This window comes from Actinokineospora diospyrosa (assembly GCF_024171925.1).
GTDB classification, from domain to species: Bacteria; Actinomycetota; Actinomycetes; order Mycobacteriales; family Pseudonocardiaceae; genus Actinokineospora; species Actinokineospora diospyrosa.
The window spans coordinates 57,672-115,342 of record NZ_JAMTCO010000010.1 but is presented as its reverse complement, the minus strand read 5'-3'; the positions used below and the strand labels follow the sequence as shown (position 1 = coordinate 115,342).

Genomic DNA, 57,671 nt, shown 5'->3' with positions numbered 1-57,671 from the left:
CGGCGCGGGCCCGCGCGAGAGCGACTGGCGGTGCAACTTCCTCGCCATCTCCACCGACCGCGATCTGGACAACGGGCTCCGCTTTGAAACCGTCCTCGCCCACCCCGACGGCCGCGCGCGACAGGTCCTTGACCGCGACCCCCGCGTAGACGAGGAGACAGTTATCCCGTGCTCCGGCACGGCCATCGGTGAAACGCATTACCTGCACTACATGTCCGTGCGGGCGTGGGGTTCTAAGGGCCGGTGGACCACCAACTACAGCGGTATCGCTGTCTCCACCGACGCCGGCGAGACGTGGGACAAGCCCATGGGCGCGCGGTGGATCAATCGCGCTGAGCGAGACCACCCCTTCCAGATGGGCGCCTTCGCGCTTGGCGAGGACTACCTCTACCTCTTAGGTACACCCAATGGTCGGTGGGGGAGCGCCAGCCTTGCCCGGGTCACCAGGGACGATGTTCTAGACACCAGGGCCTACGACTACTGGAACGGATACGGCTGGTACCCGCGTGACGAGTTCCGCGCGGTACCAGTGATGCGGGGCAATGTCGCCGAGCTGTCGGTGATCTACTCAACGCACCTCAGCCGCTGGCTGGCCATCCACCTCGACGAAGCCCTAAGCGCTCTTGTTCTGCGCAGCGCCAAGACGCTGACCGGACCGTGGAGCGAACCCCAGGTGATCGTTACGGGTAGGGACTACCCCGGCCTCTATGGCGGCTACTTCCACCCAGCATCGGCGCACGGCCCGGCCATCTACTTCACGATGTCGCTCTGGCAGCCCTACAACGTCTATCTAATGCGGACAGAGCTGGACTAAGCGCTCTCACGCTGAAACGTCCGCACACCCCAGAAGATGCTTAGCGCGGTCATCGCGAACAGCACGATCGACCCGGTAAGCAGCGCGTCCGTGGTGAACTCGCCGCGGAAGGATGCGCGTTCGGCATCAACAACGTGTGCGAACGGATTCCACCGCGACAGCGTGTAGAGCCAGTCCGGAGCCAGCCCCTGGGTGATCGGGACGAGGATGCCCGACAGCAACAAGATGGGCATCAGCACGGTGTTGAGGACTGCGGGGAACGCTTCCTCGCTGCGCAAGGTGAGTGCCAAGGCGTAAGAGCACGAGGACAGCGTCAGACCCAAGCACGCCACCATCACGAGTGTCAGTGCCACCGCCCCCGCTGAGGCGCGCAGGTCGAAGACGGTGAAAGCAAGAATCAGGATCAGGGCAGCCTGAGCGAGCGTCTGCACCGCGTCCCGCAGGATTCGACCCAGCAGCAAGGAGATTCGACTGGCCGGAGTGACCTGCATCCGCTCGACCACCCCCATCCGCAATTCGGCGAGCAAGCCGAACCCGACGAAGGACGCCCCGAACAGAGCGAGCTGCACGATCAGCGCGGGCGTAAGGATCTGCCACGAGGTGCCTTGCGGGAACCCCGGAGTGTTCTCGGTCATCCGCTCTAAGAGGGGACCGAAGAAGAACAGGTACATGACCGGCTGCATCAGCCCGATCACCGTCCACGCCGGGTTTCGCAGGGACAGCCTCATCGCTTGGGTGAACACAAGCCAGGTGTCACGCAGCAACGTGAGCCTCCTCAGCGTCGCGGATGGTCCTACCGGTGAGCGTCAGGAAAACGTCGTCGAGCGTCGGTTGGTGTACCCGCAGCGAGTTGGTCCCAATGCTGGCCGCATCTAGAGCGCGCAGCAGCTCGGGTAGCGCTAGATCACCCCGAGGTACCCGGAACTCGACCGTGTTGCCTTCCGCCAAGACGGCATCCTGGCCCGCGATCCGTGCGGCGATCTCGGCAGTACGAACCAAAGCCAGCTCCGGCACACCAACAGCGACAAGGTCGCCCGATACGTTCGCCTTGAGCTCGGCAGGGGAGCCGGTCGCGATAATCGTGCCGTTGTCGATGACCAAGACTCGGTCACAAAGCGCGTCAGCCTCATCGAGGTAGTGAGTCGTGAGGAAGACCGTAGTGCCGAGGTCGGCCCGCAGTGCCCGGATGTGTTCCCACACGTTCGCCCGGCTGCGCGGATCGAGCGCCGCCGTCGGCTCGTCCAGGAACACCAGGACCGGCTGGTGGACCAGGCCGAGCGCGATGTCGAGCCTGCGCCGCTGTCCACCGGAGAGCGACTTGACGGGCCGTTCCACCAGGTCGGCCAGGTCGAGCCGGTCGGCGACCGACCGAGCCCGCGAGATCGCCTCCCGCTTGCCCAGACCGTGCAGCCTGCCCTGCATGACCAGGTCCTCCAGCACCCGCGAATCCGGGATCGTGCCGCCGCCCTGGGCGACGTAGCCGATCCGCCGCCGCACGCCGACCGGGTCGGTCGCCAGGTCCTTGCCCGCGACCACCGCCCGGCCCGCGGTCGGCCGCAGCAGCGTGGTCAGCATCCGCAGCGTCGTCGTCTTGCCCGCGCCGTTGGGGCCGAGGAACCCGACGAGCTCCCCGGCCGCCACGTCCAGGTCGACCCCGCGCACCGCCTCGACGGTCTTGCCCCTGGCCCGGAAACCCCGGGCGAGGCCGTGTGCCTCGATCATCGCGCACCCCTCTAGTCAAGTTTGACTACCTAGGTGTGCAGGATGCGCCGCCCTGGCGGGTCTAGTCAAACTTGAATACTGGGTGGCTCGCCGTGCTCGGACATCGAGTAGGCGCCGTCGAGCAGCCGCGCCACCAGCCCGCGCGACCACACCAGGTCCGCGTTGAGCTGGGCCAACCACAGTTCGGCTTGCTCGGCGACGTGCTCCGGCTTGATCGGGTCGGCACCGCCGCGCCAGCCCTCCATCTCCGAGCGCGCCACTTCGAGCGCCTCGATCCGCGCGCTCAGGTGGGCGACCGCGTCCGCGCGGCTCAGCGTCGGCAGCATGGCGATGGCCGCGTTGAGCATCCACGGGTCACCCGGAACCGACAATCCGGCCGTGACCAGCCGATCCAGCTCCGCCCGGCCCGCCGCGGTGATGCTGTAGGCGGTCCGCTCAGGGCCGCCGTCGCCCGGCTCGGGGGTGTCGACCAGCAGTTCGTCGGCCACCGCCTTGCGCAGCGCGTGGTAGAGCGACCCCGGCTTGATCCGCGCCCAACTGTCGGCCCGCCAGCTCTGCAGCTCCGCCCGGATCTGGTACCCGTGCGCCTTGCCCGCCCAGAAAACCACGCCGAGCACCAACATCCGCGTGGCCGACACACCGCCTCCTAGACACCCTGAACATGCCCCAGGTTAGGCGCTGTCCGGCGGGTCCGGCACGCGCTATCCGCGCCCGCGCGGCCCCCGGCCGCACGGCCGGAAAGCCCAAGTACAACCCGGTACGTGCGGCTTCCCGTCCGCGCGCCCAGGAACCACGCGGATCACCGATCCCACGCACCAGACCCACCGGACAACGCCTGCCCATGTAGCCCGATGGCTCTGGTGAGTAGCGGCTCCGTAGGCTAGTGGCCCATGAGCGCCCCCGTGTTGACCGCGGTGGCCTGGCCTTACGCCAACGGCCCCCGCCATATCGGTCACGTGTCCGGATTCGGTGTCCCTTCGGACGTTTTCTCCCGCTACATGCGCATGTCCGGCCACCGTGTGCTCATGGTCAGCGGCACCGACGAGCACGGCACCCCGATCCTCGTCCAAGCCGAGAAAGAGGGGCTGACCACCCGTCAACTGGTCGACAAGTACAACCGGGTCATCGCCGAGGACCTACAGGGTCTTGGCCTGTCCTACGACCTCTTCACCCGCACAACGACCGGCAACCACTACCAGGTCGTGCAGGACCTCTTCCTCGCTCTATGGCGCAACGGCTACGTGCAGTCCAAGACCCAGATGGGCGCTATTAGCCCGTCCACCGGTCGCACGCTGCCCGACCGCTACATCGAGGGCACCTGCCCGATCTGCGGTTACGACGGCGCGCGCGGCGACCAGTGCGACAACTGCGGCAACCAGCTCGACCCGGTCGACCTGAAGAACCCGCGGTCGCGGATCAACGGCGAGGTCCCGAAGTTCATCGAGACCGAGCACCTGTTCCTGGACCTGCCCTCGTTCACCGAGTCGCTGGGCTCCTGGCTGTCCACCCGCACCGAGTGGCGCCCGAACGTGCTCAAGTTCAGCCAGAACCTGATCGAGGACCTGCGGCCGCGGCCGATCACCCGCGACCTGGACTGGGGCATCCCGGTCCCGCTCGACGGCTGGCGCGACGCCCCGATGAAGCGGTTCTACGTCTGGTTCGACGCGGTCATCGGCTACCTGTCGGCCAGCGTCGAGTGGGCCCGGCGCACCGGTGACGCGGATGCCTGGAAGGAGTTCTGGACCGACCCGGCCCAGGCGTACTACTTCATGGGCAAGGACAACATCGTCTTCCACTCGCTGATCTGGCCGTCGCTGCTGCTCGGGCAGAACGGCGCGGGCGACAAGGGCGGCACCCCCGGCCGGTTCGACACGCTGAACCTGCCGACCGAGGTCGTCTCCAGCGAGTTCCTGACCATGAGCGGCTCCAAGTTCTCCACCTCGCGCGGCACCGTCATCTACGTCGGCGACTTCCTCAAGGAGTTCGGCCCCGACGCGCTGCGGTACTTCATCTCCGCCGCCGGTCCGGAGAACCAGGACACCGACTTCACCTGGGACGAGTTCGTCCGCCGCACCAACTTCGAGCTGGCCAACGAGTGGGGCAACCTGGTCAACCGGTCGGTCTCGATGGCGCACAAGAACGTCGGCGCCGTGCCCGCCCCGACCGCGCCGACCGCGGCCGACGCCGAGCTCAAGGCGCTGGCCAAGGCCGCGTTCACCAGCGTGGGCGACAACCTGCGCCGGTCGCGGTTCAAGGCGGCGGTGTCCGAGGCGATGCGCGTCGTCGGCGCGGCGAACAAGTACCTGTCCGACGAGGAGCCGTGGAAGCGCAAGGACGACCCGGCGCGGCGCGACACCATCCTGCACACCGCGCTGCAGGTCGTCTCCGACGCCAACACGCTGCTCACCCCGTTCCTGCCGCACTCCGCGCAGAAGGTGCACGAGCTGCTCGGCGGCAAGGGCGTGTGGGCCGCCCAGCCGGAGATCCGCCAGGTCGACGACCTCGACGACCCGTCGATCAGCTACCCGGTGCTCACCGGTGACTACGCGGGCGAGCAGGCCAGTTGGGAGTCGGTGGACATCGAGGTCGGCAAGCCGCTGGAGAAGCCGGAGCCGCTGTTCACCAAGCTCGACCCGAAGCTCGGTGAGACCGGTCCCGAGTGGGCGCCGATCGCGTGACACCGCGCAAGGGTGAGCGACCACCGGTGCCGGAGTCCCTTCCGGCACCGGTGGTCGACGCCCACACCCACCTGGACGCTTGCGGCGCAAAGGATGCCGCCGATGTGTCCGCAATGCTCGACCGCGCCGAGAGCGCCGGCATCGATCGCGTCATCACCGTTGCTGATGACCTTGCCTCCGCGCGGTGGGCAGTAGAGGCGTCCACTTGGGATAACCGCGTCTACGCCGCTGTCGCCATCCACCCGACCCGCACGGCGGAGTTCTCTGACGCCGACAAGGTTGAGATCGAGCGGTTGGCTCAACAGCCCCGGGTAGTCGCGGTAGGGGAAACAGGGCTGGACTACTACTGGGACTACAGCCCGCCAGAGGCTCAACACGAGGCGTTCCGCTGGCACATCGATCTCGCTAAGCGCGTCGGTAAGCCGCTGATGATCCACGACCGGGACGCGCACGCGGACATCCTCAAGGTCCTTACGGAAGAGGGCGCACCGGAGCAGGTCGTGTTCCACTGCTTCTCCGGTGACCTCGAGTTCGCCAAAGCATGCGTAGACCGCGGGTTTGTACTGTCGTTCGCCGGTCCGGTCACCTTCCGCAACGCCGCCCCGCTACGCGAAGCGGCCGCGTTCGTGCCCGTCGAGCAGATGCTGATCGAGACGGACGCGCCCTTCCTGACCCCCCACCCGTTCCGCGGTAGGCCCAATGAGCCCTACTGCGCGGCGTACACCCTCAGAGACCTCGCGACACTGCGCGGGGACGATGTCGCCGAGCTGGCGCGCGCGGTGTCCGAGACCGCGGATCGCGTGTTCCGGTTGCGGACCGTGACATCGGACCTTGCGAACGGTGAAGGATTGCGATGATCGGGGGATGGCGCAACGCCGCCGGGGGTGTGATGGGACTCACGAGATCGCTGGATGTGTTTGCGCAACCCCCCGGTCCTCGTTACTGTCCCGTGACCGTACGACTAGGGGCACCAGCCCCGAGTCGGCCCGGAGCCAGTCTGAGCAGCAGTGCTGACCGTCGGGGTTGGCTGGTTGCGGGTCGTCGGACACACACGAGGCGCGAGAGCGGCCGAGCACGCGAGGGAGTGGACGTCGGTGGCCAGACGAGACCGACATCCGCTGCGGAGCGCGGCCGGAGCTGGTGCCCTCTGGAGGAAACGACCCTGTGAGCGGTAAACAGACCGGCGGTTCCGACCGCCCCGGGCACGACAGCTTCTCCGCCGACACCGACTGGTTCACCCCGGTCACGGCGGTCAGCACGGCCACGCAGGATGACGACTTCACCGCGTGGCAGTCGGAGTTCCCGAGTCTCCCCAGCTTCCCCGATGGTCAGTCTGCGCCAGAATTCTCCGGCTTCGCCTCCGTCGGCTTCCTCGACATAAACCGCGAGTTCGACGAGGGTTACTCGTCCTCGCTGAGCATCACCGACCACGACGTCCGCCACGCCCTCGGCCCGCAGGCCGACGAGATCATGGCGACCGCCGGTGTCGACGTCGACGAACTCATCCGGCTCATCAACGCCGAGACCACCGTCCTGCCGGTCATCCCGGACGAGCTCTCCGCCGCGCCCCAGCCGCTCAAGGTCGGGGACGCCGACGCCCCGGCGCCCGGCCTCATGGCCGCGGTCAAGCGCTGGAAGGGCACCTTCCTCAAGGCCACCATCGCGGCCGTGCTGGTCACCCTGATCGGTGGCGGCGGCGCGGCCATCGCGATGAACAACACGGTCACCGTCGAGGTCGACGGCCAGACCAAGCAGATCAACACCTACTCCGACACCGTCGGGGAGGTGCTCGCCGAGGAGGGCATCTCCGTCGGCGCGCACGACTCGCTGAGCCCCTCGCCCAACGCCGAGATCGGCGACGACGGCAAGATCGTGCTCCAGCGCGGCCGCCAACTGCAGCTGACCGTCGACGGCGAGCAGCGCGAGGTCTGGGTCCGCGCCACCACCGTCGGCGAGGCGCTGCGCCAGGCCAACGCCCCGGTCGCCGGGTCCTGGGTCTCCGTCGGCGGCGACGCGGCCGTCCCGCTCGACGGCATCGCGGTCGAGATCAAGACCGCCAAGGACGTCACCCTCTACGACGGCGGCAACGCCCCCTCCCCGGTCCGCACGACCGCGGTGACCGTCGGGGAGCTGCTCAGCGAGCGCGGCCTGTCCCTCGGCCCGCAGGACGCCATCGCGCCCGGCGCCGACCTCAAGCTGACCCCCGGCGCCGAGATCCGGATCAGCCGCACCGGCGTCACCGTGATCAACCAGGCCGAGCCGGTGCCCGCCCCGGTGCAGAAGGTCGACGACCCCGAGCTGGACAAGGGCAAGGAGACCGTCGTCGAGCCGGGCGCCCCCGGCGAGCGCATGGTCACCTACCGGATCACCGAGAAGAACGGCAAGGTCGTCAAGCGCGAGGAGATCGGCTCCAAGGCGCTGACCGAGCCCAAGCCGAAGATCGTCAAGGTCGGCACCAAGAAGCCGCCGCAGCCGGTCATCTCCGACGGCGCGGCCTGGGACAAGCTCGCGCAGTGCGAGGCCACCGGCAACTGGGCCATCAACACCGGCAACGGCTACTACGGCGGCCTGCAGTTCGACAAGCGCACCTGGGACTCCAACGGGGGTGGCGCGTACGCCGCCTACCCGCACCAGGCCACCCGCGAGCAGCAGATCGCGATCGCCACCAAGGTCCGCGACGCGCGCGGCGGATACAGCGCCTGGCCCGCTTGCGCCCGCAAGCTCGGCCTGCCCACCTGATCTCGAAATCGTCGGCAAAGGCCCTCTTCGGAGGGCCTTTGCCATTTCTGGAAATGGGTCGGAAACGAGCGGCTCGGACTACCCGAGTAGCATTGCGACAATGACCGGTTCGGCGTTGCTCAGCCCGGTGGACGTGCGCAGGCTCGCCGCCGAACTCGGTGTGCGGCCGACCAAGAAACTCGGCCAGAACTTCGTGCACGACCCCAACACCGTTCGCCGCATCGCGACCACTGCTGGACTCACCGCCGACGACGTGGTGCTCGAGGTCGGGCCGGGGCTCGGCTCGCTCACCCTGGCCCTGCTGCCCGAGTGCGCCTCGGTCGTCGCCGTCGAGATCGATCCGGTGCTGGCCGCCCGTCTACCTGGGACGGTCGCCGAGCGCGCGCCCGGGTTCGCCGACCGGTTGCGCGTGGTGCTCGGCGACGCGATGCGGGTGACCGGCGCGCAGATCGGCGCGCGACCGACCGCGCTGGTGGCGAACCTGCCCTACAACGTGGCCGTGCCGGTGGTGCTGCACCTGCTCGCGGAACTGCCGAGCCTGCGCACCGTGCTGGTGATGGTGCAGGCGGAGGTCGCCGACCGGATGGCGGCCCCGCCGGGCAGCAAGGTCTACGGGGTGCCGAGCGTCAAGATCGCTTGGTACGCCGAGGCGCGCCGCGTCGCGACCGTGCCCAGGGCGGTGTTCTGGCCAGTACCCAACGTGGACTCCGCGTTGGTTTTTCTCACCCGGCGGCCAAGTCCGGACGGCATCGACCGGGCCGCGGTGTTCGCCGCCGTCGACGCGGCCTTCGCCCAAAGGCGAAAGACCTTGCGCGCCGCACTGTCCGATTGGGCCGGTTCGCCGTCGGCGGCCGAGGCGGTGCTCGTCGCGGCCGGGGTCGACCCGGTCCTGAGGGGCGAGCAGTTGTCGGTAGGCGACTTCGTCCGGATAGCCCAAGCGTTCACTCAGCTGCAGTAGCGCGACCCGGCATCGATTACTCCCCAGGTGTGATGTATCGAACCTGGGACCTCATCTTGACCTCACGCGCTTGCGTTTGGCGGTCCTGGTCAGGTCTACTCTGTGGGCATTCCATCCTGAGCGGCCGAGAGACCTGGCTCGATGACGCCGCAGCAACCACCCACCGCGGGCAGGTGCTACCGCCAGGAGCGATGGAGGAGTGAGAAACGGATGCCGATCCTCACCACACGCCGGGTCATCGACCAGTGCAGGCGTTCCGTGACGGCGTGTCGACCGATGTGCGCAACCCGCTGATTACCGCGTAGCAGCACGTCTTTCGTCACCCCTCTGTACTGGCACCGGACTGTCCATTGCGGACTTCTGGTGTGCCGTCGCGTCCCGCTTGGAGTAGCACCGTGATCACCGTCGAGAACCTCAGCAAGTCGTTCTGGGGCAACACCGGCCCCGTCGTCGCCCTCGAAGACGTCACCCTCGATGTGCCCACCGGCACCATCACCGGTGTGGTGGGGCCCTCCGGTTCCGGCAAGTCCACCCTCGCCCGCCTCGTCGCCCTGCAGGAACGCCCGGACAGCGGCGTGATCAGGGTCGACGGCTTCAACACCGCCGCCCTCGATCCACGCAGACTCCGCGCCGCCCGCCGCCGCATCGGCGTCGTCACCCAGGGCGACCTGCTGCCGCAGCGCACCGCGGCGGGCAACATCGCGCTCCCCCTCGAGCAGGCGGGCGTCGACGGCCCGCAGCGGCGCGAGAAGGTCGGCAAGCTCCTCGACCTGATCGGCCTCACCGACAAGGCCGCCCGCTACCCCGACACGCTCTCCCCCGGTCAGCGCGCCCGCGTGGAGGTCGCCCGCGCCCTGGTCGGCGACCCCGGCCTGCTGCTGGCCGACGACCCGACCAAGTCGCTGGAGGCCGACGCGGCCGCCGGTGTGCTGACCGTGCTCGACCGCGCCCGCGCCGAGCTCGGCGCGACGGTCCTGGTCGTCACCAGCGACGCGGGCGTGGTCCGCCGCATCGCCGACGACGTCGCCATCCTGGCGGACGGCCGGGTCGCCGAGAGCGGCAACCTGCTGTCGCTGGTGCAGGACTCGACCAGCCAGGTCGCCCAGTCCCTGCTGCCCTCGATCGACGTCGCCAAGGGCGCCTCGGCCGGGTACGACCGGGTGGCCGAGGTCATCCTCATCGGCTTCGCCGCCGTCGGCGCCCTGCTGCCGGAGGCCACGGCCCGCTTCAGCACCAACATCTCCGTGATCGGCGGCGGCCTCACCCGCGTCGGCGAGACCCCCGTCGCCCGCTTCCTGCTCGGCCTCAACGGCCTGCGCGCCGACCAGGCCCTCGGCTGGATCACCGAACGCGGCGGCGTCGTCCGCCCGCAGGTGGGCCTGGCCCGCTCCATCGCCGCCTAGTCACTGCTCACGGGATCGCCCAGCCTCCTCCTGGCTGGGCGATCCCGTTTTTGCTGCCACTTGCCTTCTGCGGCGGCTCTGCGCACTCTTCGCTGTTGGCGCTGTTGGCGCTGTTGGCGCTGTTGGCGCTGTTGGCGCTGTTGGCGCTGTTGGCGCTGTTGGCGCTGTTGGCGCTGTTGGCGCTGCTGGTCCTTGGGGTCGCCTTGTCTTCGCCCTGGGGCGTCCAGCCCACTTCCCCCGCCGGTTCCTGACTCCCTCGTCTGCCCTGGTCAACGCCCCCAGCCGGGTGAACTTCCCGCGCCCATCCGGCAATTCCCAGGTCGGACTTATCCACAACCCCCTCGCCCGTCCACAGCTTTCCGCTCCCCCCTTCCCGCGCCCCCAGACCCGATAGACTGGCACCGGGGTCGCCCCCCGGAGAGGGTGGGGGCCGGGACCATCTCGTCGCGGGCGTGCGCGCGTAAGAGGGGTGCGGGGGTGGGGCGGGGTAAGAGGGGGTTAGGCGTGGGCTTCGGGGGGGATGGGGCGCGAAGGGTCCTCGGTGGGGGCTACTCGGGCGCCGGGGACTGGGCCGTGGGCGACGCGGACTGTGCGGCAGACGCCTGCGCCGGAGAGTTCGGCGGCTACTCGGAGGGCCGCGTCGGCGTCTTCGCATAGGAAGGCGCAGGTAGGGCCAGAGCCGGAAACCGTGCCTGCGAGCGCACCAGCGTTGACGCCGGCGCGCAGGGTTCGGCGGAGGCCGGGGCGCAGTGAGACGGATGCCGCCTGGAGGTCATTTCCCAACAGGAGAGCCAATTGCCGTGGGTCGCCGGTAGCAAGGGCTTCCAAGACAGGCTCAACTCCACCGATGCGCGGCGGGTCTCCTTCCGCGCGCAGCCTGTCGAGTTCGCCGTAGACCTTGGGCGTGGATAGGCCGCGGCGGTCGAAGGCCAGGACCCAGTGGTAGGTGTGCCGGGTGAGCACGGGTACCAACTGCTCGCCGCGACCGGTGCCGAGGGCGGTGCCGCCGTGCAGGACGAAGGGGACGTCGCTGCCGAGGCGGGCGGCGACCTTGGCGAGTTCGTCGCGGCCGATCTCCAGTCGCCAGAGGGCGGCGAGCCCAACGAGCGTCGCGGCGGCGTCGGCGCTGCCGCCCGCCATGCCGCCGGACACCGGGATGCCCTTGCGGATGACGATGCGCACCTTCGGCTCGTCCACATCCCGGCCGACGTGCCTGGCCAGTTCCTGCACCGCCCGCCACGCCAGGTTGCTGGCGCCGGTCGGGACCGAGTCCGCGCCCTCGCCGTGCACCTCCACCCCCGGCTCATCGGCGATGGCGACGGTGACCTCGTCGGTCAGCGACAACGCCTGGAAGACGGTGGCGAGGTCGTGGTACCCGTCCGGCCGGAGATCCCCGACGGCAAGGTGCAGGTTGACCTTCGACGGCACCCGGACAGTCACCGGGGCAGGCACGACAGCGAGCACCCAACCAGCCTACGGGGACCCGGCAGGCCACCAGGAATCCCCTGCTCACCCCCACTGTCGAGTGAACTTCCCCCGCCCATCCGGCAATTCCCAGGTCGAACTTGTCCACAACCCCCTCGCCCATCCACAGCTCTTCGCTCCCCCCTTCCCGCGCCCCCGGACCCGATAGACTGGCACCGGGGTCGCCCCCCGGAGAGGGTGGGGGCCGGGACCATCTCGTCGCGGGCGTGCGCGCGTAAGAGGGGTGCGGGGGGTGGGGCGGAGGTAGAGGGCTGGGCGGCGTTGGGGGCGTAAGAAGGCGGAGAGGCGGGAGTCGGCGGGGCGCAGTGGGAAGCGCGGGGGAGTGGCCGGGGGCTGGGGCGATCGCGTGGGCGGGCGAGGGGAGGCCGCGGGCAGCGATCAAGCGTGGGGTCTGGTTGGCGCGGAGGGCGGCGAAGCGGGCGATGGGTGGCTCGGGGGGCCTGCAGTGGCTGGCGCGACCGCTGGGGGGCAGTGGCGAGGCCAGGCGCTGAGGTGGAGCTCGCGAGTCCGAACGACTGGCCAGGGCGCACCGGCTCGCGGGTGCTGAGAGCGGTGGACCCCGCCCGTTGACGCGCAGGGGGCAAGCGCCACAGGGACCGGGCGAGGCAGCTCGTCAGTTGACCAAGGCACCGGACCGGCGAGTGGCTGAGCAGGGCCCGGTGACCGGATGGGGCCAGTGGTGCACCGGAGCGGGCTCAGTAGTCCCAGTGCCATCCGGTGACGTCGTTGGGGAGGTTGTGGGGTTTGTACGTCAAGGTCCCGTGCACGCTGGAGGAGTCGATCAGGACGACGCCGTAGTAGCCCGAGTCCGACAGGTAGAAGTCGTCGGGGAGGTAGCGGTGTTCGGGGAGGCAGGAGGTCACCACGCCCTTGCCGGTGGCCTTGCCGTCCTTGTCCTCTGTGGCGAAGTCGCCCGCGCTCATCCACCAGCCGGAGTCCGGTTGGTACTGCTCCGAGGTCTGCAGCACGATCGTGGCGGCCAGGTAGTGCCCGTTGTTGGGCGGGAGGCTGCCCGGCTCGGTGCAGTCGACCGCCACCACGCTGTCCAACCAGAGCGTGGCGAGGGTGGGGCTGCCACTGGAGCGGATCTCGATCTGGCGGCCCAGGCGGGCTGCCGTTGTCCCGTCCGGCGAGGATCGCTCGCTGGAACAGGCGGCGAGCAGCAGTCCCGCGGCGGCCAGGGCGACCGGGAACCGCGCCCACCGGCGCACGTACGACATTTGACCTCCAGACGAACTCCTATGTCGTAATTAGTCGAATTTTGTTACCACGTCAAAAGAATCACACGGAGCGTGTCCGAACGGTTGCGCACAAACAGGACCGCTCACCCCGGGTCGTCGACTGAATGCGCTCGATATTCGGTAAAACTGGGAAAGTGACGGCCAGCACCCGCGAGGCCCGCGAGCGCGGTGGATACGCTGACCCCCGGTGGAGTCGGGGCGAGCGGTGGGAGTGCGGGGCTAGATGACCAACCTGGTCAACCTGGAGAACGTGAGCAAGAGCTTCGGCGTGCGGCCGCTGCTCGACGGGGTCTCCCTGGGTGTCGCGAGCGGTGACCGCATCGGCGTCGTCGGGCTCAACGGTGGCGGGAAGACGACGCTGCTGGAGGTCCTGGCTGGACTGGAGCCCGTCGACGAGGGCCGGGTGAGCCGGGCCAGGGACCTGCGGATGGCGGTGGTGACGCAGCGCACCGAGCTGGCCAAGGGGTCCACTGTGCGCAACGCGGTGCTCGACCCGCTGGGGATCACCGAGGACCACCAGTGGGCGGCCGACGCGCGGGCGCGGTCGATCCTGGAGGGACTGGAGATCACCACCCTCGGGTTGGACAGCCCGGTCGACACCATGTCCGGTGGCGAGCGGCGCCGGGTCGCGCTGGCCGCGGCGCTGGTGCGCGAGCTGGACCTGGTGGTGCTCGACGAGCCGACCAACCACCTCGACGTCGAGGGGGTGCGCTGGCTGGCCGATCACCTGCTCGCCCGCGGCAGCGCGCTGGTGGTCGTCACGCACGACCGCTGGTTCCTCGACACCGTCTGCACCCGCACCTGGGAGGTCGTCGGCGGCCAGGTCGAGCAGTACGAGGGCGGGTACGCCGACTGGATCTACGCCAGGGCCGAGCGCGCGCGGCTGGCCGACACGCTGGAGGAGAAGCGGCGCAACCTGGCTCGCAAGGAACTGGCCTGGCTGCGCCGCGGCGCCCCGGCCCGCACGTCCAAGCCGCGCTACCGCATCGAGGCCGCGGAGGCGCTGATCTCCGACGTCCCGCCGCCGCGCGACAACGTCGAGCTCCTCGCGTTCGCCAAGCGCCGCCTCGGCCGGACGGTGGTCGAGCTCGAGGACGTCTCGATCAGCGCGGGCGACAAGCCCATCCTCGACGACGAGACCTGGCGGATCGGCCCCGGTGACCGCGTCGGACTGGTCGGTGTCAACGGTTCCGGCAAGACCACCGTGCTCCGGTTGCTGGCGGGCGACAGTGAACCCCTTGCGGGCAAACGCATCCAGGGCCAGACCGTCCGATTGGCACACTTGACCCAGGAACTGCGCGAACTGCCGCCGCAGCAACGGGTCCTGGAGGCGGTCGAGGAGATCGCGCGCCGGGTGACGCTGGGCAAGCAGGAGTTGTCCGCCTCCCAACTGGCCGAGCGGTTCGGGTTCCCGGCGAACAAGCAGTGGACGCCCATCGGCGACCTCTCCGGTGGCGAGCGCCGCAGGCTCCAGCTGGCCCGCCTGCTGATGGCCGAGCCCAACGTCCTGCTGCTCGACGAGCCCACCAACGACCTCGACATCGACACCCTCCAGCAACTGGAGGACCTGCTCGACTCCTGGCCGGGCACCATCGTCGTCGTCTCGCACGACCGCTACCTGGTCGAACGCGTCTGCGACCGGGTGGTCGCCCTCTTCGGCGACGGCAAGATCACCCAGCTGGTCGGCGGCATCGAGGAGTACCTGACCCGCCGCACCGCGATGCTGGCCGCCGCCCCGGCAGCGGCCAAGCAGGCGAAGCAGTCCAAGCAGACCGGACAGACCGGGCAGGCCGCGCCGCAGGTCAAGGCCAGCGCCGCCGACCAGCGCGCCGCGCGCAAGGAGCTGGCCAAGATCGAGCGCCAGGTCGACAACCTCGCCAAGAAGGAGGCGCAGCTGCACGCGGCGCTCGCCGAGGCCGCGACCGACGCCGCCAAGCTGCTCGAACTCGACGCGGAGCTGCGCTCGGTGGTCTCGGCCAAGGACGACCTGGAGCAGCAATGGCTCGAACTCGCCGATACCGCGGAGTAACTCTGATCTAGGCTGGGCGTTATGAGCCGGTTCGTCGACAAGCTGCTGGACACCGCGCGCACCCGGGGGGAGCACCAGGGGATCACCACGGGTGAGCCGAAGGAGCCCGTCCGCCACACCTGGGCGCAGGTGCACGAACGCGCACTGCGGATGGCCGGTGCGCTGGTCGCGGGGGGTTTGCGCGAGCAAGGCGCGGTGGCGGTGCTGGCCGCGGAGCCGGTCGCCATCGCCCCCGCGGTGCAGGCCGTCTGGCTGGCTGGCGGCAGCGTCACCATGCTGCACCAGCCGACCGCGCGGACCGACCTGGCCGAGTGGGCGCACGACACCGTCCGCGTGCTGAACATGATCGACTCCAAGCTGGTGCTGCTCGGCGCCCCGTTCGACCAGTTGGCCCCGCTGCTCGACGAGCACGGCATCGGCTACCTGCGCCTCGACGAGCTCGCCGACGGCGACCCGCTCACCGAGGTCGTCACCGTCGGCGAGGACGCGCCCGCGCTGCTGCAGCTCACCAGCGGCTCCACCGCCGACCCCAAGGCCGTGCGGATCACCCACGGCAACCTGTTCTCCAACCTCACCGCCATGGTCGACACCGCCGAGATCGACGTCGAGGTCGACGTGATGGTGTCGTGGTTGCCGCTGTTCCACGACATGGGCATGGTCGGCTTCCTCACCGTCCCGATGACCGCGGGCATCGAGCTGGTCAAGGTCACCCCGGTCGAGTTCCTCGGCGGTCCGCTGATCTGGGCCGACCTGATCTCCCGCTACGGCGGCACCATCACCGCCGCGCCCAACTTCGCCTACGCGCTGCTCGGCCGCCGACTGTCCGGAGTGGACGAAGAGGGCAAGTACGACCTGTCGTCGCTGCGGTTGGCGCTCAACGGCGCCGAGCCGATCGACGAGAAGGCGGTGCGCGCGTTCACCGGCGAGGGCGCGAAGTTCGGGCTGCGCGCGGAATGCGTGTTCCCCGCCTACGGCATGGCCGAGGCGACGCTCGCGGTGTCGTTCGCGCCGCTGTTCACCGGGCTGACCCTCGACCACGTGGACGCCGAGAAGCTGGAAGCGGACAACGTCGCCGAGCCCGCGGGCGCGGACTCCGGTCGCGCTTTCGCTGTGCTGGGCAAGCCCTTGCGCGGCATCGAGGCGCGGATCGTGGCCGACTCGGGTGAGGTCGTCGGCGAGCGCCGGGTCGGTGAGATCCAGCTGCGCGGCGAGGCCGTCACCCCCGGCTACCTGACCGTCAACGGCCCCGTCGCCACCCAGGACGCCGACGGCTGGCTCGCCACCGGCGACATCGGCTACCTCGTCGACGGCCAGATCGTGATCTGCGGCAGGCGCAAGGACGTGATCATCCTCGGCGGCCGCAACATCTACCCGACCGACATCGAGCGCGCCGCGCAGACCGTGGACGGCGTGCGCGCGGGCAACGCGGTCGCGGTCCGGATCGACGCGGGCTCCCGGCGGGAGCGCTTCGCCGTGGTCGTGGAGTCCCGGCTGGCCGAGGACGAGGCCGCGGTGAAGGTGCTGCGCAAGGACATCGGGGCGCGCGTGTTCGAGGCCGTGAACGCGCGACCGGTGGCGGTCGTGGTGCTGAAGCCGGGCTCGCTGCCCAAGACCCCGTCCGGCAAGCTCCGCCGGGCCGCCGCGGGCGAGCAGATCTCGGCGTCGGTCAAGGCCGCGGAGAGCTGAAAAGCGGTTGCCCCGGGGGACCGGGGCGGCCGTAAGGTGCCTGCCATGGGAATCCAGGCGATCAGGTTGCGCCGCGCCTGAGCGGCGGCGTGTTTCCCGCGTTCCGCTGCTTCCAGCTGACCGTCGGGCGGCTTCGTGCCGCCCGTTCGCCGAAGCCGCGGAGATCCCTTGCGCACCCACGCCCATGGCAGGCACGAGCTCGGCCAGAACTTCCTCGTCGACCCGGCCACCATCGCGACCATCGTCAGCCGCGTCCGCGCCACCGACGGCCCCATCGTCGAGATCGGTGCGGGCGACGGCGCGTTGACCCTGCCCCTGCAGCACCTCGACCGCCCGCTCACCGCGGTTGAGATAGACCCGAGGATGGCGGAGCGACTCCGGCGCAGGACCACCGCGGACGTCGTCACAGCGGACTTCCTGCGCTACCCGCCACTCCCGCGACCGCACGTCCTGGTGGGCAACCTGCCGTTCCACCAGACGACCGCGCTGCTGCGGCACATCTTGCGCCTACCGGCGTGGACGCACGCCGTCCTGCTCACCCAGTGGGAGGTGGCCCGCAAGCGCGCGGCCGTCGGCGGGGCGACGATGATGACCGCCCAGTGGTGGCCCTGGTTCGACTTCCACCTCGTCGCCAGGGTCCCCGCCCGTGCGTTCCGACCACACCCGACAGTCGACGGTGGACTGTTCACCATCACCCGCAGGTCCGCCGCCCTGGTCCCGGTGGCTGATCGTCAGCGCTACCAAGACCTCGTGCACCGGCACTTCACCCGCGACTCGCGGGCCGCCAAGCACCGCTCGGCCCACCAGTGGGCCGAGCTCTTCAGCGGCGGCGCAAGACGGCGAGCCAGGCGTCCTTGATGGCGTCCACGGCGCCCGGGTGGTAGCCCTGGCCGGGGTAGGCCGACAGCCCGATGCGCAGGCCCTCCACCTGCTCGGCGGTCGGCCCGGCGCCGTGTTCGTTCGCGGCGCGGTCCAGCAGGTGGGCCAGGCGCTCGACGTCGGTCGGGTGGTAGCCGCGGGTGCCGGGCGGGGCGGGCGGCAGCGGCAGGTACGGGGCCTCGGAGTTGGCCGGGATGACCTTGAGGGCGTCCTCGACCGCGCGCGCCTGCAGCTCGGCGGCCACCGAGTCGAGGAACTCGTCCACCTGGTCCTCGTTGTAGCCGCGCTTGACCCGGGGGGCGGCGTCGAAGGCGATCTCGCGGACCTCGGCGACCGACAGCGCGACGCGGCCGGACAGGGCGGCCTCCACCCGGTCCAGGAAGTCGTCGACCTGGTCCTCGTGGTAGCCGCGCTTGCCGAACGGCGCCTTGTCGAAGGTCACCTCGCGCACGGTCTCGGGGGTGAGGGACAACCCGGCCTCCTTCGTCAGCCCGCGTGGTAGGTGTTCTGCGCCGCCTCGATGCCCTGCGACACCAGCGCGGTCACCGCGTCGGCGCAGGTGTCCACCTCGAGCGCCAGTTCCTTGCGCTCGGTGGCCGAGAAGTCCCGCAGCACGTAGTCCGCCGGGTCCATCCGGCCGGGTGGGCGGCCGATGCCGAAGCGGATCCGATAGTAGTCCTTGGTGCCCAGCGACTTGGTGATCGAACGCAGTCCGTTGTGGCCGTTCTCGCCGCCGCCCAGCTTCAGCCGGATCGTGCCGAACGGCAGGTCCAGCTCGTCGTGCACCACCGCGATCCGGTCCGCGCCCGCCTTGAAGAACTTGGCCGTGCCCACCACCGGGCCGCCGGAGAGGTTCATGAACGCGCGCGGCTTCACCAGCACGACCCGCTGGTCGGCGAGCCTGCCCTCGACCACCTCGGCGCCCGCCTTGTGCGCCTTGAACCGGCCGCCGAGCCGGGCGGCGAGCTCGTCGAGGACCAGGAACCCGATGTTGTGCCGGTTGCCCTCGTAGCGCGGACCGGGGTTGCCCAGCCCGACCAGCACCATCGGCGCCTCGTCAGCCATCCACCGCTCCCCGTGACGTGCGACTGCCCCGGCCCGAGGACGATCCGGGACCGGGGCAGCCGCGCAAGACCAGATCAGCCCGCGGATTCCGAGGACTTGGGCTCCTCGACCACGCCAGCGCCCTCGGTGTCCTGGGTCGCCTCGAGCTGCGCGGCGGTCGGGGCCGGGTTGACCGCCAGGACCAGCGCCTCGGGGTCGGTGACCAGGGTCGCGCCGCGGGGCAGCTCGACCTGGGCCGCGGTGATGTGGGTGCTCGCCTGCACACCCTGGATGTTGAGCTCGACCTGCTCCGGGATGTGCAGCGCCTCGACCTCGATCAGCAGCGAGGTGAGGTCCTGGGTGACCAGGGTGGCCGGGGCGGCGTCGCCGGTGACCACGATCGGCACCTCGACGGTGACCTTCTCGCCGCGCTGCACCAGCAGCAGGTCGACGTGCTCGATGTAGTTCTTGAGCGGGTGGGTGGTGACCGTCTTGGTCAGCGCCAGCTCGGTGTCCGAGCCGATGTTGAGGGTCAGCACCGCGTTCTGGCCGTGCTCGCGCACGACGCGGGCGAACTCCAGGCCGGGCAGGGCCAGGTGCTTGGGGTCGGAACCGTGTCCGTAGAGCACGGCGGGGATCTTGCCCGCGCGGCGGGTGCGGCGCGCGGCGCCCTTGCCGAACTCGGTGCGCTGTTCGGCGGCCAGACGTACCTCGGACACGGTGGTGCTCTCCTTGCGATCAGCAGTGCGGCGGGGGCGCGACTTCACAGTCGGGGCGGGTGGCCTGCGGCAAGGGGCACGGGAGGCAGTGAGACGCCACGGTTCGAAGAACCGAACCGCCACGTCGATCACGCCAGGCGCGATGCCCGCCTCGCCGAGGCAACTCGAATAGTTTACGCAGGCGTCACCGGTGGGGCGAACCCGGGGTCGCCCCACCGAGCGGTGCGCTCAGGCGTCGCCGTCGAACAGCGACGTGACCGACCCGTCCTCGAACACCTGCTGGATGGCGCGGGCCAGCAGCGAGGCGATCGACAGCACGGTCATCCCGGGGTAGCGCTTCTCGTCCGGGATGGGCAGCGTGTTGGTGAAGATGACCTCCCGCGCGCCGCTGTCGGCGAGCCGGTCGCGGGCCGGGCCGGAGAGCACGCCGTGCGTCGCGGCCATGACCACGTCGGAGGCGCCCTCGTCGAGCAGTTGGCGCACCGCCTTGGCGATCGTGCCGCCGGTGTCGACCATGTCGTCGATGACCACGCACAGCTTGCCCTCGACCTCACCGACCACCCGGTTGGCGACGACCTCGTTGGGCCGCAGCGGGTCGCGGGTCTTGTGGATGAACGCGATCGGCACGCCGCCGAGGTCGTCGGCCCACTTCTCGGCCAGCTTTGTGCGACCGGCGTCCGGGGAGACCACCACGATGTTGTCGGTGGGGTAGTTGTCCTTGATGTAGCGGGCCAGGATGCTCTGCGCGAACAGGTGGTCCACCGGGCCGTCGAAGAAGCCCTGGATCTGCGCGGTGTGCAGGTCGACGGTCATGATCCGGTCGGCGCCCGCCACCTTGAACAGGTCGGCGATCAGCCGCGCGGAGATCGGCTCGCGGCCCTTGTGCTTCTTGTCCTGCCGCGCGTACGGGTAGAACGGCATGATCACGGTGATCCGCTTGGCGCTAGCCCGCTTGAGCGCGTCGACCATGAGCAGCTGCTCCATGATCCACTGGTTGATCGGCGCGGTCGCGCTCTGCATCACGAACGCGTCGCAGCCGCGCACCGACTCCTCGAAGCGCACGAAGATCTCGCCGTTGGCGAAGTCGTAGGCCGACTGCGGGGTGATGGTGGTGTTGAGGTGCTTGGCGACTTCCTCGGCGAGCTCGGGGTGGGCCCGGCCGGAGAACAGCATCAGGTTCTTCTTCGGGGTCCCGGGTTTGGTGCTCATCCGTTGTCCTCGCTGGTTCCGTCGGCGGGGTGGGCCCGCTGCGCCGCCTCGGCGGCTGGCGTGCCAGGGCGGTGGCGGACCACCCAGTTCTCGATGTTGCGCTGGGGGCCGCCGGACACCGCGAGCGCGCCGGGCGGCACGTCGCGGCGCAGGACCGTGCCAGCGCCGCTGTAGGCCCCGTCACCGATGGTGACGGGTGCTACGTACATGTTGTCCGATCCCATGCGCACGTGGGAGCCGACAACTGTGTGGTGTTTGTTCACCCCGTCGTAGTTGACGAACACGCTAGCTGCACCGATGTTGCTGTGCTCACCAATCGTGGCGTCACCCACATAGGACAAGTGCGGGACCTTCGACCCCACCCCGATGTCGGCGTTCTTGGTCTCCACGAAGGTGCCGATCTTGCCCTTGGCGCCGAGGCGGGTCCCCGCGCGCAGGTACGAGAACGGGCCGACGCTCGCGCCGTCGCCGATCTCGGCCGACGAACCGTGCGTGCGCACCACCTGCGCGCCCGCGCCGACCACCACATCGGTCAGCGTGGTGTCCGGGCCGACCAGGGCACCCTCACCGACGGTGGTCGAGCCGCGCAGCTGGGTGTTGGGCTCGATCAGCACGTCGCGGGCCAGCACCACGCCCTGGTCCACCCAGGTCGTCGCCGGGTCGACCACGGTCACGCCCGCGCGCATCCACGCCTCGACGGTGCGCCGGTTCAGCTCGGCGCCCAGCTTCGCCAGCTGCACCCGGTCGTTGACCCCCTCGACCAGCCAGGGGTCCGCGCAGACCAGGGCGCCGACCCGGCGGCCGTCGGCGCGGGCGGTGCCCAGCACGTCGGTCAGGTACAGCTCGCCCTGGGAGTTGTCGGTCTTGAGCCGCGACAAGCCGTCGACGAGCACGGCGGCGTCGAAGGCGTAGACACCGGAGTTGACCTCGTCGATGGCGTGCTGGGCCTCGGTGGCGTCCTTGTGCTCGACGATCCGCTCGACCGTGCCGTCCTCGGCGCGCACGATGCGGCCGTAGCCGGTCGGGTCGGGGACCCGGGCGGTGAGCACGGTGACCGCGTTGCCCCGCTCGGCGTGCTCGGCGAGCAGCGCGGCCAGGGTGGCGGTGTCCAGCAGCGGCACGTCACCGTAGGTGACCAGGACCGTGCCGGTGACCGCGCCGAGCGGGGCCAGCCCGCAGGCCACGGCGTGCCCGGTCCCGTCCTGGGTCTCCTGCACCGCGGTGGTCACCCCGCGCCCCAGCGCGTCGGCGACCCCGGACAGGTGCGCGCCGACCGCGTCGCGGCCGTGCCCGAGCACCACGACCAGGTGGTCGGGGCCGAGACCGGCCGCGGCCCGGACCGCGTGCTCGACCAGCGGCCTGCCCGCGACCGGGTGCAGCACCTTGGGGGTCGTCGACCGCATCCGGGTGCCTTCCCCAGCGGCCAGGATGACGGAGGTGACCTGACCCAGGCGTGCACGATCGGGGGAGGTTGTAGACATCGCGCTCCCTAGCATTGGCGAAACGAGGCGGAAGGGAGGTCCGCCCGCGGCGGGTTCGCGCGCGACAGGCGACCGGTCGCCGATCCTACGTGGTCTCCGGGAGCACCCACGCCGGGTCCAACCGGGCGCCGGTGGCGTTCTCCTCGTCCGCTCCGCCCTCGTCCGACCCGCCCGCGCCGTCCTCGGCCGCGCCGGTGCGCACGGCGACGATGTCGTTGCCGCCGCCGCGCTTGGCCTGGTACATCGCCGCGTCCGCCCGGGCCAGCGCGCGCACCGCGGTCTCCTGCGGGCGCAACGACACCACGCCGATCGACAGCGTCACCCCGTGCGACAGGTCGTGCGGCAAGCTCGCGATCGCGCTCAATGCCCGGCGCAAAGCTGCCTCCGCTGCCGACAACGGTGCGCCCGGCAGCAAAACAATGAATTCATCGCCGCCGTAGCGGGCAACCATGTCGCTGCCGCGCAACGCGTCCCGCAGGGTGCTGGCGACAACCCGCAGCACGTCGTCGCCCTCGGCGTGCGACATGCGGTCGTTGACGCCCTTAAAGCCGTCCAGGTCGACCAGTGCGACGGCCAGCGGGTGGTTGGCGGGCGTTCCGGCCAGGACCTCCAGCCGCTCGTCGAGCGCGCGCCGGTTCGGCAGCCCGGTGAGCGGGTCCTGCAGCGCCTGCAGCGCGATCGCGCCGTGCATCCGCGAGAGCCGCTCGTGCTCGCGGCGGGTGTTGAGGGTGGCGATCCGCGACTCGCGCATGTCCCACAGCTGCGCTTCCAGCTCGGTCGCGTAGTGCTCGAGCGCGCCGATCGTGCGCTCGCTGCCGCTGGCACCCGACAGCCGCGCGTACTCGCGGATCAGGCACAGCCGCAGGGTCGGCTCGGCCGCCTCGTGGTACATCCGCGACCGCGCCTCGCCCAGCACGTCGACCGCCTCGTCCTCGCGGCCCTCGTGCTCCAGGCACCTGGCCAGCGCGACCGCCACGATCACCAGCTCGCGCGGGTAGCGCATGGACGCGGAGAGCCGCTGCAGCCGGTTGATGTGCGCCCCGGACGGCTGGGCCAGCGCCAGCGCGGCGCCGATGATCGGGTTCTGGTCGGCGGCGAGCAGGCTCGGGTCGCGCGGGAACAACGACTCGCGGAACGGCGCCTCGACCGCGACCGCGATCGCCGCCGCGGTGGCGAAGCGCTCACCGGCCCGCTCGTCCTCGCCGATGCGCTCCAGCCGCAGCCCCCAGCCGACCAGCAGCCGGGCCCGGTTGATCAGGTGCACCGAGATCAGGTGCGGGCCCGCGCTGGCCCGGATGCACCGGTTCGCCCGGGCCATCACCTGGTCGGCGACCTCGTAGACGCCCAGTTGGGTGAGCACGGTGCCGATGTCCATCAGCGTGCCCGCCATGATCATGTCCCAGTTGCGGCCGCCGAGCAGCACGTCCGGGGTGATGTCCTCGTCGAGCATGGCCAGCGCCACCGCGGCCTCGGTCAGCGCGGCGTCCTCGGCGCCCGCTAACAGCAGCCGCCGACCGCGCAGGGCGTGCGCGTCGGCCTGCAGCACGATCAGGCCGTGCCTGCGGGTGTGCGCGAGCAGCTCGTCCAGCAGCGGCTCGGCCGAGTCGGCCATGTCGTTGGTGACCACCCGCACCGCGATGGCCGAGCGCAGCAGTTGCGCGACCATCCTGGGCTCGCCGCGGTGCTGCGCCTCGGCCAACAACCGGTCGACCTCGGTGGTGTGGCGCAGCCGCTCGGCCGCGGGCGACACCTGGATGACCGCGAGCAGTTCCCGTGCGCGCCCGACCAGCCAGGCGTCGGAGCGCTCCTCCAACGCGGGCAGCTCACCCGGGTCCCGCTGCTCGTCGTCCACGTGCGGCGCGGCACCCCCTCGTACGCGTCTGCTTCGGTGGGTTGAGTCGGAAAGGGCGCGGCGCGGAGTCCCGCCCCGCGAGTTGGTGGGGCGATTGACTCAGCTGTGACCGCTTGCTCCGCCGCCAGGATTCGAACCTGAACCATTGGAACCAAAATCCAAGGTGCTGCCTTTACACCACGGCGGATCGCGAGCGGTGTTCGCTCACAGTGGGGAACATCGTGGCACGAGGGTACCCACCGGGGCAGCCCTACCCGGGCGATTGGGCCCCGCTCGCGTCCGAACGGGTGTTATCGGTGTCACAAGATCCGCAACGGCGTCACCGAACGGGGCGGTATGGGTGCGGACCGTTCCTTGCCTGGTCAACCGAACCCCACCCCCGTGACGTGGCGCCGACCTCGGGTACTGGCGCGCGGCCCGGATCGTTCCTTACGCTGTCGTAGGTTACGGCACCGTAGGTGAGCCTGGCCCCGGTTCGAGAGAGGGACATCGCATGACGAGCACGCTCGATGCCACAACGGGAGAGTCGACCAAGGGCCCGAAACCGATCATCGAGGGCAAGCGCAACCTCGCCACCCGGATCGCGGTCTACATCTTCATCCTGGTCCCGTTCGCGGCGCTGGTCGCGGCCGTCCCGTTCGCCTGGGGCTGGGGGCTGGGCTGGGTCGACGTCGCGCTCGCGGTGTTCTTCTTCTACCTCTCCGGCCTCGGCGTGACCGTCGGCTACCACCGGTTGTTCACCCACGGCTCGTTCAAGGCCAAGCGCCCGCTCAAGATCGTGCTCGCCGTGATGGGCAGCATGGCCGTGCAGAGCCCCCCGGTCACCTGGGTCGCCGACCACCGCCGCCACCACGCGTTCTCCGACCGCGAGGGCGACCCGCACTCGCCGTGGCTGTTCGGCACCTCGCCCGCCGCGCTGGCCAAGGGCTTCTGGCACGCGCACATGGGCTGGATCTTCGACCACGACGTCACCAACAAGCAGCGCTTCGCGCCGGACCTGGTGGCGGACAAGGACATCGTCCGGGTCAACAAGCTCTTCCCGGTCCTCACCGGACTGACCCTGCTGCTGCCCGCCCTGCTCGGCGGCCTGATCAGCTGGTCGTGGTGGGGCGCGTTCACCGCGTTCTTCTGGGCGGGCCTGGTCCGCGTCGCGGTGCTGCACCACGTCACCTGGTCGACCAACTCGATCTGCCACATGATCGGCGAGCGCCCGTTCGCCAGCCGCGACAAGGCAGCCAACTTCTGGCCGCTGGCCGTCCTGAGCTTCGGCGAGTCGTGGCACAACCTGCACCACGCCGACCCCACCTGCGCCCGCCACGGCGTCCAGCGCGGCCAGATCGACACCTCGGCCCGGCTGATCTGGATCTTCGAGAAGCTCGGCTGGGCCACCGACGTCCGCTGGCCGTCGGCCGCCAGGCTCGCCAAGCTCACCGTTCGCTGATCAAGCCCCTAGGCTGGGGCGGTGGTGAGAAGGAACGAGGCGCAGCAGGCGACCCGCGTGCGCATGACCGGCAAGGAACGCCGCCAACAACTACTCGACGTCGCCCGCGCCCTCTTCGCCGACAAGGGTTTCGACGGCACCTCGGTCGAGGAGATCGCCAACCGCGCGGGCGTCAGCAAACCCGTCGTCTACGAGCACTTCGGCGGCAAGGAGGGCATCTACGCGGTCGTGGTGGACCGCGAAACCCGAGCCCTCCTCGACGGCATGACCGACGCCCTCTCCGACGAGGCCCACCCCAGGGTCCTGCTCGAGCGCGCCGCCGCGTCCCTGCTGGACTACGTGGAGAGCAACACCGACGGCTTCCGCATCCTCGTGCGTGACTCCCCGGTGGCCACCTCGACCGGCACCTTCTCGAGCCTGCTCAACGACATAGCCAGCCAGGTCGAACACATCCTCGGCGTCCAATTCGACCGCCGCGGGTACGCCCCATCCTTGGCGGGCCTCTACAGCCAAGCCCTCGTCGGCATGGTCGCCCTGACCGGCCAGTGGTGGCTGGAAGCCCGAGACCCGCACAAGGACGAGGTAGTGGCCCACCTCGTCAACCTGGCCTGGAACGGGCTCTCACACCTGGAAGGCGAACCGACGCTCGCCGAGGACCCGTGACCGCGGTGGCCCGCCGGGTGCGGACCACCGCGCGACGGGTCAGCCGGTGCAGGTGCTGGGGTCGATGAGCACCTGCTGCAGGTCGCCCCACCCCTGGCCGATCCACTGCGGCAGACCGGAGTTGGCCCACGTGGTGTTGCCCACGTCGTAGTGGTACCAGTACAGGTTCCCGCCGGAGCCGACCGTGTAGAGCGCGCCGCCACCGGAGGACACGCTCGTGTCGAACCACCAGCCCGCGCCGACCGAGTCGGTCTCGGGCCAGGTGCCGGTGTTGCTGTCGTAGCGGTAGCGGTAGAGCTCGTTGTCCCAGGTACGGCGGTAGACGATCCCGTTGTCCCCCGAGACCAGGTTGAGCGTGGGTCCCCAACCGGTGCCGATGTACATCCCGCCCTCGGTGCCCGGTGCCCAGCTCTCGGTGTTCGCATCCCAGGCGTAGTACCGCATCCTGCCGTAGGCGTCGATGCCGAAGAAGTTGCCGGAACTGTCCACGATGAGGTTCGGCGTGTACATGGCGAACCCGTGGCCGATCACCTGGTACTGGCGCGCCCCGTCCACGGCGTCCCAGCCCGTCCCGCTCCAGTGGTAGCGGCGCAACGTGTCGGTGGCGTAGTCGATGTGGAAGAAGTTGCCGTTCCCCGAGGCCAAGGTGTAGCCGTCCGCCCAACCGGAACCGATGTAGGTCTTGGTGGACCAGTTGGCCGCGCCGGTCGACGGTGCGGTGTGCCGGTAGACGAACAACCGCCCATCCGGTTCAACCCCGTACACCTCAGCTGTCGAAGCACAAGTAGGCACCGGCGCCGCCGCCGCGGTCACCGCCATGGTCGGCAACCCCAGCACCGCGGTCACCGCGACCACCACCGCCGTCACGCCCTTGACTGTCCTCACGTGCACTCTCCTTCGTCGGAGTTGCCCCGCTACCCATGCGTGGAGAACGGAGTCGGAGGGCTTGATGCCACCCAGGCCCTCCACCCCTCCTAACAGGACCACCGCCGCTCAGCAACCCGACCCGAATCCCGCCAATCCACAACCTCCCAGCTCCCACTGCGTGTCGCACCCCTGCTCGGCCGCCACCTGCCCCCGTGTGGGTGACCCACCTCGGCCGGACGCAGAGCCTCGGGGGCATGGCGCCCCCGAAGCCCTGATCTGTCTACTTAGGTCGATTGGACCACTTCTTCGGCTTGGTGCGGATGACCTTCGCCTGAACCTTCTTCACGGCGGGCTCGGCACAGCAGTAGGCGAGCCGATGCTGGTGATGTCCGCGCTGATGTCGGTCCACAGATCGGTGGCTTTGGGTGCCAACCTCGTATGGGTGTTGAGGTCGGAGGGCCTGACCCCCAGCCACGCCCTCCGACCTTCCTAACGGCGACCGCCGCCGGGGTGGGCCCGGCGGCGGTCTGGGGCCTGCTACCCGAGGGGATGGGGCAGCAAGCGGCTCGGTGGGTCAGCTGTGGCAGGCGCCCGGGTCGACCAGGACTCGGGCCGGGGTGTCCCAGCCGGTGTCGGCCAGTCGGGGTTGGGCGTTGTTCTGCCAGGTGCCGGTGTCGGCGTCGTAGCTGTACCAGTAGAGGTTGCCGGTGTCCTGGGAGAGGGCGTAGAGGGTTTCGCCGCCCGCCGAATAGATGTTGTCGTAGTGGTTCCAGCCCTCACCGATGGTGCGTTCGGTTGTGGCCCAAGAGTTGTGGGTGAAGTCGTACTTGTAGCGCAGGAGTTCGCCCGTGTCGGTGACGCCGTAGAGGATGCCGTCGCCGGTGGCTATCACGCGGTCGAAGGTGTCCCAGCCGGTGCCGATCACCTTGCCGTTCACGGTGTCCGGGGTCCAGGTGCCCCCGGTCGGGCTCGTGCTGCGCACGTACAGCCGCAGGTTGCCCGCCGCGTCGACCGCGTAGATCCGGCCCTGCTGGTCGATGGTGATGCGGCTGCCGTCGCCGTTGGGCACGTACTGGTCGAAGCCCGAACCGACGGTGGCGTAGAGCGAGCGGCCGAAGAAATCCCACGCCCTGCCGTTCCAGCGGTACTGGTACATGCCCCCGGTCTCGTAGTTGATCAGGTAGATGTTGCCGCCCGGTGCGGCCAACGCGTACTTGTCCTCCAGCCACCCGGTGCCGATGTAGCTCTTCTCGGTCCAGTCCGGGGAACCGGTCTGCGGGGCGTTGTGCTGCTGGACGAACAGCTCGCCGTCCGGGTCGATGCCGAAGAAGTTGGCCGGGCCGGGGCACTGCGCCGGGGTGGCGGTCGCCGCGGTCGGGATGGTGGTGAGGATTCCGACGGACATGGCCACGGCGGCCAGCAAGGTCGCGCCGCGCTTGGTGAAACTCATTTGTCCCCCAATGGGTTTCCGGGTAGGTCAGGAGAGGCAGGAGGTCACGTCGGCCAGAACGCCGACGTTGGTCCAGCCGTAGCCGATCTGGGTGCCGCTGTTCGGGGCCCAGGTGTTGGTGGCCGGGTCGAACCGGTACCAGTGCAGGTCGCCCCGGTAGGTGTTGCCGTAGACGACGTCGCCGCCCGCCGAGGTGATCGACTGCATGCCGTTCCACCCGGTGCCGACGGGCTGGAACCGCTGAGCCCACGCGCCCGACCGGTACACCGAGCGGGTGAGCTCCCCGTCCTGCCCCCGGGCGTAGAGCACGCCGTCGCCCGCCGCGGTGAACTTGCCGACGCCCCGCCAGCCGGTGTCGATGACCGGACCGTTGCGAGTCTCCGGCGTGAACTCGCCGCGGGCCTTGTCCCAGGCGTAGACGCGCAGCTTGTCGAAGTCGGTGAAGTACAGCCGCTCGGCGGAGTCGATGGTGCCGATGAACCCGTGCGCGCCGAGGTAGTGGTTGAACCCGCTGCCGACGACCCGGTACTGCAGGCCGCCTTCGAAGGTGTCCCAACCGTTGCCGTTCCAGTGGTAGCGGCGGAGCTCCCCGGTGACGGTCACCTTGTAGAACACGCCGTCCGGGCCGACCAGGGTGGTGCCGGCTTCCCACCCCTGGCCGATGTACCGCTTACCCGCCCAGCTCGCCGTGCCCGACTCGGGCGTGGCGTGCGGGTAGACGAACAGGTCGCCGTCGGACTCGAAGCCGAACACGTCGGCCTCCGGCGCGCACGCAGGCGGCGCGGCGGCCGCGGGTGCCGCGGCCGCGATGGCGAGTCCGGCCGAGACGCTGAGCGCGGCCACGGCGGCCGCGATGTACTTGGTCAACTTCATGGTGATCCCCAGGATTTCAACGAAAGGTGTGGTTGTCGCGGAATCTGTGCACGCGATCCGAGTCGGAGTCGGTTGTCGTTGCACGTGATTGGTGGGTCTGCTTAGGACCTGAAGTGCGCGTGGAATCCGTGAACGCCGGATCAGGTGGGCCAGACCACGCACGAGCGCGGGTCGGCGAGGGTGGTGACCGTGTTCCAGCCGTAGCCGATCATGGTCCCCTTGTCGCTGACCCACTTGCCGGTCGCGGGTTCGTAGCGGTACCAGTAGAGCCCGCCGGAGTAGTCGGTGGCGTAGAGGACGTCGGCCCCGGCCGAGGTGATCGAGGGCAGTGACTGCCAGCCCGCCCCGACCGGCTGGAAGCGCTGCGTCCAGGTGCCGCTCGCCTGGACGTGCACCGAGCGGGTCAGGGTGCCCGCCTGGCGGCCGTAGATGACCCCCGAGCCGCCGCCGACGATCTTGTCCACCCCGGACCAACCGGTCCCGATCACCGGGCCGTGCGCGGTCGCCGGGGTCCAGCCGCCCTCGTTCGCGCTCCACTGGTACTTGCGCAGGGCGTCGCCCTCGACGAAGTACAGCCCGTAGTCCGCGTCGGTGGTCGCGATCATCCCGCCGTTGCGCAGGTAGCGGTCGAACCCGTGCCCGACGACCTGGTACTGGGTGCTGCCCGCGTAGGTCTGCCAGTGGTCGCCGTTCCACTGGTAGCGGCGGAGCTCGCCGGACGGGGTGATGGTGAAGATCGCGCCATCCGGCCCGACCAACGAGTTGTCCTTGTTCCAGCCGGTGCCGATGTAGCGCTTCGCGCCCCAGTTCGCCGCGCCGGTCAGCGGGGAGTTGTGCGGGTAGGTGAAGAGGTCCCCGTCCTCCTCGAACCCGAAGACGTCGGCGGGGCCGCTGCACTGCGGGCCGCTGATGGGCGCGGCTTGTGCGGTGGTGTTGGCGAGCCCGGTGGTGAGGGTGAGTGCGGTCAGCAGAGCGGCCGCGTACTTGGCCAAAGACATGGTAGTTCCCCAGAGTGGTAGTGCTTGGTGGTGCGAAATCGGAATCCGATCGGCGGCGCTCCCGTCTCGTGCGTGGAAAGACGCCCGGGTTCTGCTTTGGTTGCGCCACAACCTATTCGTTATCGAACCCGGGCCATTTGTCTCGTTCGGATAAATGTCGATCTACTCATCGTGGAATTCGCCCGGTCCAGGCTTCCCGGTCTGCGGCCAGGCGATGGGCCACCGGTGGTCTTGCGGGCTGGTCATCTGGATGACGCCGTCGTCCCGGAGTCGGTTGCCTCGACTTCTCGCCGTGCCCGCAGAGCTGCCGGTTGATCCACAAAGGACTCGGTGGACCTCGGCCCGAGCGGGCCGCGGCAGTGCGCGAACGCGGGACTGGGCCCACCCCCGGATGGAGTAGGCCCAGTTCGGACGACCGCCTGCGAGCGGTGTTCAGCTGGAGTTCAGCGGGAGGTCGGTGTGCACGCGGCGGGATCACCGGAGACGTGAGCCAGGGCACTCCAGCCCCAGCCGATCACCTGGCCGGTGCCGCGGTTGGACCACGCGCCCGCCGCCGCGTCGTAGTGGTAGGCGACTAGGGCGCCGTTGGGGCGAACGCCGTAGAGGGTGTCGCCGCCGACGGAGAACACCGTGCCGAACACGCCCCACCCGGCGCCGACGAGCTTGTCGAACTCGAGCCAGGTGCCGGTCGCGAAGTCGTAGCGGAAGCGGAACAGCTTGCCCGACGAGCTCTCCCTGGCGTAGACGACACCGTCGCCCGCCGCCACGATGCGGTCGAACCGGGCCCAGGTGGGGGGCGGCGCTGCGGCGGACTGGGCGCCGCTCGGGGGCAGGGTGGTCCACTCGCGGACCTCGAGGTTGCCCGCGGCGGTGATCGAGTAGACCTTGCCTGCCGAGTCGACGGTGACCTTCCCGGTGTTGCCGGGCTGGGTGTAGTAGCCCCAGCCGGTGGACACGGTCTGGAACTGGCCGCCGCCGGCGAAGGTGGACCAGCCGCCGCCGGTCCACTGGTAGCGGCGCAGGTCACCGCTGGTCCGGTCGACGAGGTAGAAGACGCCGCCCGGGCCAGCCAGCACCAGGCCGCCGTTCCAGCCGGTGCCGATGTAGCGCTTGGCGCCCCAGTCGGCGCCCCCGGTCTCGGGCTCGTTGTGCGGGTAGACGAACAGCCTGCCGTCCGACTCGACGCCGAACACGTTGGCAGCGGGCGCGCAGCGGGGTGGACCGGCCGCGGCGGGGAGGGTCGTGGACAGGGTCAGGGTGAGCGCGGCGAGCAGGGTGGCGCCGTGCTTGGCGAGAGACATGGGTTCCCCCGGGGTGGGAGGGCAGGAGACCCCTCCAGCGTGCGCCTCCGCGGGCCCTGGGTGAAGACCCGTTGCCAAACCGGATCATCCCGGTGGCGCGCGCGTTGCCGCCCGGTGGCCGGTGGGATCGCTCCCCGGCGGGGAACATGCGAAACGGGCCGGTCGACCGGCAACTTGCCCGGTCGACCGGCCCGTTCAGGGCGAAGCGGGTGGCCTAGGAGTAGCAGGCCGCCGGGTTGCCCAGCACGCGGGCGAGGCTGTTCCAGCCCGCGCCCACGAGCTTGCCCGAGCCGTTGTTGGCCCACAGACCCGTGGCGGAGTCGTAGTGGTACTCCCAGAAGCCCAGGTTGGTGGTGCCGTACAGGGTGTCACCGCCGACCGAGGTCAGGTGGGTGAAGATGTTCCAGCCCGAGCCGACCGGCGTCTGCAGGGCGGTGGTGGTCCCGTTCACCAGGTCGAACTCGGAGCGCTTGAGCTCGTTGGTGGTCGAGTGGCGGGTGTAGAGCACGCCGTTGCCCGCAGACACGATGTAGTCGACGCCCAGCCAGATGGGAGCCGCGGCGGCCTTCGACTGAGCGCCTGCCTTGGACTGCAGGCCGTCCTTGGTGACCTTGACGCGCGTCTTGCTGTGCGCCTCGGGCTTGGCCTTCGCCTTGCCCGCCGTGGCGGACTTGGCCGCCGCGCTCGGGGCGTCGGTGACGTAGTAGAGCTCGCCCGCGCCGTCGATCAGCCAGAGGTCGCCGTTGGCGTCGGAGCTCACCTTGTTGGTGTTGCCCGCCTGGGTCCAGTACCGGTAGTCGTCACCGGGCAGCGAGACGACGATGTACTGGGCGCCGTTGGGCGCGGTGTCCCAGCCGTAGCCGTTCCAGCTGTAGGCGCGGATCTCACCGGTGGTCGGCAGGATCAGGTAGAAGAGGCCGTACGGACCGGCGACGACGGTGCCCGCGTTCCAGCCGGTGCCGATGTAGCGCTTGGCACCCCAGCTGAACCCACCGTTCTCGGGCTCGTTGTGCGGGTAGACGAACAGGCGCCCGTCCTGCTCCACGCCGTAGACGTCCGCGCTCACGTCGCACGAGGGCACGGGCGAGGCGGAGGCGGTCGAGACGGCGGCGACCGGCAGGGTGACCGCGACCGCGACCGCGGCGAGCATGGTGGTGACGCGCTTTGCGAGCTTCATATAGTTGTTCCCCAAGGTTGTCTTGCGTCTGGAGGACGCTGCCGCCACCCCCGACACGGCCACGTCCGACCGCTGGGCGTTGAGCATCCGTGTGGCGCGTACCGGGGCCGACGCGACCACGAGCCACACCGCCGCACGAGCACAACCCGCACGACGCGTGAATTCCCCAAGATGTGCTTCCCCAGTGATCACGATAGTAGCGTGATCACCGGGGCTGTCCAAGGACATTGGATCTACTCGCGGGCGTGTCGTGGCGATTGCGTCGTGTGGGGGAACGCCTGTAACACCAACAGGTTCACCGGAGATGTCGGTCCAGGGGGTGAAGTCGGCCGAGGTTTTCTCTGCCGTGCGCAATGAACCACGCCGAAGAGATCAGCCGATGGCACGCACAGGTCGCGCTGCCGCCGGACCCGCGGTTGGTGAGCAGGCAACGACCCACACACCCGCCGTCGGGGCGGCGAGTTTCCACCTGTTCATCCTCAGTTCCCCAGTGCGTTCCGATACGCGCCTCGGATCGCGCGACGACACCAGCCTGGTCGCCGCGCGATCCGAAGTGGAACGTCACGACTGGTACGGGATCCGCACCAGCTTGGCCTGCCCGGAGCCGTCGACGAGCAGCACGGCTTTGCCCACCTGGAGGTTGGCGACGGCGATCACCGGGTCGACCGCCGAGGTGCCGATCGGGATCCACGCCGGTGGGACGGCCCAATCGGTGATCTGGCGCCGCACGACCGTGCCGTCGGTGGTGCGGGCCACGATCTCGGTCTTGCGCGGCCCGAAGGAGAACGCGGTGTCGACGGTGCCCGTGAAGGTCAGCCCGCCGCTGATGTCGGTCCACGGGCCGAAACCGGGCCCGGTGAGGTAGGGCTTCTCCTCCGAGGTCCAGAGCTTGCCGTTCTCATCGCGGGCGATGAGCCTGGACGGTCCGTTCTCACCCTGGGTGATGTGCGGGGTGCCCACGACCCGCAGGCCCCGGACCGGCACCGGCGGGTCGTACGTGGTGAACGGTGGCCTGCGCACTTCGAGCTCACCCGTCGCCGTCCGGGTCACAGCGGTGGGTCCGCTGGCGAGGCCGATCGTGGTGTCCTGGCCGAGCCGTTGCGCGGCTGGGAACCACGGTGAGGAGGTGTCGCTGCCGCGCTTGGCGTTGTAGACCATCCCGCGGTCGTCAATGCCGTAGACCGCGACGTCGTTGGCGAACGCACTGGTCAGGACCGGGCCCACGGTGAACCTGCCGCCGATCCCGGTTCCCGAGCCGAAGCTGCCATCCGGCTGCTGGACGTACATCCGGCCGCGGCCGTCCTGGCTGGGTGCCGACAGGAGCAGTCTGCCGGTGCCACCGTCGCGCAGCGCCGACACCGCGCCGGTGTGGTTCTGGTAGCCGGTGAGCGCGGTCCAGGTGATCGCGGTGGGGTCTTGCGGGTTCTCCTTGCCGTACAGCAGTTCGCCGCTGTTGTTCACCCAGGCCGCCTCGAACGTCCGGGTGGCCGGGTTGTAGACCAGCCTCGGGCGCTCGCCGCGCGGACCGGGCAGCGGGTTCGACTGCTGATCGGGCGCGGCGCACCCGGAGGCGGTGACCTCCGCCAGCGCGCCCCAGCCGGAGCCGACGACCTTCCCGATGCCGTTGTTGGCCCACTCGCGCTTCTGGTCGTCGTACCGGTACCAGACCAGGGTGCCCGCCGGGTCGTTGGCGACGCCGTAGAGCACACCGCCGCCCGCGCTGATGAGCCGTTTGAACACGCCGAAGCCCGCGCCGATCCGCTCGCCGATGGTGAGCCAGCGGTTGTTCTCGAAGTCGAACCGGTAGCGGTAGAGGTCACCGTCGGCCCGGGCGAAGAACGCGCTGCTCCCCGAGGTGATCACGTTCGGCCTGACCGCGGGGCTGAGCGGGACCTCGTCGGCGGTCAGCCGCCCTTGGTCGTCCCATGAGGACACGAAGAACCTGCGGTCGTCCTGCTTGTAGAACCGCCCCTGCTCGTCGACGAGCGGCCTCGTCGACGGGTCGACCACACCGAGGTCCTGGTACTGGCCGCCGCCGAAGGACGCCCAGCCCGATCCGGTCCACTGGTAGCGCCGGTGTTGTCGGTTGCCGGTTGTGATGTGGTGGATGTACCCGCCGGGGGCGGCGTAGGTGGTGCCGCCGTTCCAGCCGGAGCCGATGTAGTGCTTGGCTCCCCAGCTCGCCACACCCGTTTCGGGTTCGTTGTGCGGGTACACGAACATGCGCCCATCCGGCTCCACGCCGAAGACGTTGACCGCTGCGGTGCAGGCGAGTTCGGCGGCGGCCGGGCTCACCGCGACAAAAGGCAGCCCGGCCACGCTCACGGCGCCCGCCGCGAGTAAGGCGGCGAGTCTCTTCGTGTTCATTCTAGGTCCCCAGAAATGGTTGTTCAGGAAAAGTACGGGAACTGCGCCAGTTTTGCCTGCCCCGATGCGTCTATCAGCAGGACGACCTTCCCCTTTTGTAAACTGCCGGAGGTGATCACCGGGTCGACCGTCGAGGTGCCGATCGGGATCCAGGGCTGCTCCGCGGCCCAGTCGGTGACCACGCGGCGCACCACGGTGCCGTCGGTCGTGCGGGCCACGAGATCGGTCCGGTTCGGGTCCCACCGGAGGGTGTCGACGGCACCGGTGAACGTCAGGCCGCCGCTGATGTCGGTCCACGCGTCGAAGCCGTCGGCGTTCTCCAGCGCGGCCCACAGCTTCCCGTTGCCGTCGCTGGCGACGAGCCGGTCGAACCCGCCCTGGCCCCTGGTGAGGACGGGCATGCCCATTCCCGGCAAACCCCGGGCGAGCTTGGGCTGCGAGAACGGGTAGTCCAACTGGCTGCGGCGCAGTTCTACGTCACCCGCCGAGTTGAGGGTGAGCAGGTTGTAGGTCGTGTACGGCAGCGTGATCGTCGACTTCGGGCCGATTCCCTGTGCGACGGGGACCCAGGGCTTGAACTCGTTGCCCGCCTTGGAAGTGCGCATGAGGGTGCCGTGGTGATCGATGCCGTAGGCGTCCACCGACTCGCTGCCGATGGTGAGCAGCATCGGTCCGGTCCGGAACACCCCACCCGTGTTGATCGCGCTGCTGAACCCGCCACCCGGCTGTTGGACGTGCGCCCGGCCACGGCTGTCCTGGCTGGTCGCGGTCACGACCGCCCGGCCGTTGCCGTACTCGTAGGTCAACGACGCCGCGCCGGTGTACTTCTGGTACCCCGTCATCGGGGTCCAGGTGATCGCGGTGGGGTCTTGCGGGTTCTCCTTACCGAACAGCAGTTCGCCGTTGTTGTTGACCCACGCGGCCTCGAAGGTGCGGGTCACCTCGTTGTACTTCACCGTGGGGCGCTCGTTGTGCGGGGCGGGAAGAGGATCCGGTGCCGGGGCTTGGGGCGTTGCGCAGCCCACCGCCGTTGTACCCGCGAGTGCGCCCCAGCCGGAGCCGACGACCTTGCCGATGCCGTTGTTGGCCCAGGTGCCGGTGTTCTCGTCGTAGCGGTACCAGAGCAGGGTGCCCGCCGGGTCGTTGGCGACGCCGTAGAGCACACCCCCACCGCCGCCGAAGAGGCGTTTGAACACGCCGAAGCCGGACCCGACGATCTGGTTGGTCTGGATCCACCGGTTGGTCTCGAAGTCGTACCGGTAGCGGGAGAGGGCGTCGCCCACCCGGCGGAAGAACGCCCCGTCGCCGGACGCGATCAACTCCGCGGTCGTGCTCTGCAAGCCCAGCGGGTGCTCCTGCCCCACCTGCCGTCCCTGCTCGTCCCACGTCTGCGCCGTGACACCGAGGGTGCCGTTCTGGAGCACCCGCCCCCGCTCGTCCACCGTGATCGACTGGGGCCACGGCGTGCTGAGCTGCCCCAGGTCCTGGTACTGGCTGCCGCCGAAAGTCGCCCAGCCCGACCCGGTCCAGCGGTAGCGCCGGTGCTGCGAGGTGCCCGACAGGACGTAGTGGAGGTAGCCCCCGGGTGCGGCGTGGACGGTGCCGCCGTTCCAGCCGGTGCCGATGTAGCGCTTGGCTCCCCAGCTCGCCACACCGGTCTCGGGCTCGTTGTGCGGGTACACGAACAGCCGCCCGTCCGGCTCCACCCCGAATACGTCTACAGCGGGAGAGCACACCGGTGCGGTGGCGGCGACCGGCGCCGCGCCTGCCGTGACCGCGGGTAAGCAGGTGGCGGCCAGGACGGCAGCCACCAGTACACCCGCGCGTCTGATGTAGTCCATCTTCAGTTCAACCCCAGTGGCCATGCGAATCAGAGATCAGATCCTAGCCGCCTGGAGATCCTTTGTGGACTGCTTACCGCGAGCCGTGCGCTCGCGCCGTGCTCAGACTCCTGTTGATCAAGAATGGTGTGGTCAGCGTCACAAGGTGCGTCCGGGTTGTCAGCGCCGGACGCACCGCCTGGGTCGCACCGTCACACACCCGCCACCGCTGGCTTGACCTCCAGGGACTCCAGGAACTTCACGCACCAGTCCAGCAGGTCGCGGTCGCGGAGCACGGGGGCTCCGATACGCCCACCAGCTCCACCCTCTGTCGGCCGGGGTGTCGTGACGGTATTCGTCACCGCCTTGTGCGTGGCCTTCGGATAAAGCCTCTTGAGCCGCACCAATTGGGAGTCGCGCAAAGGCAGGGGCGCGAAACGAATAGCGTTCCCCTGCGCGATGACCTCGGTAACCCCGTGCTCTCGGCACTGCTGCCGGAACCGAGCCACCGCGAGCAAGTTCACCACCGGCGTAGGCGGCTCCCCGTACCGGTCGACCAACTCTTCGCGTACCGCGTCCAAGGCAGCCGTATCCGGTGCGGCGGCCAGCTTGCGGTACGCCTCCAGCCGTAGTCGCTCACCGGGGACGTAGTCGTGCGGGATGTGCGCGTCGACCGGTAGGTCTACCCGGACCTCGGCGAGGTCTTCCTCGTCTTCAGCCCCCGGTGCCCCGGCGTGCTTGCGGAAGGCCTCGACCGCCTCACCGACCAAGCGCACATAGAGGTCGAAGCCAACGCCCGCGATGTGACCGGACTGCTCGGCGCCGAGGATGTTGCCCGCGCCGCGGATCTCGAGGTCCTTCATGGCGACGGCCATGCCCGCGCCCAGTTCGGTGTTCTGGGCGATGGTGGCGAGGCGGTCGTGGGCGGTCTCGGTGAGGGGCGACTCGGGCGGGTAAAGGAAGTACGCGTACCCGCGTTCGCGGCCCCGGCCGACCCGGCCGCGGAGCTGGTGCAGCTGGGCCAGGCCCAGCATGTCGCCGCGCTCGACGATGAGGGTGTTGGCGTTGGAGATGTCCAGCCCGGTCTCGACGATCGTGGTGCAGACCAGGACGTCGTGCTCGCGCTCCCAGAAGCCCTGGATGATCTTCTCCAGGCGGTCCTCGTTCATCTGGCCGTGCGCGGTGACGACCCTGGCCTCGGGGACCAGCTCGCGCAGCCTGCGCGCCGCCTTCTCGATCGACGACACGCGGTTGTGCACGTAGAAGACCTGGCCGTCGCGCAGGAGCTCGCGGCGGATGGCGGCGCCGACCTGCTTGTCGTCGTACCCACCGACGTAGGTGAGGATCGGGTGGCGGTCCTCCGGCGGGGTGAGGATGGTCGACATCTCGCGGATGCCCGCCAGCGACATCTCCAGGGTGCGCGGGATCGGCGTCGCGGACATCGTCAGCACGTCGACGTGGGTGCGCAGGGCCTTGATGTGCTCCTTGTGCTCGACGCCGAAGCGCTGCTCCTCGTCGACGATGACCAGGCCGAGGTCCTTGTAGCGCAGACCGGTCTGCAGCAGCCGGTGCGTGCCGATGACGATGTCGACGGACCCGTCGCTCAAGCCCTCTACAGTGCGCTCGGACTCTTGCGCGTCGGTGAACCGCGATAGGCCGCGCACGGTGACCGGGAACGAGTGCATGCGGCCGGAGAACGTGTTCAAGTGCTGTTGGGCGAGCAGCGTCGTCGGCACCAGCACGGCCACCTGCTTGCCGTCCTGCACCGCCTTGAACGCCGCCCGCACCGCGATCTCGGTCTTGCCGTAGCCGACGTCACCGCAGATGACGCGGTCCATCGGGACGCCGCGCATCATGTCGGCCTTGACCTCGTCGATCGCGGCGAGCTGGTCGATGGTCTCGGTGAACGGGAAGGCGTCCTCCAGTTCACGCTGCCACGGCGTGTCCGCGCCGAACGCGTGTCCGGGCGCCGCTTGGCGGGCCGCGTAGAGCTGCACCAGCTCCGCTGCGATCTGCTTGACCGCCTTCTTGGCCTTGGCCTTCGTGTTCTTCCAGTCAGAGCCGCCGAGCTTGTTCAGCGTGGGCAGCTCGCCGCCGACGTAGCGGGAGACCTCGTCGAGCTGGTCGGTCGGCACGAACAGCCTGTCGCCGGGCTGGCCGCGCTTGGAACTGGCGTACTCCAGGACGAGGTACTCGCGGGTGGCCCCCGCGACCGTGCGCTGCACCATCTCGATGTAGCGCCCGATGCCGTGCTGCTCGTGCACGACGTAGTCACCCGACTTGAGCGCCAACGGGTCTACCGCGTTGCGGCGCCGCGACGGCATCTTGGTCGACATGTCCTTTGTGGACGTGCCGTGCCTACCGCCGGTCAAGTCGGCTTCGGTAACCAGGACCAGGTTAGAACCGGGCGCGATGAGGCCATCTTCGATAGCGCCGCAGACCACGGTGACGACGCCCGCGCGCGGGGGCTCCGATAGCCCCTCTTCGGCGAAGACGGCTGGCACCTCAGCCTCAGCCAACTGCTCCACCGCGCGCTTAGCGGTACCGGCGCCCGGTACGACCAACACAGCGATGCCGCCGGTAGAGGTGTGTGCGCGCAGGTCTGCGAAGGCGCGCTCGATCTCGCCGCGGTAGCCCTCGACCGGTCGCACGTCGAGGTTGATGGCGTCCTCGTCGGGCGCGGTCAACTGCGACAGGGTCCACCAGGGGTGGTCGTTGTCGCGGGCGTGCGCGGCGACCTCGCCGAGGTCGCGGTAGGCGGAAGCGCCCAGGTCGATGGGGGCCTTACCGCCACCCGCGGCCGCCATCCAAGAGGCTTCCAGGAACTCCTGGCCGGTGCGCACCAGGTCGTGCGCGCGGGTCCGGATCTTCTCCGGGTCGTTCAGCAGGACGTGCGTGCCCGCCGGGACGACGTCGGTGAGCATCTGCATCTGACCGGGCACCAGCGCCGGGATCAGCGCCTCCATGCCCTCCGACGGGATGCCCTCGGCGAGCTTGGCCAGCATCTCGTGCAGGTGCGCGTCGGCCTGGTGCACCTCGGCGAGCCCGGCCGCCCTGGCCCGCACGTCCGCGGTGAGCAGCAGCTCCCGGCACGGCGGGGCGGTGATCTCGGCGATCTCCCCGGCCAGCGAGCGCTGGTCGGCGACGGCGAACGGGCGGATTTCGCTGACCTCGTCGCCCCAGAACTCGACCCGGACCGGGTGCACCGCCGTCGGCGGGAACAGGTCGACGATGCCGCCGCGCACGGCGAACTCGCCGCGCTTCTCCACCATGTCCACCCTGGCGTAGGCGAGGTCGGCGAGGCGGGCGATGACCGCGTCGAAGTCCTGCTCGACCCCGGTCCGCAGGTGCACCGGGGCGAGTTCGCCCAGGCCGGGGGCCATCGGCTGGATCAGGCTGCGGACCGTGGCGACCACGACCTTCAGCGCCCCGGCCGGGTGCTCCTCGGGGTGGGCCAGCCTGCGCAGGATCGCCAACCGGGCACCGACGGTGTCCGCCCTGGGCGAGAGCCGCTCGTGCGGGAGGGTCTCCCAGCTGGGGAAGTCCGCCACCGCGTCGCCGCCGAGCAGGTCGCTGAGCACGGCGACCAGGTCGTCGGACTCGCGGCCGGTCGCGGTGATCGCGAGCACCGGGGTCTTCGCGGCGAGCGCGGCCACCACCAGCGGGCGGGCGGCGACGGGGCCGGAGAGGGTCTTGGTGGGAGAACCCGCGGCGTCGGTGATGGCGACGGCGGCGGGGTCGGATAGCAGGGTGGTCAGCAGGCCGTGCAGCTTCGACACGAGCGGGGTGTCCTTCGTGCGGGGTGAGGTCCGCTGTTCAGCCTACGGCGTGGGACCGACATGCGTCGCGGTGTGTGGGGGAGGGGGCGGGTCGGCTCGCGTGCCCCGGGCTGCCGGTCTCGTTGTTACGACTTCGCGACCCGGGATCGGTCGGCCTCGTCGCCTGGCGGCGACCTCGGCGACCCGGGATCGGACGCCTCGTTGCCTGGCGGCAACATCGGGCCCGATTCGCGATTTTCGAGCTTTACTCGATGGGGTGGACCTGTTTTGTGCGGGGCCCCTACGACACCCGTGGCAGGACCGCAAAGCAGGGGCCGAAAAGCATGGCCCTGCTGCGAACGACGCTACGGCTGCCGTCCCCCCACACAAAACAGGTCCACCCCATCGAGCATTTGGCACCAGCGACTCCGACTGTCCAGGTGCTGGGTTGGCAGGGCAGCCGAGAGCGGGCTGGGATGGCACCGACGGGTCTGGCTGTCGAGGGGCTGATCAGGCGGGTTGGGGGCGGACCTGACGGGGGGGGGCACCGCCGGGTCCGAGTGTCCAGGCGCTGAGTCGGTGGGTTGGGGCCGGTCCTGATGGGGGCGGGTTGGCACCGCTGGGTCCGAGTGTCCGGGGGCTGGCCGGGTGGGTTGGCGGGTGGTTGTCCACAACGTGTTCTGTTGTCCACAGGACGTGGTCGCTAACCCGGTTCTGTCGGGATCGGTCAATAGGCTGTATATCGGGGGCTCTTGCGGCAGATGATCTTGCGGGGGTGGGGTGGAACCACCGTGTTTCGGTTGTTCGAGGGGTTGGGTGTGGGGGCTACGTTGCGGGGCATGGTGCTGAATAGGTGGGCTGGGTTGGGGTTGGACGAGGGCCTGGGGCGGGTGTTGGTGGGGCGGTGGTCGGAGCCGCATCGGCGGTATCACGGGATTGGGCATCTAGAGGCGGTGCTGTCCGGTGTGGATCTTCTGGCCGAGCACGCCGCGGATCCTGATTTGGTGCGGTTGGCGGCCTGGTACCACGACGCTGTCTATAGGGGGGCGCCGGATGATGAGGAGCGGAGTGCGCGGTTGGTGGAGGTAGAGCTACCGGACGCAGGCGTGGATGCGGGCTCGGTGGCCGAGGTGGCGCGGCTGGTTCGGCTCACCGCTGGGCATCGGACGGTGCCGGGTGATCGCAATGGTGAGGTGTTGTGTGATGCCGACCTGGCGGTTTTGGGGTCGGATGGGTATTGGGCGTATGTGGAAGCGGTGCGGGAGGAGTACCGGCACGTGCCGGATGAGGCCTTCCGGGTTGGTAGGGCTGCCGTCCTGCAGGGCCTGTTGGAGTTGCCCAGCCTGTATAGGACTCCCTTGGCGCAAGAGCGGTGGGAAGTCGCTGCGCGTAAGAACCTGGTTGCTGAGTTAGAAGCGCGGGGTCCGCTTCTCTAGGAACGCGGCCACGCCCTCGGTGTAGTCGGGGCTGGTTACTGAGGCTGAGTACATGAAGCGGACCTCTTCGTCCTCTTCGTAGCGGCCGTCCACTATGCGGGCGACGATGTCCTTGGCGCCTCGGATGGTGACCTGGGACCGCGACGCCATGGTTGTGGCGAGTTCTACGGCTCTCTTGACCGGTTCCGCGTGCACCTCGTTGACCAGGCCGATCCGCAGGGCTGTGTCGGCGTCGATGATGTCGCCGGTGAAGAGGATCTGTTTGGCCCAGGCAGGGCCAACTGCATCCACCAGCTGTTTGGTCGATGGCAGGTTGAACACGATGCCGAGCTTGGACGGCGTTACCCCGAAGCGGGCGTCCGTGGCGGCGATCCGCAGGTCGCAGGCGAGGGCGAGCTCGCAGCCGCCGCCGATGCAGAAGCCGTCGATGGCGGCGATGGTGGGTTTGGCCAGGCCGGTCAGCGCCTTGGTGGCGGCCTCGATCGCGTCGGCGTAGCGGCGGGCGCCTGCCGGGTCGCGGCGCAGGCTGGAGAACTCGCTGATGTCCGCGCCCGCGGAGAACGTGTCCTCGGTGCCCTTGATGATGAGGACCCGCAGGTCGTCGTCGGCGCGGACGCGGGCGGCGATGCCGGGGATGGCGGCCCACATCTGGTAGCTGATCGCGTTCTTCTTCGCGGGCCGGTCCACCGTGAGGGTGGCCACCGGGCCGTCGCTGGTCAGGATGAGGTGCTCGCTCACGCCGGTCACGGTAGCCCTGCGGGAAGTTCCCACGTTGGGGTTTGGTAGTTAGGGCGGGGTGAGATGGGGCATTCTTCCTGTATGCGCCCTACCCCCGTGGTAGTCCTGTCCGCCGTGCTGGTGCTCTCCTCGTGCGGTTCGAGTGGAGCGGCGGTACCACCGCCCTCAGCCGCTGGGGCGGCCACGGGATTAAAGGTCGAGACCGTTGCCGCTGGGCTCAGCCACGGGTGGGACATCGGGTTCCTCCCGGACGGCAAGATCCTTGTGACTCAGCGCAACGGTGAGTTCGCCTTGGTCTCCGGCAACACGGTGACCCGGTTGAAGGCCGCGACCTACACGATCCAGGTCCGCGGCGAGGGTGGGCTTATGGGCATGGTGGTGCACCCCGACTTCGCGACCTCGCGCGAGTTCACCACTTGCCAGACGCACATGGAGAACGGCCAGCCCGTCGACATCCGCTTGGTGACTTGGCGGCTGACTGAAGACGAACAGATGGCTACCCGGGTCCGCGAGCTGCTGACTGGCCTACCGCTCGCCTCTAGTGGCCGCCACTCCGGTTGTCGACCCACCATCGCTGCCGACGGTGCTCTCTTGGTCGGTACCGGCGACACGGCACGCGGCGATGCCTCGCAGGACAAGAAGTCGCTCGGGGGCAAAGTCTTGCGCATAGATCTGAAGACAGGCGCGCCGTTGCCCGACAACCCCATCCCGGGATCCCCGGTCTACACATACGGTCACCGCAACGTCCAAGGTGTGGCGCTTAGGACTAACGGTCAGGTCTTCGTCGCCGAGCACGGTCCAGATAAGAACGACGAAGTCAACCTCTTGAAGGCTGGCGCCAACTACGGCTGGGACCCGTCGCAAGGCGGCACGGTGCCCGGGTACGACGAGAGCGTCCCCATGACGGACCTCGCACGGTTCCCAGATGCGATTCCGGCCAAATGGCAATCCGGTGTGACCACGGAAGCCATCTGCGCGGCCGCTTTCCTTACCGGTTCACAGTGGGGCTCCTTGGACGGCACGCTCGTCATCACCGCCCTCAAGGGAGCCAAGGCCCTCTTCCTCACCCTGAACGCCAACGGGGACGTCACTTCCACCGCCATCCCCGCTGAACTCCAAGGCCACGGCAGGCTTCGCGCCGCACGAACAGCACCTGACGGTTCCCTCTACATCACCACCTCCAACGGGACGGACGACAAGCTCCTGCGGGTGACGCCCGCCGGCGGCTAAGCGGCGTCCACCCCGTGGACCGCACAATTGCGGGTAACACAGGTCCCGCACCCGGCGACTCCCCTGGCGAGCGGCCTTAATAGGGCGGCTGAGCAGGGGAGGAGCGGCCATGGCGGGGCAGTTCTCGATCAGTCCCGATGAGGCGCGTGAGGCCCACGAGCTGTGCATGGCGCAGATCGACCGGCTGGACTCGCTGGTCGCCGCGGCGACCGTGCACGAGTACATCGACTACGGCAACCGCGCGTCGGGCGCCGAGATGGGCTTCGCGTTCGCCGACGAAGCGGCCGCCTACCAGGGGTTCGACCACCGGGTGGCGCAGGTTCGGGCCGAACTGTGGGACATGGCGGACCGGTTCCGCGCGATCGCCGACGGCTGCGCCGAGGCCGACCTCGAGAGCCTGCGGTGGATCGGTGGGAGCCGGTGACCCCGCAGTCCGGTGCAGCGGGGTCCGGTGCTGCAGGGTCCGGTGCGGCGGAGTCCGGTGCGGCGGCGGTCCGCAGTGGACACCCACCCGCCCTTCGGTATGCGCACCAACGCATGCGTTGCCATCAGGGCCCGTCGACTATCCCGTCCCATCGAGATATTCGGCGGAGAACCTCCCCGCGCACCCCGCCCGGCCGGACATGACGTCCCGGGCGCCGGACTGCGGTCCGTCGCGGTGCGACCAGAGCAGTTCGGCCCTACCGGCGCGCCGCCGTCGGCGACAGGGTCCCGCTAGAGCGCCCGCCCCGGCCCGGCGGAGCGCCCGGGTCGACGCGTGCGCACGGCTCCCCGCACGGGGGCGGGGACACCGAGCACCGCGGCCGGTGCCAGACGGAGATCGATGAGGACGAGGTGCTCGGCGCAGGCCGCGAGGTCGCGCCGCCCGTGATCGTGGAGTAGCAGTGACGCTGACCACCCAGCTCGGCTGGACGCTCACCCCCGACGAGTTCGGCCACGTGTGGGACCGGCTCGGCATGGACGTGTTCCCGTACCCGCTGCAGGTCGCCCGCGCGGGCATCACCCAGCGGGAGCAGGCCGAGGTCAACGAACGGGTCCGGGCCAAGCTGCGCGCGGCGAACATCCTCGGCCGCGGCGACCGGGTCGACCCGGAGCTCGACGCCGCGCTGCGCATGCTGCACGCCCCCGAGGTGTCGGTGGACTCGGTGTGGATGGCCGAGGACGGCTCCGACTCCCCGCACCGGGTGCTGGCCGCCCGGGTCGGCAGGCGCGCGGTGATCGCCACCCAGGAACCCGGCCCCAGCGAGCACGCGGGCGGCGACGTGCTGATCCGCGACGTCGGGATCACCGCGCTCGCCTCGGCCGTCGTCGCCGAGCTGCCCGCGGACCGGGCGGGCCGGGTCGCGGGCGGCGGCTGGCGGGCCGAGCACGCCGAGCAGGTCCCGGTGCTCACCGAGCTGCTCGCCGCGCGGCGGCTGCGCGCCGGTCAACTCGGCGTGACCGCGCACGGTGAGCGCGGGCCGTCGCTGTTCTGGTTCGACGTGGCCGACGACGGCCGCTACGCGCTGATGCGCACCGTGCGCGCCGACGCCCGCCAGTGGGTCGACCTCGCCCCGGCGGACTCTGCCGTGCTGCGCGAACAGCTCACCCAGCTGTTGCGCCAGAGCGGCGCCGCTCACGGCCCGTAACACGAGCGGGTACTCGTCGCCGCGCCAGGTGCGCTGTGAGAGGCTTGGTCACTGTGACCACCGTCATCCGCCGCCGCAGCCCACTCATCGCGTCGCTGATCGCGTTGGGGCTGGTCCTCGGCGCCTGCGCCAGCGGCCCGAACCAGGTGAACTCCGCCGCGATCGTGGGCGGCAAGACCATCGGGGTCAACGAGGTCCAGGACCTCGTCGACAAGGCCGTCAAGGTCGAGCCCGCGGTCCGCGTGCTGGCCGACCAGCGCAAGCTGAACCTGGTCTCGCGCGCGGTGCTGCGCCAGCTGGTGCTGCACGAGCTGATCGCCGACTACTCGACCAAGCAGCGGGTCACCGTCGAGCCCGCGCAGGTCACCCAGCTCGCCGAGCAGATCAGCGCGTCGCTGCAGGAGTTCCCCGACGACGGCAGCGCCTCGCCGGAGGCCATCGTGCAGCAGGCGGTCAACCGCGCCTTCGACGCCGAGTACCTCGCCCGCGACTACCTGCTGCTGGCCCAGTTCGGCCGCGAACAGCTCTCGAAGCTGTCGGTGACCTTCGACTTCACCCTGGTCGCCGCCGGTGAGCAGGCCGCGGCCGGGTCGCTGCGCGGGCAGGCCGTCGACAAGGCCAAGCAGATGGCGCAGAGCCCGGAAGCGGCCGCGAAGGTCATCGACGCCGACGTCGCCGCGGGTGCTCAGGCCGCGAAGGGCGAGACGCTGACCCCCGCGCTGGCCCCCGAGATCGCGGGCACGGTCATCTTCGGCGCCCCGGCAGGCTCGGTGATCGCCTTCCAGCCCAACCCCGAGCAGGCCAACTGGGTGGTCGCGGTGATCCACAAGCGCGGCTTCGACGGCAAGCCCGCCGCCGAGAAGGAGGACGACCCCCGGGTCGCCACCTCGCTGGGCCGCAGGCTGCTGCAGTCCACCGGTGAGGAGCTGGGCATCAAGATCAGCCCCCGGTACGGCGTGTGGGACGCCTCCGACATGAACGTGGCCGCGGACGACTCGCTCACCGTCGGCGTCGTCTTCCCGATCAAGAACGCCAAGCAGCAGTGACCCCGCACCCGGGCACCGCCGTGGTGGTACTGACCGCGACGACGCTGCCCGCGGCCGCACTGCCCCTGCTCCGCACCGCCACCCGCGTCTACGCGGGTGGCGGTGTTGATGTTGCCCTCGGTGACGGGCCGCTCCCGGCCGACGTGGCCGACGAGGCCGCGAACCACCCGGTCGTGGTGCTCACCGACGACCCGGCGTACTCGCTGCCCGGCGCGCCCGTCTACCGCACCGCTGGCGCTGCCCTGGTCCGGGCGGCGCAGGTCATGGACACCCTGCGGTCCCCGGGCGGCTGCCCGTGGGACGCCGAGCAGACCCACGAGTCGCTGCGCCGGTACCTGGTCGAGGAGGCCTACGAGCTCCTCGACGCCATCGACGACGGTGACCGCGCCGCCCTGCTCGAGGAGCTGGGCGACGTGCTGCTGCAGGTCCTCTTCCACGCCCGCCTCGCCGCCGACGCCGCCGACGACCCGTTCGACGTCGACGACGTGGCCACGGCGCTGGTGCGCAAACTGGTCTCCCGTCACCCGCACGTGTTCGCCGACGGACCCGCGGTGTGGGACGCGCAGACCCAGGAGAACCGCTGGGACGAGCTGAAGCAGCAGGAGAAGCGGCGCTCGTCGAGCGTTGACGGGGTCGCCATGGGGCAGCCCGCCGTCGCGCTCGCGGTGAAGCTGGTGCAGCGCGCGGGCAAGGCGGGGTTACCGGCCGACCTGGTGCCCGCGGGTGACTCGGTGGGCGAGCGGCTGTTCACCCTGGCGGCGCAGGCCCAGCTCGCCGGGCGCGACCCGGAGCACGACCTGCGCGAGGTGGCCCGGCGCTTCGCCGACCAGGTGCGCGCGGCCGAGAAGTCCGCCAAGGCGGCCGGGGTCGAGCTGACCGCCGATGCCTGGCGGGCGCACTGGCCCCCGGCCTGAGCGGTTCCGGCCCGCTTGTTCGTCCGGTGCCGATCACCGGGGCCGCGCGCGGTCATCCACATAGGCCATGGCCGATTCCGGCCCGTGTTCGGGAAAAGCGGCGCTGTGGTTGGGAAGTGGCTGACCGGGACGGGTGCCGCTGCTCGGCGGCGCGGCGCTACGGCAGTCGGTGGACGGTGCGCGGCTACGCGGTGAAAGTGGCACCGCCGGATCGCGAGTGTGGCTAACTTGGCAGGGTGACCGACGCCTACCTGAGATTCCCCCACCTGCACGCGGACCTGATCACCTTCGTCGCCGAGGACGACGTGTGGTTGGCGCCGGTAGACGGCGGACGGGCGTGGCGCCTGTCGGCTGACCAGGTACCGGTGAGCAACCCGCGGTTCTCCCCGGACGGGACCGGGATCGCCTGGAGCAGCACCCGCGACGTGGAGCCGGAGGTGCACGTCGCGCCGGTGGCCGGTGGGCCGAGCGAGCGGCTGACCTTCTGGGGGGACGTCAACACGGCCGTCACCGGCTGGACCCGCGACGGGCACGTCACCGCGAAGTCCTCCACCGGGCGCGCGTCGATCCGCGCGACCTGGGCCTACGCCATCCCGCTCGACGGCTCGCCCGCCGAGCGGCTGCCTTACGGGCCGCTCGCCTCGCTGGACCTGGCGGCCGAGGGCGGCGTCCTGCTCGGCACCACCATCTCCCGCGAGCCCGCGTGGTGGAAGCGCTACCGCGGCGGCACGATGGGCAAGGTCTGGGCCGACCCGGCTGGCAACGGCGACTTCCGCCGCATTCTGTCCGATGTGGACGGACACATCGTCTGCCCACTGTGGGTCGGCGACCGCGTCGCTTTCCTGTCCGACCACGAGGGCGTCGGCAACCTCTACTCGTGCGCGCCCGATGGCACCGACGTCCGCAAGCACAGCGACCACAGCGGCTTCTACGCCCGCAACGCCACCACCGACGGCACCCGGGTGGTTTACCACCGGGCGGGTGAGATCTGGGTGCTCGACGACCTCGAGGCCGAGCCGAGACAGGTCGAGGTGAAGCTGGGTGGCCCGCGCGGCTCAAGGCAGGTCTACCCGGTGCACGTTGGCCGCAACATTGGCTGGGTAGGGCCAGATCGCACCGGTAGGGCCAGCGCGGTCGAGGTACGCGGAACCGTGCACTGGGTGACCCACCGGGACGGTCCCGTGCGCGCGCTGTCGGTCGAACCCGGTACCCGCGCCCGGCTGCCCCAGGTGCTCGGCTCGACCGGTCAAGCCGTCTGGGTCACCGACGCCGACGGCGAGGACGCGCTGGAGTTCGGGCCGGTCGACGGCCGCGAACCCGGCGTCAGCCCGCGCCGCGTCGCGACCGGCGAGCTGGGCCGGGTGCTGGAGTTGGCCGCGTCCCCCGACGGCAGGCGGGTCGCGGTGGTCACCCACGACGGGCGGCTGCTGCTGGTCGACGCCGACGACGGCGAGGTCCGCGAGATCGCCAAGGCGACCGAGTCCGACCCGACCGGGGTCACCTTCTCCCCGGACTCGGCGTGGCTGGCCTGGTCGCACCCCGGCCCGGACCCGTTGCGGCACATCAAGATGGTCAACACGACCAGCCTCACCGTGGTCGAGGTGACCCCGCTGCGGTTCGTCGACTCCGACCCGGCGTTCACCCTCGACGGCAAGCACCTGGCCTTCCTGTCCTCGCGCAGCTTCGACCCGATCTACGACGTGCACGTGTTCGACGTGTCCTTCGCCAACGGCAGCAGGCCCTACCTGGCGCCGCTGGCCGCGCTGACCCCGTCGCCGTTCGCCCCGGTCCGCGAGGGCAGGGCGTTCTCCGGCGACTCGAGCGCCGATGCCAAGGACGACGACGACGACAAGACCCCGCGCACCTCGGTCGACCTCGAGGGCATCGCCGACCGCGTGGTGTCCTTCCCGGTGCCCGCTGCCCGCTACTCGCGGTTGATCGCGGTCAAGAGCGGCGTCGCCTGGCTGCGCGACCCGCTCACCGGCTCGCTCGGCGACGACCTCGACGACTCCGGCTCGGCCGCGCCGCGCTCGGTGCTCGAGCGCTACGACCTGGCCAAGCTCAAGGTCGACACCCTGGTCGACGGCCTCGACGAGGTGTGGCCGAGCGGGGACGGCAGCCGGATCGTGGTGCGCGACGGCCGGTCGCTGCGGGTGCTGCCCGCCGACCGCAAGGCCGACAACGACGACCACTCCGAGGACAACATCACCGTCGACCTCAGCCGGGTCCGGGTGCGGGTGGACCCGGCGGCCGAGTGGCGGCAGTCCTTCGACGAGACCGGTCGCCTCATGCGCGACCACTTCTGGCGCGCGGACATGAACGGCGTCGACTGGGCCGGGGTGCTCGACACCTACCGCCCGCTGGTCGACGCGATCGGCTCGCACGACGAACTGGTCGACCTGCTCTGGGAGGTGCACGGCGAGCTCGGCACCTCGCACGCCTACGTCCTGCCCACCCGCGGCGGCGGCGACCACCGGCGCAGGCAGGGCCTGCTCGGCGCCGACGTCGGGCGCGACGCCGACGGGGCGTGGCGGATCAGCGCGATCGTGCCGGGGGAGACCTCCGACCCGAAGGCCCGCTCCCCGCTGCGCGCCCCCGGGGTCGGTGTCCGCGAGGGCGACGCGATCATCGCGGTCGACGGCATCACGGTCGACCCCCTACGCGGACCGGCCACGCTTCTGGTCGGCACCGCGGGCACGCCGGTAGAGCTAACGATCGAACCCAAGGGCGGTGGGGCAACCCGGCGCGTGGTGGTCGTACCGCTGCTCGACGACATGCCTTTGCGCTACCAGGCGTGGGTCAACGACCGGCGCGCGCACGTGCATGCCGCTACCGACGGCAGGATCGGCTACCTGCACGTGCCGGACATGGTCGCCAACGGCTGGGCCCAGTTCCACCGGGACCTGCGGCTGGAGATGCGCCGCGACGGCGTCGTCGTCGACCTGCGGGAGAACCGCGGCGGGCACCTGTCGCAGCTGATCGTGGAGAAGCTCAGCCGCCGCATCGTCGGCTGGGGCCGCGCCCGCGACGGCTACTACGAGGAGACCTACCCGCTCGACGCCCCGCGCGGCCCGGTGGTCGCCGTCGCCGACGAGTTCTCCGGCTCCGACGGCGACATCGTCAACGCCGCGATCAAGGCGCTCAAGATCGGCCCGGTCGTCGGCACCCGCACCTGGGGCGGCGTGGTCGGCATCGACATGCGCTACCGGCTGGTCGACGGCACGTTGGTCACCCAGCCGCGGTACGCGACCTGGATGGAGGGCACCGGCTGGGGCATGGAGAACCACGGCGTCGACCCCGACGTCGAGGTCGTCATGCGCCCGCAGGACCACGTGGCGGGCCGCGACCCGCAGTTGGACACCGCCATCGAGATCGCGCTGGACCGGCTGGCCGCCAGCCCGTCGGCCAAGCCGCCCGCCATCCCACCGCTCCACTAGACAGGGGCTGCACTAGGCAGGAGGTCCACTGGGCAGGAGGTCCACTGGGCAGGATGGGGATCATGGGATTCGACAGCGAGACCACCGCCAGGATCCGGGCCAACGAAGCCAACTGGGACGCCCGCACCCCGATCCACGTCGCTTCGCAGTTCTACGACGTGGCGGGGCGCGACCCGAGGGTGTGGTTCGCCGACTTCGAGTGGGACGACCTGGGTGACTTAGCGGGCAAGGACCTCGTCCACCTGCAGTGCCACATCGGCGCCGAGACCATCGCGTTCCCGCCGCTGGGCGCGCGCGTGGTCGGCCTGGACATCTCCGCGGCGTCGGTGCGCGCCGCGGAGGAACTCGCCGAGGCCAAGGGGGTGGCGGTCGAGTACGTCAAAGCCGACGTGCACGCCGCTGTCGCCGCCCTCGGCGAGTCCCGCTTCGACATCGTCTACACCGGCAAGGGCGCCCTCTGCTACGTCCCCGACCTGGCTGTCTGGGCCGAACAAGTAGCAGGCCTCCTCCGCCCGGGCGGCCAGCTGTACATCGTCGAATTCCACCCGCTGCTCAACGCGCTGAGCCCGGTCCCACCCCCGGACGGCAGCGAAGACCTGCTGCTACGCCACGACTACCTCAGCGGCCGGGGTCCCATCGAACGCGACGGCACCCGGACGTACACCGACGGCCCGGAACTGCCCGACGCGAAGGTCTCCTTCGAGTGGCAGCACAGCATCGGGGACGTCGTCACCGCGCTGGTCGGGGCGGGTCTGCGGATCTCCCGGCTGCGCGAGACCGAACAGCTGCCCTGGCCCCGCTGGTCGACGATGACCAGTGCAGGCGGGTGGTTCTCGCTGCCGGAGCACGCGCCCCGGATCCCGCTGATCTACGCCCTGCAGGCGGTCAAGCCGTAGCCGGTCGATTCCGCCGCTGGTCACGGCCTCGCTCCCCAGCCGGGGGAGCGAGGCCGCGCCGCGCTGGCTTACTGGCCGAGTGGTAGCTGATCTCCGCGTGAGCCTGGTCAATTCCGCAGGCGTCGTCGCTGGTCACGGCCCCGCTCACCGGCCGCCGGAGTGAGGCAGCGGCCGAGCACCGCTCGCGAGCACGTAGCCTGGTTTTCGTGGCCGCCACTCCGACACCCCAGCCGACCACGCTGTCCATCCCGTTGGAACCGACTCCCGGGCCCCGGCGTGGACGTGGTGTCCGAGTGCTCGCCCGGTTCGCCCTGGTCGCCTTCCTGGTCGCCCTCGCGGCCGGGACCGTGCTGCTGCTCGACGACGGTGACCCGCCGCCGCAACCCAAGCGGTTCGCGGTGACCGAGTTGCCGGTGCGCCGCGGCGAGGAGCCGCCCCGGGCGAACCCGGTGCCCGAGCAGGAGCTCGACGCCTGGGTCGACCGGTTGGCCGGCGCCACCGACATCCCGCGGCGGACCCTGCTCGCCTACGCCAAGGCCGAGATCGCCACCAGGCAGCGCGTTCCCCGCTGCAACATCACCTGGGCCACCCTCGCGGGCGTCGGCCGCGTCGAGTCGCACCACGGCCGCTACGGCGGCGCCCAGATCAACGACGACGGCACGCTCACCAAGCCGATCATCGGGGTGCCGCTGGACGGATCCCCCGGCGTCCAAGCCATCCCGGACACCGATGGCGGCACTTTGGACGGTGACCCCCAGTGGGACCGCGCCGTGGGCTCGATGCAGTTCCTGCCCACCACCTGGTCCCGCTGGTCGCTGCGCGCCACCGGGGACGGCGCGCCGCCCAACCCGCAGAACGTGGACGACTCGGCGCTCACCGCCGCCAACTACCTCTGCGCCTCCGGCGGCGACCTCGCCACCGGTGCGGGCTGGTGGAAGGCGGTCCTCACCTACAACGAGTCCACCCGCTACGCCCAGTCCGTCTACAGCGGAGCCGCCGCTTACTCCCGCGTGGCGGGCTGACCAGCGCAGTCGCCGGTCGGCCAGTTCGGGGCCAGCAGCACCAACGCCTCGTCACCGAAGGGGTTCACGCCCGGTCCCTTCGCCAGGGAGTGGGCGACCAGTGCGTGCAGGCACTTCACCCGCCCCGGCATCCCACCGGCGGTCACCTGCGTCCCCAACGAGTCCAGCGCGTCCCGCTCGTCCAAATAGGACTGGTGCGCGGCCGTGTACGCGGCGGCGAGGGCCTCGTCGGTCGCCAACCGCTCGGTCATCTCGCGCATGACCCCCGTCGTCTCCAGCGTGGAGATCGCGGCGGCGAGCCGGGAACAGGTCAAGTAGTACAGCGTCGGGAACGGCGTGCCGTCCTCCAAGCGCGGGTTGGTCTGGATGACGGCCGGGTGCCCGGACGGGCAGCGCGCGGCGACGGCCCTGATCGCGCGCGGCTGGCGGCCCAGCTGTTCGGCGATGGTCGTCAGGTCGGCGGGGTCGACGGTCACCGGCCCGTCACCGAGTCCCACAGGTTCTCGTACCAAGCCTGCTGCGGCGCCGGTTTCCCGTGCGCACCCGAGGACTGCGCGGTCGCCGGGTCGCTGGGGAGCTCGACCATGTAGGGGGTTTCTCCTGGCATCACGTAGCGCAGTCTCTCGCGGGCCTGGGCGCGGATCTGCTCCGGGTCCGACAGCCGCTCCTTGCGCCGGGTGAGCTCGTCCACCTCGGCGCGCAGTTCCCGCTGCCGCTGCTCGGTGACCTCGATCTCCGAGCGCTGCGACAGGTAGTTGCGCAGCGGCACCGCGACGCTCAGGGCCAGCGCGCAGACGACGGTCGCCACGACCGCGGCCCGCCGGGTGGTGGACAGGCCGAGGATGCCCTTGCGCTTGCGCCGGGCCGGGGACTGCTGCTCCCCGGCCGGTTGCGCGGTGGTCGGGCGCGTGCGCCGCACGCGTGCGGGCCTGCGGGCGACGGGGTCACGTCGCCCTCGGCCTCGTTCGGTGCCGCGCCCGACCATCTGCCTCAGGACTCCGGGGTGAAGCGGGGGAAGGCGAGGTCACCGGCGTAGCGGGCGGCGTCGCCGAGGGTCTCTTCGATGCGCAGGAGCTGGTTGTACTTGGCGGTGCGCTCGCCGCGGGCCGGGGCGCCGGTCTTGATCTGGCCGACGCCGGTGGCCACGGCCAGGTCGGCGATGGTGGTGTCCTCGGTCTCGCCGGAGCGGTGGCTCATCATGCTGCGGTACCCGTACGAGGTGGCCAGCGTGATGGCGTCCAGCGTCTCCGAGAGGGTGCCGATCTGGTTGACCTTCACCAGCAGCGCGTTCGCGGCGCGGCGGGCGATGCCCTCCTCGAGCCGGTCCGGGTTGGTGACGAACAGGTCGTCGCCGACGAGCTGCACGCGCTCGCCGATCTCGGCGGTCAGCCGGACCCAGCCGTCCCAGTCGTCCTCCGACAGCGGGTCCTCGATCGACACCAGCGGGTAGTCGTTGACCAGCTCGGTGTAGTACGCGGTCAGCTGCTCGGCGCTCTTCTTCGCGCCCTCGAAGGTGTAGGCGCCGTCGCTGTGGAACTCGGTGGCGGCCACGTCGAGGGCCAGCGCGATGTCGCGGCCCGCGGTGAAGCCCGCCTTCTCGATGGCGACCAGGATCAGGTCGAGCGCCTCGCGGTTGTTCGTCAGGCTCGGCGCGAACCCGCCCTCGTCGCCCAGGCCGGTGGCCAGGCCCTTGGACTTCAGCACCGACTTGAGCGAGTGGTAGACCTCGGTGCCCCAGCGCAGCGCCTCGCGGAAGCTCTCCGCGCCGATCGGGGCGACCATGAACTCCTGGATGTCCACATCGGTGTCGGCGTGCGCGCCGCCGTTGAGGATGTTGAGCATCGGCACCGGCAGCACGTGCGCGTTCGGGCCGCCCAGGTAGCGGAACAGCTCCAGGCCGCTGGAGTCGGCGGCGGCCTTGGCCACCGCGAGCGACACGCCGAGGATGGCGTTGGCGCCGAGGCGGGACTTGTCCGGGGTGCCGTCCAGGTCGACCAGCTTCTGGTCCACGATCCGCTGGTCGACCGCGTCGACGCCCTGCAGCTCGGGGCCGATCTCGTCGAGCACGGCGGTGACGGCCTTCTCCACGCCCTTGCCGAAGTACCGGTTGGGGTCGCCGTCGCGCAGCTCCACGGCCTCGTGCTCACCGGTGGAGGCACCCGAGGGCACCGCGGCGCGGGCCAGCGTCCCGTCGTCGAGCGCGACCTCCACCTCGACGGTGGGGTTACCCCGCGAATCCAGGATCTCGCGCGCGCCGACCTGCTCGATGACAGCCACGTCGTACTCCTCACAGCGTTTTCGACTACTCCGGGTTGAGCCTAGCGGTGCTCCAGCCCGGTCGGACCCGAACACGAGCGGGGGATCGCTCACATCGTGGAGCGAGATGTTCTGGGGTCGAACAACCGCCCCTGCCCGCGTAGAGTTGATCTGACTATGACCCAGGAACCTGCCGAGGTGTTCGCGGCGTTCCGCCACGCGGAGTCACTGGTGGCGCGGCGCAGGCCGCTGGACGCCCTGGCCGCGCTGGCCCCGGTGCTGGCGGCCGAGCCGGACGCGCCGAGCGTGCACCTGCTCGCGGGCCGGGCCTACCTCAACTCCGCGCAGCTGCGGCGCGCGGAGGAGGCGTTCCTGCGGGTCCTCGAGCTCGACCCGTCCGACCACTACGCCCGCTTCGCCCTCGGCAAGACCCTGCAGCGGCAGAGCAGGCTCACCGAGGCGCAGACCCAGCTGCGGATGGCGGTGGCGATGAACCCGCTGCCGGAGTACCAGGAGGCGCTCGGTGAGGTGAGCGCCCGGATAGCGGTCGAGGGCGACCGCTGAGCGAGCGGTTTCCGGCCATCACCGGCGGTGCTCACCCGGTGTCGGCGAAGATGTCCCGGTCCCTGTCCCGATACCGGCCGACGGGAGAATCCGGAGGATGAGCATCCAAGAAGAAGCGCAGCGGTTGAACGGCGTCGCCGACCGCGTCCCGGTCAACGCCACCCAGCAGTTCCTCAGCGAGTTGAGCAACATCGGTGCCGAGGTGTCGTCGATCCTGGGCAGCACCTCCACCGCGGGCAACATCAGCAACCTGCTGCACCAGGCCGAGTCGCACGCCGACGCGCTCAACCAGGCACTGCAGCAAGCTCGCCAAGCCATCCAAGAAGCGGCCCAGCACCACCTGACCGGCTGATCCCGCCGCGCCGCCGACCGGCTCAGCTGGTCGGCGGCCACCACCGCGCGGGCAGCACGTGCCCAGCGGCAAGGCGCTGTCCGGCAAGTCAGGCACGCGCTATCGGCGCCCGCGCGGCCCCTGGCCGCACGGGCGGAAAGCCCAAGTACAACCCGGTACGTGCGGCTTCCCGTCCGCGCGCCCAGCGACCACGCGGATCACCGATCCCACGCACCAGACCTGCAGGGCAGCGCCTAGGGCGTCACCCGGTCCACCAGCTCGCGCGCGGGCACGTCGCGGGGCAGCACGCCGAGCACGCCGGACCGGTCGGCCAGCCGCGCCGCGATGAAAGCCTCTCCGACCCAGGGCGACACGCGCAGCAGCAGGCTGGCCTGCAAGCACAACGCGATCAGCTCGGCGATCCGGCGGGCCCGCTGCTGATCGACCTCGGCGAGCTCGTCGCGCAACCGGGCCACCGCTTCGTCCAACCGGCGATCGGCCCCGGCGGTCGTCGCCAATTCGGCCCACAACGCGTCCACCGCCGCCGGTTCGCGCTGGACCGCACGCAACACGTCCAGCGCCGTCACGTTCCCGGAGCCCTCCCAGATGGACATCAGCGGCGCTTCGCGGTAAAGCCGGGGTAGTCCCGATTCTTCGACGTATCCGTTGCCGCCCAAGCATTCCAGTGCCTCGGCGACCACGAACGGCGCCCGCTTGCACACGTAGAACTTCGCGGCGGGCAGCGCCAGCCGCGCCACCGGGGACGGTTTGTCCACAAGGGACGCGAGCCAGATCGACAGCACCGTCGCGGCTTCGGACTCCAGGGCGAGGTCGGCCAGCACGGCCGTCATCGCGGGTTGGTCGCGCAGCAGCGCGCCGAACGCGGACCGGTGCGCGCCGTGGTGGGCCGCCTCGGTCAGCGCCGCGCGGATGTTCGAAGTGGACCCGAGGACGCAATCGAGCCGGGTCATCGTGACCATCTCGATGATGGTCCGCACCCCGCGGCCCTCATCGCCGACCCGCCACCCCGTGGCGCCGGTGTACTCCAGCTCCGCGGAGGCATTGGACTTGTTGCCCAGCTTGTCCTTCAACCGTTGCAGGCGCAGTGCGTTGCGGGTGCCGTCTGGGAGCACCCGCGGCAGCACAAAGCAAGTGAGGCCGCCGGGCGCCTGCGCCAAGGTCAAGAACAGGTCGTTCATCGGCGCCGAGGTGAACCACTTGTGGCCCACCAAGCGGTAAGTACCGTCGCTCGAAGGGGTTGCTGTGGTCGAGTTCACACGGACGTCGGAGCCGCCTTGTTTCTCCGTCATCGACATCCCCGCGAGCAGCCCGGACTTGATCTCCGGGGCCCGCAGCCCGGGGTCGTAGGTCGACGACAGCAGACCCGGCTCGTAGCGCGCGGCGATCTCCGGTTCGTGGCGCAGCGCGGGGATGGCCGCGTAGGTCATGGAGATCGGGCAACCGTGGCCCGCCTCCACCTGTGACCACAGCGTGAAAGCCGCCGCGCGGCGCAGGTGCG

Annotated in this window: 47 protein-coding genes, 1 tRNA gene, 1 pseudogene and 1 riboswitch (2 of these 50 cut by a window edge); of the genes and pseudogenes, 23 read left to right on the top strand and 26 right to left on the bottom strand. The window is 70.2% G+C overall.

The window, feature by feature from the left end:
* On the top strand, positions 1–814 hold the 3' portion of the coding sequence (locus LV75_RS20805) for a glycoside hydrolase family 183 protein (protein WP_253888658.1). 164 nt of this gene lie to the left of the window's left edge; only the last 814 of its 978 coding nucleotides appear in the window; its start codon lies off the left edge, out of view; the stop codon is at positions 812–814.
* Here LV75_RS20805 and LV75_RS20800 read toward each other — a convergent pair.
* From LV75_RS20800 to LV75_RS20790, 3 genes are all read right to left on the bottom strand, one after another.
* Positions 811–1,578 carry an ABC transporter permease gene (locus tag LV75_RS20800; protein ID WP_253888656.1) on the bottom strand — a complete coding sequence of 256 codons (768 nt, stop codon included), beginning with the start codon at positions 1,576–1,578 and terminating at the stop codon, positions 811–813. The two genes, LV75_RS20805 and LV75_RS20800, sit on opposite strands and share 4 nt — an antisense overlap.
* Positions 1,568–2,536: an ATP-binding cassette domain-containing protein gene (locus tag LV75_RS20795; protein WP_253888654.1), complete on the bottom strand. Its 969-nt coding sequence runs from the start codon at positions 2,534–2,536 to the stop codon at positions 1,568–1,570. The genes LV75_RS20800 and LV75_RS20795 overlap by 11 nt, the downstream gene beginning before the upstream one ends.
* Positions 2,537–2,601: 65 nt before the next feature.
* The gene (locus LV75_RS20790; protein ID WP_253888653.1) at positions 2,602–3,174 is read right to left on the bottom strand and encodes a PadR family transcriptional regulator; all 573 of its coding nucleotides are present in this window, start codon (positions 3,172–3,174) and stop codon (positions 2,602–2,604) included.
* 252 nt (positions 3,175–3,426) lie between these two features.
* Between LV75_RS20790 and metG the strand changes: the two genes are divergently transcribed.
* From metG to LV75_RS20760, 6 genes are all read left to right on the top strand, one after another.
* The gene (metG, locus tag LV75_RS20785; RefSeq protein WP_253888652.1) at positions 3,427–5,214 is read left to right on the top strand and encodes a methionine--tRNA ligase; all 1,788 of its coding nucleotides are present in this window, start codon (positions 3,427–3,429) and stop codon (positions 5,212–5,214) included.
* Positions 5,211–6,071 carry a TatD family hydrolase gene (locus LV75_RS20780; RefSeq protein ID WP_253888651.1) on the top strand — a complete coding sequence of 287 codons (861 nt, stop codon included), beginning with the start codon at positions 5,211–5,213 and terminating at the stop codon, positions 6,069–6,071. The genes metG and LV75_RS20780 overlap by 4 nt, the downstream gene beginning before the upstream one ends.
* Before the next feature lie 307 nt (positions 6,072–6,378).
* Positions 6,379–7,953 (top strand): resuscitation-promoting factor, encoded by a 1,575-nt coding sequence (locus tag LV75_RS20775; RefSeq protein WP_253888650.1) that lies wholly within the window; start codon positions 6,379–6,381, stop codon positions 7,951–7,953.
* Between the two features lie 100 nt (positions 7,954–8,053).
* Entirely contained in the window at positions 8,054–8,911 is an 858-nt protein-coding gene (gene rsmA, locus LV75_RS20770; protein ID WP_253888649.1) for a 16S rRNA (adenine(1518)-N(6)/adenine(1519)-N(6))-dimethyltransferase RsmA, read from the top strand.
* 108 nt (positions 8,912–9,019) lie between these two features.
* Positions 9,020–9,109: riboswitch (SAM riboswitch) on the top strand.
* A 197-nt stretch (positions 9,110–9,306) separates the two neighbouring features.
* Positions 9,307–10,314, top strand: a complete 1,008-nt coding sequence (locus tag LV75_RS20765) for a methionine ABC transporter ATP-binding protein (protein WP_253888648.1) — start codon at positions 9,307–9,309, stop codon at positions 10,312–10,314.
* Positions 10,315–10,409: 95 nt separating this feature from the next.
* Positions 10,410–10,565 (top strand): hypothetical protein, encoded by a 156-nt coding sequence (locus tag LV75_RS20760; RefSeq protein WP_253888647.1) that lies wholly within the window; start codon positions 10,410–10,412, stop codon positions 10,563–10,565.
* 247 nt (positions 10,566–10,812) lie between these two features.
* On the opposite strand, the gene LV75_RS20755 is transcribed toward LV75_RS20760, so the two are convergent.
* On the bottom strand, positions 10,813–11,778 hold the full coding sequence (locus LV75_RS20755; protein ID WP_253888646.1) for a 4-(cytidine 5'-diphospho)-2-C-methyl-D-erythritol kinase: 966 nt from the start codon (positions 11,776–11,778) through the stop codon (positions 10,813–10,815).
* A gap of 716 nt (positions 11,779–12,494) precedes the next feature.
* The gene (locus LV75_RS20750; protein WP_253888645.1) at positions 12,495–13,019 is read right to left on the bottom strand and encodes a hypothetical protein; all 525 of its coding nucleotides are present in this window, start codon (positions 13,017–13,019) and stop codon (positions 12,495–12,497) included.
* A 244-nt stretch (positions 13,020–13,263) separates the two neighbouring features.
* Between LV75_RS20750 and LV75_RS20745 the strand changes: the two genes are divergently transcribed.
* From LV75_RS20745 to erm, 3 genes and pseudogenes are all read left to right on the top strand, one after another.
* On the top strand, positions 13,264–15,069 hold the full coding sequence (locus tag LV75_RS20745) for an ABC-F family ATP-binding cassette domain-containing protein (RefSeq protein WP_253888644.1): 1,806 nt from the start codon (positions 13,264–13,266) through the stop codon (positions 15,067–15,069).
* A 21-nt stretch (positions 15,070–15,090) separates the two neighbouring features.
* On the top strand, positions 15,091–16,755 hold the full coding sequence (locus LV75_RS20740) for a fatty acyl-AMP ligase (protein ID WP_253888643.1): 1,665 nt from the start codon (positions 15,091–15,093) through the stop codon (positions 16,753–16,755).
* Between the two features lie 168 nt (positions 16,756–16,923).
* Positions 16,924–17,639: pseudogene (gene erm, locus LV75_RS20735) on the top strand (23S ribosomal RNA methyltransferase Erm).
* On the opposite strand, the gene LV75_RS20730 reads toward erm, so the two are convergent.
* The 7 genes from LV75_RS20730 to LV75_RS20695 all read right to left on the bottom strand — a co-directional run bounded on the left by LV75_RS20730 (position 17,576) and on the right by LV75_RS20695 (position 24,126).
* Positions 17,576–18,106: a DivIVA domain-containing protein gene (locus LV75_RS20730; protein WP_301319517.1), complete on the bottom strand. Its 531-nt coding sequence runs from the start codon at positions 18,104–18,106 to the stop codon at positions 17,576–17,578. The pseudogene erm and the gene LV75_RS20730 overlap by 64 nt on opposite strands.
* Before the next feature lie 14 nt (positions 18,107–18,120).
* Positions 18,121–18,699 carry an aminoacyl-tRNA hydrolase gene (pth, locus tag LV75_RS20720; protein WP_253888641.1) on the bottom strand — a complete coding sequence of 193 codons (579 nt, stop codon included), beginning with the start codon at positions 18,697–18,699 and terminating at the stop codon, positions 18,121–18,123.
* A gap of 74 nt (positions 18,700–18,773) precedes the next feature.
* Positions 18,774–19,397, bottom strand: coding sequence for a 50S ribosomal protein L25/general stress protein Ctc (locus tag LV75_RS20715; protein ID WP_253888640.1), 624 nt, complete (start codon positions 19,395–19,397; stop codon positions 18,774–18,776).
* 228 nt (positions 19,398–19,625) lie between these two features.
* On the bottom strand, positions 19,626–20,606 hold the full coding sequence (locus tag LV75_RS20710; protein ID WP_253888639.1) for a ribose-phosphate diphosphokinase: 981 nt from the start codon (positions 20,604–20,606) through the stop codon (positions 19,626–19,628).
* Positions 20,603–22,087: a bifunctional UDP-N-acetylglucosamine diphosphorylase/glucosamine-1-phosphate N-acetyltransferase GlmU gene (gene glmU / locus LV75_RS20705; protein WP_253888638.1), complete on the bottom strand. Its 1,485-nt coding sequence runs from the start codon at positions 22,085–22,087 to the stop codon at positions 20,603–20,605. The genes LV75_RS20710 and glmU overlap by 4 nt, the downstream gene beginning before the upstream one ends.
* Positions 22,088–22,172: 85 nt before the next feature.
* Positions 22,173–23,939 carry a GGDEF domain-containing protein gene (locus LV75_RS20700; RefSeq protein ID WP_253888637.1) on the bottom strand — a complete coding sequence of 589 codons (1,767 nt, stop codon included), beginning with the start codon at positions 23,937–23,939 and terminating at the stop codon, positions 22,173–22,175.
* Between the two features lie 116 nt (positions 23,940–24,055).
* Positions 24,056–24,126, bottom strand: a tRNA-Gln gene (locus LV75_RS20695).
* A 306-nt stretch (positions 24,127–24,432) separates the two neighbouring features.
* Here LV75_RS20695 and LV75_RS20690 point away from each other — a divergent pair.
* Positions 24,433–25,380, top strand: a complete 948-nt coding sequence (locus tag LV75_RS20690) for an acyl-CoA desaturase (RefSeq protein ID WP_253888632.1) — start codon at positions 24,433–24,435, stop codon at positions 25,378–25,380.
* 63 nt (positions 25,381–25,443) lie between these two features.
* A complete protein-coding gene (locus LV75_RS20685; RefSeq protein WP_253888919.1) occupies positions 25,444–26,043 on the top strand; it encodes a TetR/AcrR family transcriptional regulator in 600 nt (199 codons plus the stop codon).
* 39 nt (positions 26,044–26,082) lie between these two features.
* Here LV75_RS20685 and LV75_RS20680 read toward each other — a convergent pair whose 3' ends face one another.
* From LV75_RS20680 to mfd, 9 genes are all read right to left on the bottom strand, one after another.
* Positions 26,083–26,928, bottom strand: a complete 846-nt coding sequence (locus LV75_RS20680) for a tachylectin-related carbohydrate-binding protein (RefSeq protein ID WP_253888631.1) — start codon at positions 26,926–26,928, stop codon at positions 26,083–26,085.
* A 556-nt stretch (positions 26,929–27,484) separates the two neighbouring features.
* A complete protein-coding gene (locus LV75_RS20675; RefSeq protein ID WP_253888630.1) occupies positions 27,485–28,360 on the bottom strand; it encodes a tachylectin-related carbohydrate-binding protein in 876 nt (291 codons plus the stop codon).
* A 27-nt stretch (positions 28,361–28,387) separates the two neighbouring features.
* A complete protein-coding gene (locus tag LV75_RS20670; RefSeq protein WP_253888629.1) occupies positions 28,388–29,233 on the bottom strand; it encodes a tachylectin-related carbohydrate-binding protein in 846 nt (281 codons plus the stop codon).
* Positions 29,234–29,373: 140 nt separating this feature from the next.
* A complete protein-coding gene (locus LV75_RS20665; protein WP_253888628.1) occupies positions 29,374–30,231 on the bottom strand; it encodes a tachylectin-related carbohydrate-binding protein in 858 nt (285 codons plus the stop codon).
* A 443-nt stretch (positions 30,232–30,674) separates the two neighbouring features.
* The gene (locus tag LV75_RS20660) at positions 30,675–31,532 is read right to left on the bottom strand and encodes a tachylectin-related carbohydrate-binding protein (protein ID WP_253888627.1); all 858 of its coding nucleotides are present in this window, start codon (positions 31,530–31,532) and stop codon (positions 30,675–30,677) included.
* Positions 31,533–31,746: 214 nt separating this feature from the next.
* On the bottom strand, positions 31,747–32,709 hold the full coding sequence (locus LV75_RS20655) for a tachylectin-related carbohydrate-binding protein (protein WP_253888626.1): 963 nt from the start codon (positions 32,707–32,709) through the stop codon (positions 31,747–31,749).
* Between the two features lie 561 nt (positions 32,710–33,270).
* Positions 33,271–35,076 (bottom strand): tachylectin-related carbohydrate-binding protein, encoded by a 1,806-nt coding sequence (locus LV75_RS20650; RefSeq protein WP_253888625.1) that lies wholly within the window; start codon positions 35,074–35,076, stop codon positions 33,271–33,273.
* 23 nt (positions 35,077–35,099) lie between these two features.
* Positions 35,100–36,917: a tachylectin-related carbohydrate-binding protein gene (locus LV75_RS20645; RefSeq protein ID WP_253888624.1), complete on the bottom strand. Its 1,818-nt coding sequence runs from the start codon at positions 36,915–36,917 to the stop codon at positions 35,100–35,102.
* Positions 36,918–37,108: 191 nt separating this feature from the next.
* The gene (gene mfd / locus LV75_RS20640; protein WP_253888918.1) at positions 37,109–40,666 is read right to left on the bottom strand and encodes a transcription-repair coupling factor; all 3,558 of its coding nucleotides are present in this window, start codon (positions 40,664–40,666) and stop codon (positions 37,109–37,111) included.
* An 827-nt stretch (positions 40,667–41,493) separates the two neighbouring features.
* Between mfd and LV75_RS20635 the strand changes: the two genes are divergently transcribed.
* Positions 41,494–42,090: an HD domain-containing protein gene (locus LV75_RS20635; protein WP_253888623.1), complete on the top strand. Its 597-nt coding sequence runs from the start codon at positions 41,494–41,496 to the stop codon at positions 42,088–42,090.
* On the opposite strand, the gene LV75_RS20630 is transcribed toward LV75_RS20635, so the two are convergent.
* On the bottom strand, positions 42,064–42,828 hold the full coding sequence (locus tag LV75_RS20630; RefSeq protein ID WP_253888621.1) for an enoyl-CoA hydratase/isomerase family protein: 765 nt from the start codon (positions 42,826–42,828) through the stop codon (positions 42,064–42,066). The genes LV75_RS20635 and LV75_RS20630 overlap by 27 nt on opposite strands.
* Before the next feature lie 81 nt (positions 42,829–42,909).
* Here LV75_RS20630 and LV75_RS20625 point away from each other — a divergent pair, with 81 nt between their 5' ends.
* From LV75_RS20625 to LV75_RS20590, 8 genes are all read left to right on the top strand, one after another.
* Positions 42,910–44,058 (top strand): PQQ-dependent sugar dehydrogenase, encoded by a 1,149-nt coding sequence (locus LV75_RS20625; RefSeq protein ID WP_253888620.1) that lies wholly within the window; start codon positions 42,910–42,912, stop codon positions 44,056–44,058.
* 109 nt (positions 44,059–44,167) lie between these two features.
* Complete coding sequence (locus tag LV75_RS20620) at positions 44,168–44,482, top strand: hypothetical protein (protein ID WP_253888619.1); 315 nt, start codon at positions 44,168–44,170, stop codon at positions 44,480–44,482.
* A gap of 460 nt (positions 44,483–44,942) precedes the next feature.
* Entirely contained in the window at positions 44,943–45,686 is a 744-nt protein-coding gene (locus LV75_RS20615) for an ESX secretion-associated protein EspG (RefSeq protein ID WP_253888618.1), read from the top strand.
* A 53-nt stretch (positions 45,687–45,739) separates the two neighbouring features.
* On the top strand, positions 45,740–46,732 hold the full coding sequence (locus LV75_RS20610) for a SurA N-terminal domain-containing protein (protein WP_253888617.1): 993 nt from the start codon (positions 45,740–45,742) through the stop codon (positions 46,730–46,732).
* A complete protein-coding gene (locus tag LV75_RS20605) occupies positions 46,729–47,646 on the top strand; it encodes a nucleoside triphosphate pyrophosphohydrolase (RefSeq protein WP_253888616.1) in 918 nt (305 codons plus the stop codon). Before LV75_RS20610 ends, LV75_RS20605 begins: the two co-directional genes overlap by 4 nt.
* Positions 47,647–47,882: 236 nt before the next feature.
* Positions 47,883–51,083, top strand: coding sequence for a S41 family peptidase (locus LV75_RS20600; RefSeq protein WP_253888614.1), 3,201 nt, complete (start codon positions 47,883–47,885; stop codon positions 51,081–51,083).
* A 62-nt stretch (positions 51,084–51,145) separates the two neighbouring features.
* Positions 51,146–51,979: a class I SAM-dependent methyltransferase gene (locus LV75_RS20595; RefSeq protein WP_253888612.1), complete on the top strand. Its 834-nt coding sequence runs from the start codon at positions 51,146–51,148 to the stop codon at positions 51,977–51,979.
* A 206-nt stretch (positions 51,980–52,185) separates the two neighbouring features.
* Entirely contained in the window at positions 52,186–53,001 is an 816-nt protein-coding gene (locus LV75_RS20590; protein WP_253888611.1) for a lysozyme family protein, read from the top strand.
* On the opposite strand, the gene LV75_RS20585 is transcribed toward LV75_RS20590, so the two are convergent.
* From LV75_RS20585 to eno, 3 genes are all read right to left on the bottom strand, one after another.
* Positions 52,980–53,498, bottom strand: a complete 519-nt coding sequence (locus LV75_RS20585; RefSeq protein WP_253888610.1) for a DUF501 domain-containing protein — start codon at positions 53,496–53,498, stop codon at positions 52,980–52,982. The two genes, LV75_RS20590 and LV75_RS20585, sit on opposite strands and share 22 nt — an antisense overlap.
* Positions 53,474–53,920 (bottom strand): FtsB family cell division protein, encoded by a 447-nt coding sequence (locus LV75_RS20580; protein ID WP_253888609.1) that lies wholly within the window; start codon positions 53,918–53,920, stop codon positions 53,474–53,476. Before LV75_RS20580 ends, LV75_RS20585 begins: the two co-directional genes overlap by 25 nt.
* A gap of 71 nt (positions 53,921–53,991) precedes the next feature.
* Positions 53,992–55,278: a phosphopyruvate hydratase gene (gene eno / locus LV75_RS20575; protein ID WP_253888607.1), complete on the bottom strand. Its 1,287-nt coding sequence runs from the start codon at positions 55,276–55,278 to the stop codon at positions 53,992–53,994.
* A gap of 156 nt (positions 55,279–55,434) precedes the next feature.
* On the opposite strand from eno, the gene LV75_RS20570 reads away from it, so the two are divergent.
* Both LV75_RS20570 and LV75_RS20565 read left to right on the top strand, forming a co-directional pair.
* Positions 55,435–55,821, top strand: a complete 387-nt coding sequence (locus LV75_RS20570) for a tetratricopeptide repeat protein (RefSeq protein WP_253888606.1) — start codon at positions 55,435–55,437, stop codon at positions 55,819–55,821.
* 97 nt (positions 55,822–55,918) lie between these two features.
* Positions 55,919–56,173, top strand: a complete 255-nt coding sequence (locus LV75_RS20565) for a hypothetical protein (protein WP_204450334.1) — start codon at positions 55,919–55,921, stop codon at positions 56,171–56,173.
* A 233-nt stretch (positions 56,174–56,406) separates the two neighbouring features.
* Here LV75_RS20565 and LV75_RS20560 read toward each other — a convergent pair whose 3' ends face one another.
* Positions 56,407–57,671 carry the 3' portion of an acyl-CoA dehydrogenase family protein gene (locus tag LV75_RS20560; protein WP_253888604.1) on the bottom strand. Its footprint extends 364 nt past the window's final position, so only the last 1,265 of its 1,629 coding nucleotides appear in the window; the start codon falls outside the window, past its right edge; it ends in the stop codon at positions 56,407–56,409.

Bases quoted from the DNA above. Each gene is read 5' to 3' on its own strand.
- metG (WP_253888652.1), top strand. From the start codon at position 3,427: ATGAGCGCCCCCGTGTTGACCGCGGTGGCCTGGCCTTACGCCAACGGC.
- LV75_RS20745 (WP_253888644.1), top strand. From the start codon at position 13,264: ATGACCAACCTGGTCAACCTGGAGAACGTGAGCAAGAGCTTCGGCGTG.
- LV75_RS20655 (WP_253888626.1), bottom strand. From the start codon at position 32,709: ATGAAGCTCGCAAAGCGCGTCACCACCATGCTCGCCGCGGTCGCGGTC.
- glmU (WP_253888638.1), bottom strand. From the start codon at position 22,087: ATGTCTACAACCTCCCCCGATCGTGCACGCCTGGGTCAGGTCACCTCC.
- rsmA (WP_253888649.1), top strand. From the start codon at position 8,054: ATGACCGGTTCGGCGTTGCTCAGCCCGGTGGACGTGCGCAGGCTCGCC.
- LV75_RS20685 (WP_253888919.1), top strand. From the start codon at position 25,444: ATGACCGGCAAGGAACGCCGCCAACAACTACTCGACGTCGCCCGCGCC.
- LV75_RS20650 (WP_253888625.1), bottom strand. From the start codon at position 35,076: ATGAACACGAAGAGACTCGCCGCCTTACTCGCGGCGGGCGCCGTGAGC.
- LV75_RS20750 (WP_253888645.1), bottom strand. From the start codon at position 13,019: ATGTCGTACGTGCGCCGGTGGGCGCGGTTCCCGGTCGCCCTGGCCGCC.
- LV75_RS20660 (WP_253888627.1), bottom strand. From the start codon at position 31,532: ATGTCTCTCGCCAAGCACGGCGCCACCCTGCTCGCCGCGCTCACCCTG.
- LV75_RS20635 (WP_253888623.1), top strand. From the start codon at position 41,494: ATGGTGCTGAATAGGTGGGCTGGGTTGGGGTTGGACGAGGGCCTGGGG.
- LV75_RS20665 (WP_253888628.1), bottom strand. From the start codon at position 30,231: ATGTCTTTGGCCAAGTACGCGGCCGCTCTGCTGACCGCACTCACCCTC.
- LV75_RS20625 (WP_253888620.1), top strand. From the start codon at position 42,910: ATGCGCCCTACCCCCGTGGTAGTCCTGTCCGCCGTGCTGGTGCTCTCC.
- LV75_RS20565 (WP_204450334.1), top strand. From the start codon at position 55,919: ATGAGCATCCAAGAAGAAGCGCAGCGGTTGAACGGCGTCGCCGACCGC.
- LV75_RS20690 (WP_253888632.1), top strand. From the start codon at position 24,433: ATGACGAGCACGCTCGATGCCACAACGGGAGAGTCGACCAAGGGCCCG.
- pth (WP_253888641.1), bottom strand. From the start codon at position 18,699: ATGGCTGACGAGGCGCCGATGGTGCTGGTCGGGCTGGGCAACCCCGGT.
- LV75_RS20570 (WP_253888606.1), top strand. From the start codon at position 55,435: ATGACCCAGGAACCTGCCGAGGTGTTCGCGGCGTTCCGCCACGCGGAG.
- LV75_RS20670 (WP_253888629.1), bottom strand. From the start codon at position 29,233: ATGAAGTTGACCAAGTACATCGCGGCCGCCGTGGCCGCGCTCAGCGTC.
- LV75_RS20675 (WP_253888630.1), bottom strand. From the start codon at position 28,360: ATGAGTTTCACCAAGCGCGGCGCGACCTTGCTGGCCGCCGTGGCCATG.
- LV75_RS20740 (WP_253888643.1), top strand. From the start codon at position 15,091: ATGAGCCGGTTCGTCGACAAGCTGCTGGACACCGCGCGCACCCGGGGG.
- LV75_RS20710 (WP_253888639.1), bottom strand. From the start codon at position 20,606: ATGAGCACCAAACCCGGGACCCCGAAGAAGAACCTGATGCTGTTCTCC.
- LV75_RS20595 (WP_253888612.1), top strand. From the start codon at position 51,146: ATGGGATTCGACAGCGAGACCACCGCCAGGATCCGGGCCAACGAAGCC.
- LV75_RS20620 (WP_253888619.1), top strand. From the start codon at position 44,168: ATGGCGGGGCAGTTCTCGATCAGTCCCGATGAGGCGCGTGAGGCCCAC.
- LV75_RS20795 (WP_253888654.1), bottom strand. From the start codon at position 2,536: ATGATCGAGGCACACGGCCTCGCCCGGGGTTTCCGGGCCAGGGGCAAG.
- LV75_RS20645 (WP_253888624.1), bottom strand. From the start codon at position 36,917: ATGGACTACATCAGACGCGCGGGTGTACTGGTGGCTGCCGTCCTGGCC.